The 54,861-nt window shown below is 63.0% G+C and carries 59 protein-coding genes and 1 pseudogene (1 of these 60 only partly in view); 36 read left to right on the top strand and 24 right to left on the bottom strand.

The annotated features are described in order from the left end of the window. Positions 1–11 precede the first annotated feature (11 nt). Together AC56QX_RS29860 and AC56QX_RS29855 are read right to left on the bottom strand one after the other, a co-directional pair. On the bottom strand, positions 12–1,214 hold the full coding sequence (locus AC56QX_RS29860; RefSeq protein WP_497112115.1) for a mandelate racemase/muconate lactonizing enzyme family protein: 1,203 nt from the start codon (positions 1,212–1,214) through the stop codon (positions 12–14). Continuing rightward, positions 1,211–1,933, bottom strand: a complete 723-nt coding sequence (locus AC56QX_RS29855; protein WP_497112113.1) for a FadR/GntR family transcriptional regulator — start codon at positions 1,931–1,933, stop codon at positions 1,211–1,213. The genes AC56QX_RS29860 and AC56QX_RS29855 overlap by 4 nt, the downstream gene beginning before the upstream one ends. Before the next feature lie 106 nt (positions 1,934–2,039). On the opposite strand from AC56QX_RS29855, the gene AC56QX_RS29850 reads away from it, so the two are divergent. From AC56QX_RS29850 to AC56QX_RS29820, 7 genes are all read left to right on the top strand, one after another. Next, positions 2,040–2,945, top strand: a complete 906-nt coding sequence (locus AC56QX_RS29850; protein WP_497112111.1) for an SMP-30/gluconolactonase/LRE family protein — start codon at positions 2,040–2,042, stop codon at positions 2,943–2,945. A 200-nt stretch (positions 2,946–3,145) separates the two neighbouring features. Continuing rightward, positions 3,146–4,030 carry an ABC transporter permease gene (locus tag AC56QX_RS29845; RefSeq protein ID WP_497112109.1) on the top strand — a complete coding sequence of 295 codons (885 nt, stop codon included), beginning with the start codon at positions 3,146–3,148 and terminating at the stop codon, positions 4,028–4,030. Next, positions 4,027–4,848: an ABC transporter permease gene (locus tag AC56QX_RS29840; protein ID WP_497112107.1), complete on the top strand. Its 822-nt coding sequence runs from the start codon at positions 4,027–4,029 to the stop codon at positions 4,846–4,848. Before AC56QX_RS29845 ends, AC56QX_RS29840 begins: the two co-directional genes overlap by 4 nt. Positions 4,849–4,873: 25 nt before the next feature. Then, the gene (locus AC56QX_RS29835; RefSeq protein ID WP_497112106.1) at positions 4,874–5,941 is read left to right on the top strand and encodes an ABC transporter substrate-binding protein; all 1,068 of its coding nucleotides are present in this window, start codon (positions 4,874–4,876) and stop codon (positions 5,939–5,941) included. A gap of 259 nt (positions 5,942–6,200) precedes the next feature. Continuing rightward, entirely contained in the window at positions 6,201–6,809 is a 609-nt protein-coding gene (locus tag AC56QX_RS29830) for a cupin domain-containing protein (protein WP_497112104.1), read from the top strand. Beyond that, positions 6,799–7,884, top strand: coding sequence for an ABC transporter ATP-binding protein (locus tag AC56QX_RS29825; protein ID WP_497112102.1), 1,086 nt, complete (start codon positions 6,799–6,801; stop codon positions 7,882–7,884). The genes AC56QX_RS29830 and AC56QX_RS29825 overlap by 11 nt, the downstream gene beginning before the upstream one ends. A gap of 290 nt (positions 7,885–8,174) precedes the next feature. Continuing rightward, the gene (locus AC56QX_RS29820) at positions 8,175–8,528 is read left to right on the top strand and encodes a SnoaL-like domain-containing protein (RefSeq protein WP_497112100.1); all 354 of its coding nucleotides are present in this window, start codon (positions 8,175–8,177) and stop codon (positions 8,526–8,528) included. Positions 8,529–8,624: 96 nt separating this feature from the next. Here AC56QX_RS29820 and AC56QX_RS29815 read toward each other — a convergent pair whose 3' ends face one another. Continuing rightward, on the bottom strand, positions 8,625–8,753 hold the full coding sequence (locus AC56QX_RS29815; protein WP_497112099.1) for a hypothetical protein: 129 nt from the start codon (positions 8,751–8,753) through the stop codon (positions 8,625–8,627). A gap of 137 nt (positions 8,754–8,890) precedes the next feature. Between AC56QX_RS29815 and AC56QX_RS29810 the strand changes: the two genes are divergently transcribed. Continuing rightward, complete coding sequence (locus tag AC56QX_RS29810; RefSeq protein WP_497112098.1) at positions 8,891–9,238, top strand: ArsC family reductase; 348 nt, start codon at positions 8,891–8,893, stop codon at positions 9,236–9,238. A 239-nt stretch (positions 9,239–9,477) separates the two neighbouring features. On the opposite strand, the gene AC56QX_RS29805 is transcribed toward AC56QX_RS29810, so the two are convergent. From AC56QX_RS29805 to AC56QX_RS29795, 3 genes are all read right to left on the bottom strand, one after another. Then, on the bottom strand, positions 9,478–9,834 hold the full coding sequence (locus tag AC56QX_RS29805) for a DUF488 domain-containing protein (protein WP_497112097.1): 357 nt from the start codon (positions 9,832–9,834) through the stop codon (positions 9,478–9,480). Positions 9,835–9,852: 18 nt separating this feature from the next. Further along, positions 9,853–11,109 carry an aminopeptidase gene (locus AC56QX_RS29800; protein WP_497112096.1) on the bottom strand — a complete coding sequence of 419 codons (1,257 nt, stop codon included), beginning with the start codon at positions 11,107–11,109 and terminating at the stop codon, positions 9,853–9,855. Between the two features lie 184 nt (positions 11,110–11,293). Beyond that, positions 11,294–12,208 carry a LysR substrate-binding domain-containing protein gene (locus AC56QX_RS29795; RefSeq protein ID WP_497112095.1) on the bottom strand — a complete coding sequence of 305 codons (915 nt, stop codon included), beginning with the start codon at positions 12,206–12,208 and terminating at the stop codon, positions 11,294–11,296. A 96-nt stretch (positions 12,209–12,304) separates the two neighbouring features. Here AC56QX_RS29795 and AC56QX_RS29790 point away from each other — a divergent pair, with 96 nt between their 5' ends. The 3 genes and pseudogenes from AC56QX_RS29790 (at position 12,305) to sbmA (ending at position 15,175) form a co-directional block, all read left to right on the top strand. After that, on the top strand, positions 12,305–12,529 hold the full coding sequence (locus AC56QX_RS29790; protein ID WP_475451903.1) for a hypothetical protein: 225 nt from the start codon (positions 12,305–12,307) through the stop codon (positions 12,527–12,529). A 116-nt stretch (positions 12,530–12,645) separates the two neighbouring features. Next, complete coding sequence (locus AC56QX_RS29785) at positions 12,646–13,803, top strand: YbfB/YjiJ family MFS transporter (protein WP_497112094.1); 1,158 nt, start codon at positions 12,646–12,648, stop codon at positions 13,801–13,803. 113 nt (positions 13,804–13,916) lie between these two features. Beyond that, positions 13,917–15,175, top strand: a pseudogene (sbmA, locus tag AC56QX_RS29780) (peptide antibiotic transporter SbmA). 30 nt (positions 15,176–15,205) lie between these two features. On the opposite strand, the gene AC56QX_RS29775 reads toward sbmA, so the two are convergent. Then, entirely contained in the window at positions 15,206–16,213 is a 1,008-nt protein-coding gene (locus AC56QX_RS29775) for a polysaccharide deacetylase family protein (RefSeq protein WP_497112093.1), read from the bottom strand. 239 nt (positions 16,214–16,452) lie between these two features. Here AC56QX_RS29775 and AC56QX_RS29770 point away from each other — a divergent pair, with 239 nt between their 5' ends. Next, entirely contained in the window at positions 16,453–17,118 is a 666-nt protein-coding gene (locus AC56QX_RS29770) for a tetratricopeptide repeat protein (protein WP_497112092.1), read from the top strand. A 63-nt stretch (positions 17,119–17,181) separates the two neighbouring features. Then, positions 17,182–18,621, top strand: a complete 1,440-nt coding sequence (gene der / locus AC56QX_RS29765) for a ribosome biogenesis GTPase Der (RefSeq protein ID WP_497112090.1) — start codon at positions 17,182–17,184, stop codon at positions 18,619–18,621. Between the two features lie 18 nt (positions 18,622–18,639). On the opposite strand, the gene AC56QX_RS29760 is transcribed toward der, so the two are convergent. Then, positions 18,640–19,557, bottom strand: coding sequence for a LysR substrate-binding domain-containing protein (locus tag AC56QX_RS29760; RefSeq protein ID WP_497112089.1), 918 nt, complete (start codon positions 19,555–19,557; stop codon positions 18,640–18,642). A 120-nt stretch (positions 19,558–19,677) separates the two neighbouring features. Here AC56QX_RS29760 and AC56QX_RS29755 point away from each other — a divergent pair, with 120 nt between their 5' ends. Then, the gene (locus tag AC56QX_RS29755; protein ID WP_497112088.1) at positions 19,678–20,985 is read left to right on the top strand and encodes an MFS transporter; all 1,308 of its coding nucleotides are present in this window, start codon (positions 19,678–19,680) and stop codon (positions 20,983–20,985) included. Positions 20,986–20,991: 6 nt separating this feature from the next. Here the strand turns inward: AC56QX_RS29755 and AC56QX_RS29750 are convergent, their stop codons facing one another. Continuing rightward, the gene (locus AC56QX_RS29750) at positions 20,992–22,185 is read right to left on the bottom strand and encodes an acyltransferase family protein (protein WP_497112087.1); all 1,194 of its coding nucleotides are present in this window, start codon (positions 22,183–22,185) and stop codon (positions 20,992–20,994) included. Between the two features lie 265 nt (positions 22,186–22,450). Here AC56QX_RS29750 and AC56QX_RS29745 point away from each other — a divergent pair, with 265 nt between their 5' ends. The 6 genes from AC56QX_RS29745 (at position 22,451) to AC56QX_RS29720 (ending at position 26,586) form a co-directional block, all read left to right on the top strand. Then, the gene (locus tag AC56QX_RS29745) at positions 22,451–23,635 is read left to right on the top strand and encodes a cell wall hydrolase (protein WP_497112086.1); all 1,185 of its coding nucleotides are present in this window, start codon (positions 22,451–22,453) and stop codon (positions 23,633–23,635) included. 255 nt (positions 23,636–23,890) lie between these two features. Beyond that, positions 23,891–24,298, top strand: a complete 408-nt coding sequence (locus tag AC56QX_RS29740) for an AtpZ/AtpI family protein (RefSeq protein ID WP_497112084.1) — start codon at positions 23,891–23,893, stop codon at positions 24,296–24,298. 56 nt (positions 24,299–24,354) lie between these two features. Beyond that, positions 24,355–25,113: a F0F1 ATP synthase subunit A gene (locus AC56QX_RS29735; protein ID WP_477438188.1), complete on the top strand. Its 759-nt coding sequence runs from the start codon at positions 24,355–24,357 to the stop codon at positions 25,111–25,113. An 84-nt stretch (positions 25,114–25,197) separates the two neighbouring features. Then, complete coding sequence (locus AC56QX_RS29730) at positions 25,198–25,422, top strand: F0F1 ATP synthase subunit C (protein ID WP_013896722.1); 225 nt, start codon at positions 25,198–25,200, stop codon at positions 25,420–25,422. Positions 25,423–25,484: 62 nt separating this feature from the next. Then, a complete protein-coding gene (locus AC56QX_RS29725; RefSeq protein ID WP_497112082.1) occupies positions 25,485–26,084 on the top strand; it encodes a F0F1 ATP synthase subunit B in 600 nt (199 codons plus the stop codon). Positions 26,085–26,094: 10 nt separating this feature from the next. After that, positions 26,095–26,586 (top strand): F0F1 ATP synthase subunit B, encoded by a 492-nt coding sequence (locus AC56QX_RS29720; RefSeq protein WP_172351428.1) that lies wholly within the window; start codon positions 26,095–26,097, stop codon positions 26,584–26,586. A gap of 243 nt (positions 26,587–26,829) precedes the next feature. Here AC56QX_RS29720 and rnhB read toward each other — a convergent pair whose 3' ends face one another. Beyond that, a complete protein-coding gene (rnhB, locus tag AC56QX_RS29715) occupies positions 26,830–27,525 on the bottom strand; it encodes a ribonuclease HII (RefSeq protein ID WP_497112081.1) in 696 nt (231 codons plus the stop codon). Between the two features lie 151 nt (positions 27,526–27,676). Continuing rightward, a complete protein-coding gene (locus tag AC56QX_RS29710) occupies positions 27,677–28,831 on the bottom strand; it encodes a PA0069 family radical SAM protein (RefSeq protein WP_497117966.1) in 1,155 nt (384 codons plus the stop codon). A gap of 150 nt (positions 28,832–28,981) precedes the next feature. On the opposite strand from AC56QX_RS29710, the gene AC56QX_RS29705 reads away from it, so the two are divergent. Next, a complete protein-coding gene (locus AC56QX_RS29705; RefSeq protein ID WP_475451888.1) occupies positions 28,982–29,509 on the top strand; it encodes a glycosyltransferase in 528 nt (175 codons plus the stop codon). Positions 29,510–29,655: 146 nt separating this feature from the next. Further along, positions 29,656–30,630: a hypothetical protein gene (locus AC56QX_RS29700; protein ID WP_497117965.1), complete on the top strand. Its 975-nt coding sequence runs from the start codon at positions 29,656–29,658 to the stop codon at positions 30,628–30,630. A gap of 3 nt (positions 30,631–30,633) precedes the next feature. Here AC56QX_RS29700 and moaB read toward each other — a convergent pair whose 3' ends face one another. The 6 genes from moaB to AC56QX_RS29670 all read right to left on the bottom strand — a co-directional run bounded on the left by moaB (position 30,634) and on the right by AC56QX_RS29670 (position 34,386). Continuing rightward, a complete protein-coding gene (moaB, locus tag AC56QX_RS29695) occupies positions 30,634–31,179 on the bottom strand; it encodes a molybdenum cofactor biosynthesis protein B (RefSeq protein ID WP_497112079.1) in 546 nt (181 codons plus the stop codon). Position 31,180: 1 nt separating this feature from the next. Continuing rightward, complete coding sequence (locus AC56QX_RS29690) at positions 31,181–32,089, bottom strand: 4-(cytidine 5'-diphospho)-2-C-methyl-D-erythritol kinase (RefSeq protein WP_497117963.1); 909 nt, start codon at positions 32,087–32,089, stop codon at positions 31,181–31,183. 5 nt (positions 32,090–32,094) lie between these two features. Then, a complete protein-coding gene (locus AC56QX_RS29685; protein ID WP_013896713.1) occupies positions 32,095–32,280 on the bottom strand; it encodes a membrane protein in 186 nt (61 codons plus the stop codon). Between the two features lie 140 nt (positions 32,281–32,420). Next, entirely contained in the window at positions 32,421–33,281 is an 861-nt protein-coding gene (locus AC56QX_RS29680) for a S49 family peptidase (protein ID WP_497112077.1), read from the bottom strand. Positions 33,282–33,361: 80 nt separating this feature from the next. Further along, the gene (locus AC56QX_RS29675; protein WP_497112076.1) at positions 33,362–34,162 is read right to left on the bottom strand and encodes a tRNA1(Val) (adenine(37)-N6)-methyltransferase; all 801 of its coding nucleotides are present in this window, start codon (positions 34,160–34,162) and stop codon (positions 33,362–33,364) included. Next, positions 34,162–34,386, bottom strand: a complete 225-nt coding sequence (locus AC56QX_RS29670) for a putative signal transducing protein (protein WP_497112075.1) — start codon at positions 34,384–34,386, stop codon at positions 34,162–34,164. The genes AC56QX_RS29675 and AC56QX_RS29670 overlap by 1 nt, the downstream gene beginning before the upstream one ends. A gap of 200 nt (positions 34,387–34,586) precedes the next feature. Here AC56QX_RS29670 and AC56QX_RS29665 point away from each other — a divergent pair, with 200 nt between their 5' ends. The 5 genes from AC56QX_RS29665 to AC56QX_RS29645 all read left to right on the top strand — a co-directional run bounded on the left by AC56QX_RS29665 (position 34,587) and on the right by AC56QX_RS29645 (position 39,476). Further along, positions 34,587–35,603: a polyprenyl synthetase family protein gene (locus AC56QX_RS29665; protein WP_497112074.1), complete on the top strand. Its 1,017-nt coding sequence runs from the start codon at positions 34,587–34,589 to the stop codon at positions 35,601–35,603. Positions 35,604–35,714: 111 nt separating this feature from the next. Next, positions 35,715–36,383: a GntR family transcriptional regulator gene (locus AC56QX_RS29660; RefSeq protein ID WP_497112073.1), complete on the top strand. Its 669-nt coding sequence runs from the start codon at positions 35,715–35,717 to the stop codon at positions 36,381–36,383. A gap of 106 nt (positions 36,384–36,489) precedes the next feature. After that, the gene (locus AC56QX_RS29655) at positions 36,490–37,083 is read left to right on the top strand and encodes a biotin transporter BioY (protein WP_497112072.1); all 594 of its coding nucleotides are present in this window, start codon (positions 36,490–36,492) and stop codon (positions 37,081–37,083) included. Further along, positions 37,080–37,517, top strand: coding sequence for a DUF1284 domain-containing protein (locus AC56QX_RS29650; protein ID WP_497112071.1), 438 nt, complete (start codon positions 37,080–37,082; stop codon positions 37,515–37,517). Before AC56QX_RS29655 ends, AC56QX_RS29650 begins: the two co-directional genes overlap by 4 nt. Positions 37,518–37,700: 183 nt before the next feature. After that, a complete protein-coding gene (locus tag AC56QX_RS29645) occupies positions 37,701–39,476 on the top strand; it encodes a tetratricopeptide repeat protein (RefSeq protein WP_497112070.1) in 1,776 nt (591 codons plus the stop codon). A gap of 69 nt (positions 39,477–39,545) precedes the next feature. Here AC56QX_RS29645 and AC56QX_RS29640 read toward each other — a convergent pair whose 3' ends face one another. Then, positions 39,546–40,007 carry a GNAT family N-acetyltransferase gene (locus tag AC56QX_RS29640; protein ID WP_497112068.1) on the bottom strand — a complete coding sequence of 154 codons (462 nt, stop codon included), beginning with the start codon at positions 40,005–40,007 and terminating at the stop codon, positions 39,546–39,548. A 228-nt stretch (positions 40,008–40,235) separates the two neighbouring features. Here AC56QX_RS29640 and AC56QX_RS29635 point away from each other — a divergent pair, with 228 nt between their 5' ends. The 4 genes from AC56QX_RS29635 (at position 40,236) to AC56QX_RS29620 (ending at position 44,660) form a co-directional block, all read left to right on the top strand. Beyond that, positions 40,236–41,156, top strand: coding sequence for a glycine--tRNA ligase subunit alpha (locus tag AC56QX_RS29635; RefSeq protein WP_497117961.1), 921 nt, complete (start codon positions 40,236–40,238; stop codon positions 41,154–41,156). Beyond that, complete coding sequence (locus AC56QX_RS29630) at positions 41,140–41,958, top strand: endonuclease domain-containing protein (RefSeq protein WP_497112066.1); 819 nt, start codon at positions 41,140–41,142, stop codon at positions 41,956–41,958. The genes AC56QX_RS29635 and AC56QX_RS29630 overlap by 17 nt, the downstream gene beginning before the upstream one ends. 75 nt (positions 41,959–42,033) lie before the next feature. After that, positions 42,034–44,265, top strand: coding sequence for a glycine--tRNA ligase subunit beta (gene glyS / locus AC56QX_RS29625; protein ID WP_497112064.1), 2,232 nt, complete (start codon positions 42,034–42,036; stop codon positions 44,263–44,265). A 110-nt stretch (positions 44,266–44,375) separates the two neighbouring features. After that, positions 44,376–44,660, top strand: coding sequence for an ATPase (locus AC56QX_RS29620; protein ID WP_497112062.1), 285 nt, complete (start codon positions 44,376–44,378; stop codon positions 44,658–44,660). An 80-nt stretch (positions 44,661–44,740) separates the two neighbouring features. On the opposite strand, the gene AC56QX_RS29615 is transcribed toward AC56QX_RS29620, so the two are convergent. Next, positions 44,741–45,130 (bottom strand): hypothetical protein, encoded by a 390-nt coding sequence (locus tag AC56QX_RS29615; RefSeq protein ID WP_477219685.1) that lies wholly within the window; start codon positions 45,128–45,130, stop codon positions 44,741–44,743. Between the two features lie 142 nt (positions 45,131–45,272). Further along, the gene (locus AC56QX_RS29610) at positions 45,273–45,716 is read right to left on the bottom strand and encodes a hypothetical protein (RefSeq protein WP_497112060.1); all 444 of its coding nucleotides are present in this window, start codon (positions 45,714–45,716) and stop codon (positions 45,273–45,275) included. 177 nt (positions 45,717–45,893) lie between these two features. On the opposite strand from AC56QX_RS29610, the gene AC56QX_RS29605 reads away from it, so the two are divergent. The 3 genes from AC56QX_RS29605 to AC56QX_RS29595 all read left to right on the top strand — a co-directional run bounded on the left by AC56QX_RS29605 (position 45,894) and on the right by AC56QX_RS29595 (position 49,059). Next, positions 45,894–46,868 carry an L-threonylcarbamoyladenylate synthase gene (locus tag AC56QX_RS29605; RefSeq protein ID WP_497112058.1) on the top strand — a complete coding sequence of 325 codons (975 nt, stop codon included), beginning with the start codon at positions 45,894–45,896 and terminating at the stop codon, positions 46,866–46,868. Positions 46,869–46,877: 9 nt separating this feature from the next. Beyond that, positions 46,878–48,308 (top strand): FAD-binding oxidoreductase, encoded by a 1,431-nt coding sequence (locus tag AC56QX_RS29600; RefSeq protein WP_497112056.1) that lies wholly within the window; start codon positions 46,878–46,880, stop codon positions 48,306–48,308. A gap of 184 nt (positions 48,309–48,492) precedes the next feature. Continuing rightward, the gene (locus AC56QX_RS29595; RefSeq protein ID WP_496627474.1) at positions 48,493–49,059 is read left to right on the top strand and encodes a DUF6101 family protein; all 567 of its coding nucleotides are present in this window, start codon (positions 48,493–48,495) and stop codon (positions 49,057–49,059) included. 99 nt (positions 49,060–49,158) lie between these two features. Here the strand turns inward: AC56QX_RS29595 and ubiA are convergent, their stop codons facing one another. Next, entirely contained in the window at positions 49,159–50,142 is a 984-nt protein-coding gene (gene ubiA / locus AC56QX_RS29590; protein ID WP_497117959.1) for a 4-hydroxybenzoate octaprenyltransferase, read from the bottom strand. 68 nt (positions 50,143–50,210) lie between these two features. Then, positions 50,211–51,122, bottom strand: a complete 912-nt coding sequence (locus AC56QX_RS29585; RefSeq protein ID WP_497112055.1) for a LysR family transcriptional regulator — start codon at positions 51,120–51,122, stop codon at positions 50,211–50,213. 90 nt (positions 51,123–51,212) lie between these two features. On the opposite strand from AC56QX_RS29585, the gene AC56QX_RS29580 reads away from it, so the two are divergent. Both AC56QX_RS29580 and purD read left to right on the top strand, forming a co-directional pair. Further along, positions 51,213–52,034 carry a phytanoyl-CoA dioxygenase family protein gene (locus AC56QX_RS29580; RefSeq protein WP_497112054.1) on the top strand — a complete coding sequence of 274 codons (822 nt, stop codon included), beginning with the start codon at positions 51,213–51,215 and terminating at the stop codon, positions 52,032–52,034. Positions 52,035–52,189: 155 nt separating this feature from the next. Next, positions 52,190–53,467, top strand: a complete 1,278-nt coding sequence (gene purD / locus AC56QX_RS29575; protein WP_497112053.1) for a phosphoribosylamine--glycine ligase — start codon at positions 52,190–52,192, stop codon at positions 53,465–53,467. 5 nt (positions 53,468–53,472) lie between these two features. Here the strand turns inward: purD and AC56QX_RS29570 are convergent, their stop codons facing one another. Both AC56QX_RS29570 and AC56QX_RS29565 read right to left on the bottom strand, forming a co-directional pair. Further along, entirely contained in the window at positions 53,473–54,585 is a 1,113-nt protein-coding gene (locus AC56QX_RS29570; RefSeq protein ID WP_497117957.1) for a glycoside hydrolase family 25 protein, read from the bottom strand. Between the two features lie 133 nt (positions 54,586–54,718). Beyond that, a protein-coding gene (locus tag AC56QX_RS29565) for a hypothetical protein (RefSeq protein WP_497112052.1) crosses the window boundary here: on the bottom strand, positions 54,719–54,861 show its 3' portion. It continues 94 nt past the right edge of the window; 143 of the gene's 237 nt are visible here — the last part of the coding sequence; the start codon falls outside the window, past its right edge — the gene reads right to left on this strand; its stop codon occupies positions 54,719–54,721.

Genomic DNA, 54,861 nt, shown 5'->3' with positions numbered 1-54,861 from the left:
TTGAGTGTTCTTCAGATGTCCGTCTTGTCGGAGACACGGCGATGGACGGTGTAGGCCCGACCGAGGTCGGGATTGAGCTCCAGCCCGAGCCCGGGGCCGGGCGGCACGGTGATCATGCCGTCCTTGACTTCCGGTAGCGCCGTCACGAGGTCGCGGTACCAGGTCCGGTAGAATGCCCGCACGCTCTCCTGTACGAGCGCGTTGGGTGCGTTGAGGGACAAATGTGTGGACGCCGCCAGAACCACCGGCCCGGTGCAGTCGTGCGGGGCGACCGGAAGGTGCCAGGCCTCCGCCATCGCGGCGATCTTGCGCGCTTCAGAAAGCCCGCCGCACCAGGAAATATCCAGCATGACGATGCCAGCGGCACCGGTCTCCAGAAGGTCGCGGAATGCCCAGCGACTGCCCAAGGTTTCCGACGCCGAGATCGGCGCCGGGCTTGCGGCCTCATAGCGCTTGAGGTCGGCGAGGCTGTCCATGCGGATGGGATCCTCATGCCAGTATGTGCCATAAGGTCCGAGCGCTTTGGCGATCTTGATCGCCGGCAGGAGCTGCCACATGGAGTGGAATTCGACCATGATGTCGATCTTGTCGCCGACAGCTTTGCGGATCTTCTCGAAGGGTTGCAGCGCGGCTTTGAGGTCGGTGGCGCTAATGTCTTGCCCCCGGCTTTTCTCGGCGGCATGGTCGAAAGGCCAGATCTTCATGGCCGTGATGCCGTCCTCGAGCAGCTCCGCCGCCAATTCGTCGGCGCGGTGGAGGAACCCATTCAGGTCGTCATAGCCTTGCCTTGTGCCGAGACCATAATTCGCGGTGGTCTGTCCCTTGCCGTCCTTGATGTATTCGGTGCCGGCGCAAGTGTTGTAGGTGCGGATGGACTGCCGCGAAAAGCCCCCCAGAAGCTGCGCGATCGGCTGGTTCAGAGCCTTGCCGAAAATATCCCAGAGCGCGATGTCGAAGGCGGAATTGCCGCGGACTTCGACCCCGCTGGAGCGGAAACCGAGATAGCCAACCAGATCCGCGGAAAGCAGATCGATCTGCAGTGGATCGCGGCCGATGACGCGGGGCGCGACATATTCATGGACATATTCCTCGACCGTGCGGGCCAGGAAGAACGTTTCGCCAAGGCCGGTGATGCCCTCGTCGGTATGCACCTCGATCCAGAGCAGATTGGGCCGCTCTTCGATGCGAATGGTCTCAAGCGAGCGGATTTTCATGCGATCCCCGCGTCGATCAGTGCCTTCACGCTCTTGTCGAAATGCGCGGCCATATGTTCGGCGGCAAGTTGCGGGTTGCCCGCGAGGATCGCCTGAGCAATATCTCCGTGACCGTCGATCATCTTGACCTGTGCTTCCTCGGAAGAGCGTGTGCGCCAGCCGATCACCCAGGTGCGTCGCGTGACGCCGCTGAAGGCGGTGATGATCAACGAAAACACCGGGTTGTGAGAGGCTCGCGCGATCGCTTCATGGAATGCGATGTCGTGCTCCATGACGATCTCGGGCGCCTGATGGTTCTCTCGCATCAGCCGCGCGCATTTTTGGATTTCAGCCGCCTCGGCGTCGGTCCGCCGGAGTGCGGCGAGCGCCACCGTGCGCATTTCGATGGTACGGCGCACATCGTAAACCTGCTGGATGCTGATCTGTTCGGTGGTGACGCCATGCTCGATCACCATCGACATGGCGCCAATGTCGAGCTTGGCGACGCTGGCGCGACGGCCGGCGCTCATGTCGATCAGGCGCATCGCCGACAGCGATCGAAACGCCTCCCGCACCACTGTCCGCGAGACGCTGAGCTTGCGGGTCATGTCGGCTTCACTGGGCAAGAGATCGCCAGGGCCAAGGCCTTCAACGCGGATGTGTTGGGTGATGGCCTGAATGGCGGCACTCACCAAACCGGGATTTGTCTCGTCAGGTCCCATGCTGCAGTCGCTCACCATTTGCCCAAAACCTGTATGACATGTTTTCTTGAAATGTGTATATCTTTGTGAAATCTTGTCTGTCAATAGCGGTTGACCGCGCGACAGTCGGGAAGGGAAAAGGGTGGTGGATAGCGAAGAAAAACAGCCGGGCTTCGTGTTTGATGCCCAGGATATTGTCGGTGAGAGCCTGGTTTGGGACGAGCGCAGGAAGACACTGATCTGGGTGGATATCATCGGGCGACGCATCCACCGGCTCGATCCGGCCACTCTCGATCACGAGAGCTGGCAGACACCGGACTTAGCAACCTCAATTGGCTTGCGAAGGGACGGTGGCGCAATCGTCGGGCTGCGAAAGGACGTGGCGCTGTGGGATTTCGGAGAAAACTTCAGGACGATCGCGACGATCGAACCGGACAGCCCTGACACACGGTTGAATGAGGGTGTGGTCGCCCCGGACGGCTCATTCTGGGTCGGCACCATGGAAAACAATATCGGCCCCGACGATCTTCCACGCGACATCTCGCGAGATGCGGGGCGGATTTATCGCCTCGACACTGCCGGCATTGTCGAGGCGCTCAGTGCCGATCGCTTCGGCATCACCAACACGATGGTCTGGACGGCGGATGATGCCTTCATCACCGCAGACACGACGAAGAACCAGATTTTCCGCTATCGCTGGGACAGGGTGCAATCGCGACTAACCGGCAGGCGTCTTTTCTTCTCGGGCTTTCCACGCGGTTTGCCGGACGGGTCGTGCATGGATGCAGAGGGCTATGTCTGGAATTGTCGCGTCGCAGGGGGCGGCTGCCTGGTCCGTATTTCACCTGACGGGGTTCTGGACAAGGTGGTGGAACTGCCCTGCAGCTGGCCGACGAGCTGTGCTTTCGGTGGTGAGAATTTCGACATCCTCTTCGTCACCTCGGCGCGGTTTGCCATGAGCGAGAGACATCTGCAGGCGAACCCGCAGGAGGGCGGGTTGTTCGCAGTGCGCGCAGGCGTTCGAGGCACACCGACCAATCGGTTCGGATAAGATAACCCAGTTGACGCGGCTGAGAACGGCAGGCTTACGAGGTCAGCTACGGCTTTTTCGACCATTCCGGGCAAGGCCCCAAGCGTTCCGGCGGTCGCCGGAGCGCTGACGGCAACAATTCATGAAAGCCGGATTCCGCTTGACAGTTTCATGAATATGAAAAAGTCTTAGCCAATTTCAAAATCCCGGTGAGCAGGTCGATGTCGACCCTAGTTGCAACGCAAGCGCCTGAGGCCCGGTCTTCGTCCGGCTTCCGGTTCGCCATGCTGTTGCCGGGGGCGCTGGTCACTTTCCTGCTCATCCTGTTTTCGCTTGGCCTGGTGCTGTTCCTCGCCTTCCGCGGCAATGACGGCTCGCTGCTCGGCGTTGGGCTGACCGTCGAAAACTTCGCCACCGTGGTCACCGATCCGCTCTACTGGACGGTGACGCTGCGCTCGCTGGTCATTGCCGGCCTGGTGACGCTGGCGACCGTCGTCACCGCCTATCCCGTCGCCTATTATCTTGCCTTCCACGCCGGGCGGCGGCGTAGCCTGCTGTTGTTCCTGGTGACGTTGCCGTTCTGGACCAGCTATCTCCTGCGCGTCTTCGCCTGGAAAATCGTGCTCGCCTACAACGGCGTCTTGAACTCGGCGCTGATCGAAAGCGGCATCTGGTCCCAGCCGACATTGGCTTTCCTGAACACACCGGCGGCGGTGGTCGTCACGCTCGCGCATGCCTACGCGCCTTTCGCCATCCTGCCGATCTATGTGGCGCTGGACACCATCCCGAAATCGCTGCTCGAGGCCGCTTCCGATCTTGGCGCGCGACCGTTCACCGCGTTCCGTCGCGTCGTGCTGCCGAACTCGATGCCAGGCGTGCTGGCGGCGGCTCTCGTCGTCTTCGTGCCGACGGTCGGCGACTATGTCACCCCGGCCATGGTCGGCGGCCCGGCCAGCACCATGATCGGCTCGCTGATCCAGTCGCAGTTCGGCAAGGCCAATGACTGGCCGTTCGGCGCGGCCCTTTCGGTTTGCGTCATGCTGGTCATCCTCGTCGTGGTGCTGGTCGCGCGCGGCGCCGACCGCAGATTTGGCAGCCGCACATGAAGGCGGAACGCGCCAGCACGAAACCGGACGGCCGCTGGCTCGGCCTCTACGTGCTTGCCTATCTGGTGTTTCTCTATCTGCCGGTCCTGCTGATCCCGCTGTTTTCCTTCAACGACTCCATCCAGGCGGCGTTTCCGCTGCAGGGTTTCACGCTGCAATGGTATGCGACGCTCTATGGCAATCCGGCGCTGTCGGGCGCGCTCGCCAACAGTCTCGTCATCGGGGCATTGGCCGCCTCCGGTGCCACGCTGTGCGGCATCACCGTGTCCTATATGGACCTCTATGGCCGCTCGCCATTGGCCGCCACCATCAGCGCCATCGCCCGGCTGCCGATCCTCATTCCCGGCGTCATTGTCGGCATATCGCTGCTGATCCTGGTCAACCTCATCGGCCTTGGACCATCGCGTGTCGCCATCGTGCTGGGCCACATACTGGTGGCGCTGCCAACCACGGTGGTGATCATGCGCAGCCGTTTTGCCGCCATCCCCAGGACGGTCCGCGAGGCGGCACTCGACCTCGGCGCCTCCGACTGGACGACGTTCCGGCGCGTCATGCTGCCGCTCAGCCTGCCCGCCGTGCTGTCGGCCTTCATGCTCGCCTTCCTGATCTCCTTCGATGAATTCATCGTCGTCTTCTTCCTCGCCGGCACCGAGCCGACCCTGCCGCTCTACATCTGGAGCCAGCTGCGCTTCCCCCGCTCGCTGCCGACCGTGATGGCGCTCGGGACGGTGATCCTGGCCGTGTCCTTCATCATCGCCGGTACAGCCGAACTCCTGCGTCATCGCGGGCTCGGCGCCGCGCGCCGCAATCCAGCCTGACCACAACAATGAGAGGAGAACGAAAATGGCATTTCTGAAATTGATAACCGGACACAAGGCCCGCACCGGCCTCGCCGCACTGGCACTCGCACTGTCGTCGACCGTGGCGCTGGCCGCCGAAAAGCTGCAATATTTCACCTGGTCGGGCTACGAACTGCCCGACTTCAACAAGAGCTTCCTGGTCGCACACCCCGACGGTGTCGAGGCCTCGATCTTCGGTGACGACGATGATGCCTTCACCAAGGTCAAGGCCGGCTTCCGCCCCGACATCGCCCATCCCTGCTACGACAAGGTGGCGCGCTGGAACAAGGAAGGCCTGCTGCAGCCGATCGACACCAAGCGCATCAAGAACTGGGATTCGATCTTCCCGGTGTTCAAGAACCTGCCCGATTTGCAGGCCGGTGACGGCAAGGTCTGGATGGTGCCGTGGGACTGGGGCAACACCTCGATCCTCTACCGCACCGACCTCGTGAAGAACCCCGAGGCGAGCTGGAACCTTCTGTGGGACAAGCAATATGCCGGCCGCATGGCAACCATCGACGCCGTGCATGACACGCCCATCGTTGCCGCACTTCTCGCCGGCGTTAATCCGTTCGACATGACACCCGAGCAGATGGACAAGGTCGCGGCAAAGCTGCGCGAACAGCGCCCGCTGCTGTCGAGCTACACCACCGACATGACCTCGGTCGAGCAGGCGCTGGCCAGCGGCCAACTGGTCGCCGCGATGACCTGGAACGCGTCGGCCACCTCGCTGAAGAAGCAAGGCGTGCCGGTCGAGTTCATGAAGCCCAAGGAAGGCATGCTGACCTGGGCCTGCGGCTTCGTCATGCTGAAGGACGCCAAGAATGTCGATCTCGCCTACGACTTCATGAACAGCCGGCTGGATGCCGATTCAGGCAAATTCCTGATCCAGTCCTACGGCTATGGCAGCTCGCTCTCGACCGCCTTCGCCGGCGTGGCGAAGGAGGAACTTGAGAAGCTGCAACTACCGTCCGATCCGGAAGTGATGCTGAAGACCACCATCTTCACCGGACCGATGAAGCAAAATGACGATGTGGCGAAGATGTTCGAGAAGGTGAAGGCGGGAGGCTGAGGCTCCCCCTTCTCCCCTTGTGGGGTGAGCAGCCGGTTCGCGTCAGCGAATTCATCGTGCCGGTGGCACGATGAAAGGCCGGCGAACGCCGGGACGCTGCGAAGCAGCGGGGACCCGGCAGGTGGATCGGCCACCACCCGGCCCTTCGCAGGCTCAGGGCGTTCGAAGCTCGAAAAGCCAAGCAGTTGGCTTTTCGTCCACTACGCAGACCGCTTCTCACCCCACAAGGGAGAAGGCAGAAGCAAACGAGGACCGATGTATGGATGTTCTTGACGAAGCCGCCGAGAAACCCAAGGACGATGCCGACGTTCGCGTCGGTCGACGCGTGCGGGCGCTGCGGCTGGAGCGCCGCCTGTCGCTGGCTGATCTTGCGGCAAAAGCCGGCGTATCGATCGGCGCGTTGAGCCAGATCGAGCGCGGCATGTCCTCGCTGCGCGTCAAGGTGATCTGGCCGCTCGCCGCCGCGCTGGACATCGAGCCATCGGCGCTGATCGCCGATGGCAACGATGCCGTCAACGATCTCTATTGCGTGCGTGCCGACAAGCGGCGCGCCATTCCCGTAAAATCCGAAGGCATCGCCAAGGCGCTGCTGTCGCCGCCGGGCGCGACGCTGACCGGCATGCTGGTGACGGTGGAAGCCGGTGGCGGCACGGCGGAAGCCTATGCCCATGCCGGCCATGAATTCGGCTACGTGCTGTCGGGCGAGGTCGAACTGGTGGTGGATTCGACAAAATACGGGCTGAAGACCGGCGACAGCTTTGCCTTCAAGAGCACGCTTCTGCACGCCTTCCGCAATCCCGGCGTCGAGCAGTGCCAGATCCTTTGGGTCAACACCACGAAACCCTCCGAGGTTCGCGATGGCGCCTGATCCACTCGTCCGGCTGCAGGCGGTCTCGAAGATTTTTCCCGGCGGCATCGTCGGGCTCGACGCCGTCGATCTCGACATTATCAGCGGCGAGTTCATCACGCTGCTCGGACCGTCCGGCTGCGGCAAGACCACCAGCCTGCGCGTCATCGCCGGCTTCGAAAGCCCGTCAAGCGGCAAGGTTTTGCTCGACGGCCGCGACATCACGGCCCTTCGACCCTTCGACCGGCCGGTCAACACCGTGTTCCAGGACTACGCGCTGTTTCCGCACATGAACGTCGCCGAAAATGTCGGCTTCGGCCTGTCGCTGCGCAAATTGTCTGGCGCCGAGCAGGCAAAGCGCGTCCGCGAAGCCCTCGACATGGTCGGTCTCGCCGACAAGCTTGGCGCCCGCGTCTTGGAACTGTCGGGCGGCCAGCGCCAGCGTGTCGCGCTCGCGCGCGCCATCGTCTGCGAGCCGCGCGTGCTGCTGCTCGACGAGCCGCTGTCGGCGCTGGACGCGCATCTGCGCGAACAGATGCAGGTCGAGTTGAAGCGGCTGCAGTCGCGGCTTGGCACCACCTTCGTCATGGTCACCCACGACCAGACCGAAGCGCTGTCGATCTCCGACCGCATCGTTGTCATGAACAAGGGCCGCATCGAGCAGATCGCGCCGCCGGCGACGCTCTATGACCGGCCCGCCACGAAGTTCGTTGCCAGCTTCATCGGCACCATGAATCTCCTGCAATCGCGCTTTGTCGGCCGCGACGGCGATCGCCTGCGCTTCACCGCCGGCACCTTGCCGCTCGAGGCCGTTTCTGAAACCGGCCAGTCACCTGGCGAAGGCGAGATGCGCACCATCGGCGTGCGCCCGGAGGACTTGCTGGCGGCGACCGAGGCCACGCCCGGCACCGCGCCGGCGCGCGTCAACAGCATTGTCTTTCACGGCCGCACGCTGCGCCTACACGCGGAACTGGGGCAAGGCATGCCTGTGGTGATCGATGCCCCGCGCCAGGCCGAGGGTTTTCAATTCAGCGTCGGCGACGTGGCGCATATCAGCCTGCGCCGCGGCGCCAACTGCCCTATGCTCTCCGCATAGGCTGCCCTTCCCAGAAAACCGCAGCATCGCTGGTGCGGAAGACACCAGTCCCGCTTCATTTCCGCTCAAGCGCGTGTTCCCAAAATCCGAGAACGATCGATTGATCCATTCGTGGGCGTTGGCAATTGACCGGCCAGGACGATTCCCTGGCCGGCATGTGAGAAATCGTCGTCACAATGCCGCGCTATATCGATCGTCCTGACACACGTTGTCAGCTGTCGTGCGGGCAAAGGTGGCGGACCGGCAAGCTGTTCCCTACTTCGAGTGCGTCTGAACAGGAGGAAACACAAATGACCATCGCGGACATTGCCAAGGATTTCACCAAGCTGCTCCAGCAGGGTGATCACGCCGGTGCTGGCGAGAAATACAACGCCGACGATATCGTCAGCTACGAAGCCATGGAAGGGCCAATGGCCGTGGCCCATGGCAAGGAGGCTCTGAAGCAAAAGGGCCAATGGTGGCAAGAGAACCACGAAGTCCACGGCGGCTCGGTCGAGGGGCCCTATGTCAATGGCGACCAGTTCGCAGGCCGCTTCAAGTTTGACGTAACGCCCAAGGCCACCGGCGAGCGTGTCACCATGGATGAGGTCGGCCTATACACGGTCAAGAACGGCAAGATCACCGAAGAGCGTTTTTACTACTGAGGCCGGAAATGGCTCCGTCTTCGGAGCTTGCTATCTTCGCTACAAGATCGAGAAACAAGCATGGCGGCCGGGCAATCCCCGGCCGCCATATGACGCTCAAATCGTCTTCACATACTCTGCAAGCTGGTCGGCCACCGTGCCCCAGCCATCGAAGAAGTCTATTTCTTCAGGGCTGTCGCCGCGTCGCAATGGATGGCCGTGCGGTGTAGCGCGTGCCCTTGCCATGAGGTGCTCTTCTGACGGCCGGTAACCCGGCAGCAAGCCCGGAAATTCCCCAGTTGCGAGCCTGGGCGCTGGCAAAGCGGGAAGGGCGGTTTTAGGCTGTGGGACGGATTCGACTGTCAGCCCAAGGGAAGCACGCTTTGACGATTACGATCTACGGCATCACCACCTGCGACACGGTCAAGAAGGCGCGCGTCTGGCTGGAGAGCCATGATGTGCCCTATCGTTTCCACGATTTTCGTGCGGAGGGGCTCGACGCGAAGCGGCTGGATGGCTGGGTAGGCAAGGTCGGCTGGGAAAAGCTGCTCAACAGGGGCAGCACCACATTCCGAGAACTGGCGGATGCAGACAAGCAGGGCCTCGACGAGAAGAAGGCCAAGGCGCTGTTGCTGGCCAAACCGACGATGGTCAAGCGGCCGGTGCTGGAAGTCGGTGACAGGGTTCTGGTTGGTTTCAAGCCGGAGGCTTATGAGCAGGCGGTGAAGTAGGTGGCGAGACGGTGAAGCTGCCGATCTCCCCCTTGCGGGGAGATGGCCGGCAGGCCAGAGGGGGGTGTGAAGGATCGCGGCTTTGGCCGGTTTTCCAACGCGTACTTTCTTAGCAAGCCTGTAGCTGCGGTTGTTAGGACGGAGGGACAGCACCCCCCTCTGCCCTGCCGGGCATCTCCCCGCAAGAGGGGAGATCGGACGTCGCCGCGGCTTTCGGTAGCGCAGGAGGCAAGCGCCTCTCAGCCCGTCCTGCGTAGATACTCCGCCAACGCCACGGCATTGTTATGCACCTCATCATGGGCGCCGTAGAGTAACGTCACCCGACCTTTACCAAGCAAGCCGCGCAGTTGCGCAACCGCCTCGTCATTGCCGTCCAGTTCCGCCCCATACCGGTCCTGAAACGCCGCCCAGCGCGCCGGCTCGTGCCCAAACCACTTTCGCAGCTCGTCGCTCGGCGCGATCTCCTTCAACCATAGCGCCAGCGCGGCATGCTCCTTGCTGACGCCGCGAGGCCAGATGCGGTCGACGAGAACCCGCTGTCCATCCTCGGCAGAGGGTGGTTCGTAGACCCGCTTGACCGCGATGTCGAAGGCCACCGGACCCTCCGCCTATCTTCAGGCCCACTCGCCCTTGCGCATCACCGGCACCTTGCGGCCGTCCTTGTGGACGCCGTCAATGTCGATCTTGTCCGAGCCGATCATCCAGTCGATGTGGATAAAGCTCTTGTTGCCGCCGCGCGTCGCGATCTCGTCCTGGCTGAGCGAGGCGCCGTTGACGAAGCATTTCGAATAGCACTGGCCGAGCGCAATGTGGCAGGCGGCGTTCTCGTCGAACAGCGTGTTGAAGAACAGCAACCCGCTGGCCGAGATCGGCGAGGAATGCGGCACCAGCGCCACTTCGCCGAGACGACGCGATCCCTCGTCGGTGTCGAGCACTTTCTTCAAGACATCCTCGCCCTTCGAAGCCTTGGCCTCGACGATCCGGCCTTCCTCGAACCGCACCGAAATCTCGTCGATCAGCGTGCCCTGGTAGGACAGCGGCTTGGTCGAGGAGACATGGCCCTCGACGCGCCTGGCATGCGGGGTGGTGAATACCTCTTCGGTCGGGATGTTGGGGTTGCAGGTGACGCCGTTCTTGGCGGTCGAGGCGCCGCCCATCCATTCATGCCCATCCGCCAGTCCGACCGTCAGGTCGGTGCCCGGTCCGGTGAAATGCAGCGCGTGGAAATTGTGGCCGTTCAGCCATTCGGTACGGCTGCGCAGCGCCGCATTGTGCGCCGTCCAGTTTGCGATGGGATCTTCCACGTCGACCCGCGACGCCGCGAAGATCGCATCGGCGAGCTTCACCACCGCGACATCATCGGCATAGCCGGGAAATACCTGCTTGGCCCAGGCGAGATCCGGGTAGGCGACGATGTTCCAGTTGATGTCGAAGCCGGTGATCTTTTCCAGCGCCGGCTGGTAGGCCATCGAATTCGCCTTGTTGGCGCGCGCCACTTTGGCCGGGTCCTGCGCCGACAACAGCGATGGATCCTCGCCGCGCACGGCAAGCCTGGCCGCATTGTTGGAGAAAGCCTTCGCCATGCCCTCATAGAGCCAGCCGGCGGCGTGGTCGAAACCGGCGTCCGCCCCGAAGCGATAGCGCGCCAGCGTCATCTCGTCATCGTTAAAGATCGGCGTCACCAGACCGGCGCCGGCCTTGTAGGCGTGCTCGACGATGCGCCTGGTCAGCGGCAGGGCCGCGATCGACGAGGTCAGCACCAGATCCTGTCCGGGCTGCAATTGCAGCCCGACCTTGATGGCGACTTCGGCCAGCCTGTCGAGCTTCACCGGGTCGATCGTTGCGGAAACGCCGCGCGAATGTGTGGTCATGATCCTGCCTGCCGTGATGTTTGATCTGGTCTTACATAGACCGCAGCCGGCATCCTTTCCACCGCGATTGCGCCGGGCCAGTTCAGGCCATGATCCCGAAAAGTGGGAACCGGTTTTCGGAAAAGATCATGGTCAACCAAAAAAGACAGAGCCCCATCCCGATTCCATCGGGATGGAACAGGCTCTAGGCCGCGCTTTCGAGTGACCCGAACTGCGCCATCGTCGCCGCGATCTCTTCCTTGATCCAGGCCTTGAAGTCCCGGACCTTGCGACTCTCCGCCTTGGCCGACGAGGTCACCAGCCAATAGCCGAGCCCGCTCTGGGCGCGGATGCCGAACGGCGCCACCAGCCGTCCGTCGGCCAGCGCATCCGCCGTCAGCAACTGCCAACCCAGCATCACGCCATGGCCGGCAATGGCCGATTCCAGGCACAGCATCGGATCGGTGAAGCGCGCGCCTTTCTGGAAGGTGACGGGTGTAACACCGGCCGCCGTGAACCAGCTTTCCCAATTGATCATCGCCCGCTCGTCGGTGATGGCGCAGATCTGGGCAAGGTCCTCGATCGATTGCAGTTTCCTGGCGATATCAGGCGAGCAGACTGGAAAGACTTCCTGCGCCAGGAGCAATTCCGCTCGCCCTTCTGGCCATTTGCCGTCGCCAAGCCGGATGGCGATGTCAACGTCGGAGCGGTCGAGATTGGTGAGCCGCACCGTAGCGTCGATGCGCAGCAGCACATTGGGATGGCGGTCGAAGTGACGCGATAGCCTGGGCAGCAGCCATTTCGAGGCGAAGGCCGGTGCCACCGAAACCACCAACGTGCATTGCGCCGCCTCGTCGGCCAGCGCCACGGCCTGGGCAAGCTCGCGAAATCCGGCACCAAGGCGGGTCGCGAAGACGGCGCCGAATTCGGTCAGCACCAGACCGCTTGCCGTGCGCTCGAACAGCGCCTGGCCGAGCTGCTTTTCGGTGCGGCTTATCTGCTGGCTGACGGCGCTGACGGAAACATTGAGCTCGCCGGCGGCCGCAGCGAGTGATCCGAGACGGGCAACGGTTTCGACGGCGCGAAGGCCGTTGAGGTGGACGCGGTTGAGCATGGCCATTTGAGATTTTCTAAACTGTTCGGTCTGAAATCTCAATTGAAAGACGCACCGAAACGGCAGACTTTGTTGGTGGGAGAAAGACCCGTGGAGCCGGAAATGTTAAGGATGCTGTCATCGCTTAAGGTTCTGTTCGCTGGGGGCACGCCCTATGAGCCGCGCTCTCAGAGCGATACGCAGACATGGCTCACCGATCCGCTTTCGCACCCCGTCCTGAACACCATGTCGGAGCGCGAGCTCGGCGACGTGCCGTTCAGGCTGACGGCGCGGCGGACGGTGCACGAGACCACTTCGTGGCAGGCCGGTTTCGGTGGGCGTTGCTGAGCGGATCCTGCACCCTCCGGCTTAAGGAAAACTCGAGCTGGCGCGACACGCTGTAGGCCTACTGGCCCAACGAAAGGCGATTGTTTCAGCGATCCCTGCATTTATTGTGCGCTGCAATGACATCGGCCTCAACAGCGCTGCGCTTCACCGTCGCCGGCATGATCGCCATGGCCGTCGCCATGGGCATCGGCCGCTTCGTCTACACTCCGATCCTGCCCGGCATGATGGAAGAACTGCACCTGTCGCCGGCCAATGCCGGGTGGATCGCGTCCGCCAACTATCTCGGCTACCTCGTCGGCGCGTTTGTGGCGGCGGGCGGCTGGGCGCATGGCCGCGAGCGCCTGCTGATGCTGGGCGGTCTTGGCGCCAGCACCGTCCTTGCCGCCTTGATGGGACTGTCCGACACCATGGTCGCCTTTCTCGTCATCCGCTTTCTGGCCGGTCTGGCCAGTGCCTTCGTCATGGTTTTCATGGCCAGCATCGTTTTCAGCCATATCAATGCCGCCGGTCGCGGCGACCTGCAGGCCTGGCATTTTGGCGGTGTCGGCCTCGGCATCGCGATCTCCGCGGCGATGATGGCGGTGCTGGTCACCGAGCATGCCGGCTGGGCGGCGGGCTGGCTGTGGTCGGCGGCGATTTCGGCCTGTGGCTTCGTGGTCGTGGCGCTGCTGGCGAACGAAGGCCCGCTCGCCAACGGCCAAGCCGTCCGTGAGCCGGCCCTGCCGAAAGACCGGTCGCTGATGAAGATGATCGTCGCCTACGGGCTGTTCGGCTTTGGCTATGTGGTGACGGCGACATTCCTGGTCGCCATCGTCCGCCAAGGCGGCGGCAGCCGCGTCTTCGAAGCCATGGTGTGGATGGTCGCCGGCCTTGCGGGTTTTCCTTCGACGTGGCTGTGGCAGAAGGTCGCCGGCCGGATCGGGCTCTACGCCGCCTATGCGTTGGGGTGCTTCATCGAAGTCATCGGCGTCACCGCCAGCGTGGCGCTTGGCGGATATTCGGGGCCACTGCTTGGCGGTCTGCTGCTCGGCGGCACCTTCATCGCCATCACCGCGATTGGCCTGCAGGCCGCCCGCCAGCAGGCGTCAAAGGCGCCCCGGCGCATCTTTGCGGTGATGACGGCCTCGTTCGGCCTTGGCCAGATCATCGGCCCGATCGCTGCCGGCCTTCTGGCGCAGGCGTCAGGCAATTTCTTCGTGGCTTCGATCGTCGCAGCGGCCATGCTGGTGGTCTCCGGCGTCATCACATGGTCGGCCGCGCCAAAATCGCCATGATTTGTCGTCTTGCTGGTCGCAGGCATCGGGCAGGCATTTTCTTTCCCCCTAATGTGTGACTTTATGCCCGCCAAACCCCGCTGATTTGCGCCTCGATCAAGGAATTCGCCACAGTGTTCGTATCCTTCTTCCCGCAGCCGAAGCTGTTTTTCTCTTCGGCCGCCCTCTGGAGCCTTGCGGCAATCCTGTTCTGGTTTTTCGGGGGGAGCAACTGGGCGCCGTTTTCGGGATGCCACCGGCGGCGGCCGACGCGCCGCCCATCATCGGCATCGCCATCCTCGTGTCGAAGCCGTTCCTTTGGTTTTATCTCTACTTCGCGTTTTGTGTGCTCGTCTTCTACGCGTTCTGGAGCTGGTACTCACCGCATCCATGGCAACGCTGGTCGATCCTGATGACCGCGGTCATCCTGTTTTTCATCTATTTCAATGTGCAGGTCAGCGTTGCCGTCAACGCCTGGTACGGCCCGTTCTTTGACTATGTGCAAGGCCTGATGTCGGGGACCGGAAAATCGACCAATGGCGAATTCTACACCGGACTGGCTGACTTCTCATGGCTCGCGCTGGTTGGCATGAATGTGCAGGTGGTCAATGCCTTCATCGTCAGCCACTGGATCTTCCGCTGGCGCACGGCGATGAACAACTATTTCATCGAGAACTGGGGCAGGCTGCGGCATATCGAGGGCGCTTCGCAGCGTATCCAGGAAGATACGATGCGGTTCTCGCAGATCATGGAGGATCTAGGCTCCAGCTTCGTCCAGTCGATCATGACCCTGATTGCCTTCCTGCCGGTCATGATCCAGTTGCAGGCCCATATCAGTGAATTGCCGATCATCGGCGCAGTCCCGCAGCCTCTGGTGATTGCAGCGCTTGCCTGGTGCCTGTTCGGAACCATCTCGGTTATGGTTGCCGGCCTGAAACTTCCGGGGCTGCAGTTCCGCAACCAGCGCGTCGAAGCCGCATACCGTAAGGAACTGGTCTATGGCGAGGATCATGCGGACAGGGCGCAGCCGGCCACCACCGCCGAACTGTTCGAGAATGTTCGTCACAACTATTTCAGGCTCTATTTCCACTACATCTATTTCAACGTCGTCCGGTACACCTACCTGCAAGCCGACAACATTTTCTCGCTGCTGATCCTGGGTCCGTCACTGGTGGCGCACAAGATAACGTTCGGCGCGCTGAACCAGATCTCGAACGCCTTCGGCAAGGTGACAGGTTCGCTGCAGTTTCTGCTCACCTCCTGGTCGACCATCGTCGAGCTGCAGTCGGTCCACAAGCGCCTGCGCGCCTTCGAATCGACGCTGCAAGGCGAGCCGCTGCCCGATATCGACCAGCGCTATCTGGCAAGGCAGGGTGCCGAAGATCCGGCCTGAGAAAAACTTGATGTGAACCGGGTTGGCGGCTCAGCCGCCAACCGAAGCCTGCTTCTGGCTTCCATCCTGCCGCGAGATGTAATCGCGAAAGCTGATGCATTCGACATCGGCCTTGACGCAGATCTCGCCGGCAAAGCGCTCCAGCGCGTTCCAGTAGGCGCCGTCATTCATCAGCGCGAAGTGGAAGCCGAGTTCCAGCGGAATGCGCTTGCCCTGATACTGCGCGTCGAAGGCAGCGCGAAACGCCTGATAGGTCCGGTCGGAGAACTCGTCCGCCTTGCTTGGCCGTTCGAAGCCGCCGGAATGCCTGACATAGAGATTGTAATCCATGGCGATCACCGGCCTGGATTTCGGTCCTTCCGGAATCTGCGGCAGTGAAAAGCGTGTGATGCCGCCGACGGTCGGCGGCTGGGCAGGGCCTGGGGAGACGCCGCTTGCGTCGAACTGGTAGCCGGCGGCGGGCAAGGCCTCGTAAAGCGCCTTGCCGGTCGACAGATAGGGAGCGCGAAACCCGACCACCGCATGCCGGGCGAAATCGCGCCAGCCCTGCGGTTCAGGCGCAATGCCGTTGATCGCGTAGGCGTTTTCGAGAATGTGCTCGAACGAGCCGAATTCCGTTAGCCAGTCGGCCTTGCTCCAATCCTTGCCATCGAAATGGCCGCAGGCGTGACTGGCGATGTCGTGGCCCTCATGCGCGGCGAGGCCGATCTGCTCGAGCCGCTCGGCGACTTCCTGTTTTGAGGCGGCAAAGCCGATGTTCGATTTCCCCGCTGTTTTGCCGGGCGCGGTGTATTCCTTGCGTGTCTCCGGCGAGAGCAGGAAGACACAGGAGAGAAAATAGGTGAAATGCGCGCCGGTGCGCTGCGCAAGCGCCCGGCTGCGCTTCCACTGCGAAATGTCGCGCGCACTGTCGAACGAGATGATGACGACCTGTTTCGGCTTTGCCGGCATTGGCGGCGCGGGCGGATCGGCGAGGGCCACGCCGGCGGTGGCCAGCGAGGCGAGCGAAAACGCAGCAACGCGAAACAAACAAGGCATCGGCAAACTTACAGGCTCCTGGCGGTCAGCAAGCCGGCTATCCCCGAAATGTGGCGTGGGTGCGGTTGGCCCTTTCGTCCGTTTGCCCCGGGGCAAACATCGGCTTGACCCCGGGCAAACATCCGTTTGCACCTGGGGATTAGGCGATTTTCCGCTTGAACCCCTTCCATGCCGACAAAATTTCGCTAAAACGCGGGCTCATGAACCGCCCCGGCCCGGGGCAAAAGTGGTTTTGATTGATGTCCGACGACAGTTTTATCCGTGAAGTCAATGAGGAGATGCGTCGCGACCAGGCGCAGAAGCTGTGGGACCGTTTCGGCCCGGCCTTGCTTGTCATTGCGATCCTGGTGGTGCTCGGCACCGCCGCCTTCGTCGGCTACCGCTATTGGGACGAGACGCGCGCCAACCGCTCCGGCGATGCTTTCTCGCAGGCCTTGAAGCTTGCCAACGACGGCAAGAACGACGATGCGCTGGCCGCGCTCGATCAGTTGGAAAAGGATGGCTACGGCGCCTATCCGCTGCTTGCCCGCATGCGTGCCGCCACCGTCAAGGCGAGCAAGGGCGACGCCGATGCCGCCGTCAAGGATTTCGACGATGTCGCCGCCGACACCGCCATTCCCCAGGGCATTCGCGACATGGCGCGGCTGAGGGCAGCGCTCCTGCTCGTCGATCACGGCTCTTTCGCCGATGTGTCCAGCCGCGTCGAGGCGCTGACATCGGACACCAACACGCTGCGCCACACGGCGCGTGAGGCGCTCGGCCTTGCCGCCTGGAAGGAAGGCAAGACCCAGGACGCGCTGAAACTGTTCGACCAGATCGCCGCCGATGACGGTGCCCCGCGCAACACCCGCGAGCGGGCAACGCTGATGTCCGAGCTGATCCGCGGCTCGGGCAATGCCTCGTAAATGCACGTCGCCCAAAAGTGTGCAGCGGTTTTGGGAAAACGACATGCATGATTGTAGGACTGTATGACCTTCAAAGTCGCCATCATCGGCAGACCTAACGTCGGCAAATCGACCCTTTTCAATCGGCTGGTGGGAAGGAAGCTGGCGCTTGTCGACGACACGCCTGGCGTCACCCGCGACCGTCGTGTCCATGCCGCCAAGCTCTACGATCTGCATTTCGATGTCATCGACACCGCCGGTTTCGAGGACGCCGGTGCCTCGACCTTGCCGGGCCGCATGCGCGCCCAGACCGAGATCGCCATCCGCGAAGCCGATCTGATCTTCTTCACCATCGATGCCAAGTCCGGCCTGCTGCCCGACGACAGGACCTTCGCCGAAATCGTGCGCAAATCCGGCAAGCCGGTCGTGCTGGTCGCCAACAAGGCCGAGGCCAAGGGCGCGCAGGGCGGCATGCTGGAGGCCTGGGAGCTTGGGCTGGGCGAGCCGATCCCGGTTTCGGCCGAACATGGCCAGGGCATGCCCGATCTGCGCGACGCGGTCATTGGCGCGCTCGGCGAGGCGCGCGCCTTCGGTGAAGAGGAAGACGGCGAAGACGACGAGATCGCCGCCACCGAGGTGCTGATCGGCGAGGACATCGCCGATCCGGACGCCGAGGATGTGCATACCTACGACGACACCAAGCCGATGCGCATCGCCGTCGTCGGCCGCCCGAACGCCGGCAAGTCGACGCTGATCAACGCGCTGATCGGCGAGGAGCGGCTGCTGACCGGACCGGAAGCCGGCATCACCCGCGATTCGATCTCGGTCGACTGGGACTGGCATGGCCGCCGCCTGAAGCTGTTCGACACGGCCGGCATGCGCCGCAAGGCCAGGATCCACGAGAAGCTGGAAGTGATGTCGGTGCAGGATGGCTTGCGCGCCATCCGTTTCGCTGAGATCGTCGTCATCGTGCTCGACGCCACCATTCCCTTCGAGAAGCAGGATCTGCAGATCGCCGACCTGATCATCCGCGAGGGCAGGGCGCCGGTGATCGCCTTCAACAAATGGGACCTGATCGATCATCCGCAGGAGCTTCTGGCGGAACTGCGTGAGAAGACCGAGCGGCTGTTGCCGCAGGTGCGCGGCATCCAGGCCGTGCCGGTCTCGGCCGAGACCGGACGCGGTCTCGACAAGCTGATGGACGCGGTGCTGAGGACCCACAAGGTGTGGAACAGCCGCGTCTCCACTGGCAAGCTCAACCGCTGGCTCGAAGCCATACTGGCGCATCATCCGCCGCCCGCCGTTGCCGGGCGCCGGCTGAAGGTGAAATACGTCACCCAGGCCAAGACACGCCCGCCGGGTTTTGTTGTCCAGTGCTCGCGGCCGGACGCGATGCCGCAAAGCTACGTCCGCTATCTCTCGAACAGCTTGCGCGAAGCCTTCGACATACCGGGCGTGCCGATCCGCATCGCGCTGCGCACCTCCGACAATCCGTTCGCTGGCCGGGCCAAGAAGCGCAACTGAGTCTCGACGCTCGTCCGATCAGGCGACCGCACGCAAGCCGACGGTCCGCGCCTTGTCCGACAATGCGTGCCGCGCCGCCTCCAGCAATATGTCGGCCAGCCGAGCCGCCACCGGTTCGGGTTCGGCATCCCGGCGATGCAGGAAGAGCGCCATCTTGGGCAGCGCCGGCAGCCCGGCGATCTCAGGCGTCATCGCGCTGACGCTGGCCGGCAGGCCGATGTCGGTGCGGATCGTCAGCCCAAGTCCAGCGGCCACCGCCGCCCAGATGCCGCCAAGGCTCGGGCTGGAGAAGGCCATGCGCCAGGGCAGCCCGGCGCGGTCGAGCGTTTCCGTCGCCACAGTGCGCAACAGGCAGGGCGCTTCGAGCGCCACCAGCGGCAGCGGTTCGCCATCGCGCAGGCTGGTCTCGATGCGCTTGGCCGGGCCAATCCAGCGCATCGGGACATCGGCGACATGCTCGCTGTAGGGCAGGGTCTGGCCGCTATGCCAGGCGAGCGCGATGTCGAGGCTGCCTGACATCACCCTTTCGGCAAGCTCGTGGCTGCGCGCTATCCTGGCCTCGATCTTGACCTTCGGGTGGGCGCGGGCGAAGCGGCCGAGCACATCGGGCAATACAGCCTCGCCGAAATCCTCCTGCAGGCCGAGCCGCACCCAGCCTTCCAGCTCGACATCATGGATGGCCGCTGCCGCCTCGTCATTCAGCTCGAGCAGCCGGCGCGCATAGCCGAGCATGGTCTCACCCGCCTCCGTCAAGGCCAGGCCACGCCCCGCTTTGCGGAAGATCGGCGTCGCCGCCTGTTCCTCCAGTTTCTTCAATTGCGCGCTGACCGCCGAGGTCGACCGGCCAAGCCGGTCGGCGGCCTTGGCAAAGCTGCCAAGCTCCATGCCGGTGACGAAACTGCGCAGAACGTCGAGGTCGAATGTCACGCGTTGCATAGCGACTGTCCTGTTTTTCAGGATGGATAGTCAAAAACTTCCTGATTTTAAGGATGAAGTTACGGCGATAGAGAGATGCCGTCAAGGTCTGGGCCCCCGGACCACCACGGGAATAAGATCATGTCCGCCATCGTCGACTGTGCCGACCAACAGCCAACACAAGTCCTGAAAGACAGGGCTGCCGGTGTTGCCGATAGGGTATTCAGCCCCGGCCATCGCTGGAAGGTCCTGGGCATCGGCGTCGCCGCCAACGCCAGTTTTTCGGCTACCTTCTCCGGCATACCGGCAACGGCGGTGGTGCTTCGTCAGGGCTATCACCTCAGCAATGCCGAGCTTGGCTTGGCTCTCGGCCTTCTCGGCTTGGGCGTTGCGCTCAGCGAGCTGCCCTGGGGCCTGCTCACCGATCGCTGGGGCGACCGCCGCGTGCTTCTGATCGGGCTTGGCGCGACGGCCGCATGGCTCCTTGCCATGGCCATGCTCGTCGTGCCGACAGGGTCAGGCATCCCCGATGTCGTGCTGCTGTCGGCAAGCCTGCTCGTTACGGGACTGCTCGGCGGCAGTGTCAACGGCTCGAGCGGTCGCGCCATCATGGGCTGGTTCCGGGAAAACGAGCGCGGCTTTGCCATGAGCATAAGGCAGACGGCGGTGCCGCTCGGCGGCGGCCTCGGCGCGCTCGTCCTGCCATCGCTTGCGCTCGCCTTTGGCTTTTCCGCGGTGTTCGGGCTGCTGGCGGGCGCCTCCGCTCTTTCCGCCCTGTTTGCCTGGCGTTGGCTGCACGAACCGCCGACGGCGGGTCACGTCGTTTCGCCTGATGGGGCCGGACCGGCGCCGCTGCGCAACATCGAGGTCTGGCGCATCGCAACCGCCATCGGCCTGCTCTGCTTCCCGCAGGTGGCGGTGCTGACTTTCGCGTCGGTGTTCCTGCACGACTTCGCCGGGCTGGGAACGGCGGCGAGCAGCGCGAGTCTCGCCGCAGTGCAGGTCGGCGCCATGGTCATGCGTGTCTGGAGCGGCCGCTTCACCGACCGCCATGGCAATCGCCGCCAGTTTCTGCGCTCATGCAGCGCGCTCAGCGGACTGGCCTTCGCTGTGCTCTGGCTGATGGTCCTGGCCAGCCCCGCCATGCCGGGCGGCCAGTCCTTCCTGATCGCTGTCCTTCCTTTGGTGCTGATTGTCGCGGGTATCTCGGTGTCCGCCTGGCATGGCGTCGCCTATACCGAACTTGCCACGCTTGCCGGCGCCGGCCATGTCGGAACCGCGCTCAGTCTTGCCAACACCTTCGTTTTCGTCGGCTTCTTCCTGGTGCCGGTGGCCATTCCAGGGCTGCTGCACTTCTGGTCATGGTCCGGCGTCTGGCTGTCGGCCGCCATCTGCGCGCTGATCGCGTGGCCGATCTTTCTGCGGCCGGTCGCACCCCGATCAGCTTGAGACAAGTCAAACCAAGGCAGCCAGCGGCATATCCTGGGATGACGGTGCGTGCCTGGACATCGGGAACCGCCGTTTGGCCCAGGCGATGGCAGGTTTTTCCGCCGTTCGATGCAGGATGACCGAAAGGCCAAGGCTCAATATCGCGGCCAAAGTTGTGGCTGCTATTGGACCGTAGTGCTTATCGATCTCGTAATTGTAGGCCAGGTTGAAAATGACGATTTGATGAATCATGTAGAATGCGAAACTGATCTCGCCGCAGAAGATCAACGGGCGGCAAGATAGAACGCGCGTCGCCACGCCGGATTGGTGCGCAAAGACATAGACCAAGGCAGCAAACACCGGATACATCCCGTATTCGCGGTACGCGACAGACGCCATGACCGATGCATGATTGGCGAAGAATTGCGTGATCTCGTCATGCACGCCAGCATAAAGCACCAGGCTGGCGATTGCCGCAATTTGAGCGGACGCCAACCAGCCGGCCGGGATGCGCCGAAGTCTGAACAATTGATAGACGGCTATCCCCGACAGGAATTCCACCATGCGCAGAGGTGGAAAAAGTTGAACGAACGATGAGTCCGTAACGTAGAAATCCAGCCACGGTCGTTCGGAAGAAGGCGGAAATACTGGACCCGGCAAAACCGCAGTGAACGCAAGCAGGCCGAGGACCGCAAGGGTCCAGCCGCAAATCACCAGCATGACCTGGTTTGGCCTCAGGATCAGAATGAACGGCAGGAGAAGGTAGAAGAATAACTCGACCGATATCGACCATGAGACGCCATTGTAGGCGTAGGCCGTGCCGTAGGTCGGAATCCATGAACTCTGGAGCGTGGCCGTTAGATACGCGGTGAGAAGGCTTGCCGGTCCATGAAGTGTCACCAGGGCAAAAAAAGAACACAACATGTGGACAGGCCAGAGCCTGAAAAATCTCTGGAAGACAAAGTGTCTTACATCGCGCCAATCAAAGAAACGCCCTGCGAAACTGTAGGACAACACGAATCCCGACAGGACGAAGAAAAACGAGACGGCGCAGCCGAGATCCATATTCCGGATGGATTGCGACGCATCGATCCCAAACACCTTCAGATGATGGATGAATATCGACAGGGCCGCAAAAGCCCGCAAGGCCGTCAAATTATGAAGCTGGGGGCGTCCGGGCGGCTCTATCGAGTTCACGCCGTTTGCGGTTGTAGTGTCCACGACCGTTGCCTCGTCGCTCGGCTTGCGCGGCCGCTGTTTCGAACAGCTCCATTGTGACGGTTGGAATATGGATATCCGGTTAAGTCCGGTTCTAGGAACGCTGATTGGGGGTATTGCGTCGCCATACCGCCGCAAAACCGCCCGACTTCGAAACCACGACCTTGAGCCGACTGAGAAAACCCGAGCGATCCCGTTAACGTCCCATCAAGGTTAATGCATCATTTTGCTCTCCAGTGGGGTCAGTGGCGTTCCTGGAGAGTGTTCCGTGCATCGACGTGTGTTGAAGCGGCTTGTTGCCGTCGCCGGTGAGAAGAAACGCAGCTTCGTATCTCCGTTCATCATCGGTCTCGGCATCTGGATCGGCTTCCCGACCGTCGCCGCCTACCAGGACATGACCAGCCTCGTTTCCGGCCTTGAATCGCCGACCGCGCGCTGGAATTCCTATGTCGAGAGATCCGTTGCGGGCTCGACCCATGCCGCCGAGATGCCGTTCGTCGATTCCGACGTCACTGGTTCCATTTCCGGATCGGGCATTCACCTGGCGGGCGTCGGCAACGTGTCGTTTCGCGGCAAGGGCGGCAAGGTCAGCGGCTCGCCCGACGAGGATCGCGTGATGCGTGCCGACAAGAAGGGCCGCATCGTCCAGATGTCTCCCGTTGCACCGCCGAAGAACTTCAACGCCGGTTCGATCTTCCAGCGGACCTCTTCCTTGATGCGGCCGACTATGGACGGCGACCTGAAGATGGCCTTCGCCAAGCCTCAGATAAAAGGCAAGGAAATCCAGATCGCCGCCGCATTCCATGCGCGTGAGGACAAGAAGCCGGATCCCGGCGTGCCGACCATGCTTGCCGCCCTGGTCAACAACGACCACCCGGATGTTCTGGCGACGGCCTATGCGCAATCCGAGCCGGACTATGCCAAAGCCTCGCCCTTCGAAGCCCTGCTGCAGGACGAGCAGCCCAACAGCGGCCGCTTCATTCCGCCGATGGCCAAGGGTGACCATTGGTGGATCCAGAACCCGCTGCCAGAGAGTGTCTTCTCCAAAAAGGAACAGGCATGCCTGGCCAACGGCATCTATTTCGAGGCGAGGAGCGAATCCGTGCGCGGCCAGGCTGCCGTTGCCCAGGTCATTCTCAATCGCGTCCGCAATCCGGCCTATCCCAATTCGATCTGCGGCGTCGTCTACCAGAACGACAGCTGGTTCAACCGTTGCCAGTTCTCCTTCGCTTGCGACGGCAGAAAGAAGCGCATCGATAGCCCGGTCGCCTACAAGACCGCGCAGGACATCGCCATGGCCGTCACGGCCGGCAAGATCTTCATCCCGGAGGTCGGGTCGTCGACCCATTATTATGCCCAATATGTCCATCCGGGCTGGGCGCGCACCATGCAAAAGATGACCAAGATCGGCCTGCATATCTTCTACCGCACCTACGGCGGCGGCTGGAGCTGAGGTTCGTTGGCCGCTGGTCTTTTCCATCGGCCACGGGCTCGATCAGCGAGCCATTGCCCGGGGGATTCGCGCAACCTATCCCCATCATCGCGACGGGCACGATGTCGCACCTCTCTAATTGATTGATTTTATTGCCTAAAATACATGACAATGAACTTCCGCCCGTGGCTTGACGGGCGCAACCCCTCTAACTATGTTGCCGGCGACTTTAGAAGCGGACGGACGGTGACGGTCTGACCGGGCAGGGGGGTTGCGATGGCCGACAAGAATGGGCCAGACGGAACCGGAGAAACCGGCCGCGGCAATCAGCATGAAACCGGCATCCGCGACGACGATCTTGAGCGACGTCGGCGTGAACTTGAAGCATCGCTTGCGACAAGGCTGCCGAACCGGTTCGAGGGGAAAGACGACGCGAAAGCGGGCAGTGCGGCCGGATATGGCCAGGCGGTCAAACTCTCCAGTGAATTTATCGCTGGCGTGGTGGTGGGCGCCGGCATCGGCTGGATCATCGACCGGATGGCGGGGACATCGCCGTGGGGTCTGATCGTTTTCCTGCTGCTTGGTTTTGGCGCCGGCGTGCTCAATGTCATGCGTTCCGCGGGCGTTGTGGCAGAATTCGGACAAGGCGATAAATCGCGCTCTGGCCGGGACGACAGCAAATAGCCGCCCTCGTGCGGCAATGGTAATTTGGCCGTACGCGGCATTGACGGGGTTAGAACGTGGCAGCTGACAAGGTCGATCCGATCCACCAGTTCCATATCATCAAGCTGGTTCCGATTAACATCGGCGGCTACGACCTGTCCTTCACAAATTCGGCACTGTTCATGGTCGCGACCGTGGTTGTCGCGGCTGCGTTCCTGTTCCTGACGACGTCGAGCCGCAGCCTGGTTCCCGGACGGCTGCAGTCGATCTCCGAAATGGCCTACGAATTCGTCGGCAACATGTTGCGCGATGCCGCCGGCACGCAGGGCATGAAGTTCTTCCCCTTCGTGTTCTCGCTGTTCATGTTCGTGCTGGTCGCCAACCTGCTCGGCCTGTTCCCTTATTTCTTCACCATCACCAGCCACATCATCGTCACCTTCGGCCTCGCCGCATTGGTGATCGGAACCGTGGTGGTCTATGGCTTCATGAAGCACGGTCTCGGCTTCCTGAAGCTGTTCGTGCCGCATGGCGTGCCGGTGTTCCTGCTGCCGCTGGTGGTGCTGATCGAAGTCATCTCCTTCGTGTCGCGCCCGGTCAGCCTCTCGGTTCGTCTGTTCGCCAACATGCTTGCCGGCCACATCACGCTGAAGGTGTTCTCGGGCTTCGTCGTCAGCCTCTCCGCGCTCGGTGCGGTCGGCGTCGCGGGCTCGATCCTGCCGCTGGCCATGGCGGTGGCGCTGACCGCGCTTGAATTGTTGGTCGCCTTCCTGCAGGCCTACGTCTTCGCGGTGTTGACCTGCATGTATCTCAACGACGCCCTGCATCCCGGGCACTGACCAAGACTTTCCGGCCCAAGAGTTTCCAACATTGGCGTCGGATGGAATACCAACGGAATTTTCAGATCCAAAGGAGTTGAACAAATGGACGCAGAAGCAGCAAAGTACATCGGCGCCGGCATCGCTTGCCTGGGCATGGGTGGCGCGGGCATTGGCCTGGGCAACATCTTCGGCAGCTACCTCTCGGGTGCGCTGCGCAACCCGTCGGCTGCTGACGGCCAGTTCGGCCGCCTGATCTTCGGCTTCGCCGTGACCGAAGCTCTGGGCATCTTCTCGCTTCTCATCGCGCTTCTGGCCCTGTTCGGCTGAGCTTTGGGAAGATTGGACAGGCCGGCCGCGCAAGCGGCGGGCCTGATATCTGGGGATAGTCCATGTTCGTGACATCTGCCTTCGCGCAAGAGTCCGCGCCATCAGCCGATACCAGCCATGCCGCGACCGGAGGCGACACGCACTCCGCCACCGGCGTGCCTGCCGAAGCGCATGGCGCATTTCCGCCGTTCGATCCTGCGACCTTCCCGTCGCAGCTTCTGTGGCTGGCGATCACTTTTGGGCTGTTCTACCTCTTCCTGAAGCGGGTCGTGGTGCCGCGCGTCGGCGGCATCATCGATGTCCGTAACGATCGCATCAGCCAGGATCTCGATCAGGCGAGCAAGCTGAAGGGCGAGGCCGACGCCGCTGTTGCTGCTTACGAGCAGGAACTGGCGGAAGCCAAGAAGAACGCCAATTCGATCGGCCAGCAGGCCGCCGATGCGGCCAAGACGGAAGCCGAGACCGCACGCAAGAAGATCGAGGCGGCGCTCGACGAGAAACTTGGCGAGGCCGAGGCCCGCATTTCTTCCATCAAGGCCAATGCCATGAAGGAAGTCGGCAGCATCGCCGAGGATACCGCTTCGGCAATCGTCGAGGCCCTGGTCGGCGGCAAGGCCAGCAAGGCCGAGATCGCGGCCGCGGTCAAATCCGTGGCCGGGTGAGGAGCGCATCATGGACGCCACATCTCTCGCAACGCTCTGGGCCACGATCGCCCTGATCATCTTCCTGGGCGTCGCCATCTACATCAAGGTCCCTGGCCTGATCGCCAAGGCACTCGACGCCCGCGCCGCCAGGATCAGCAGCGAGCTCGACGAAGCTCGCAAGCTGCGTGACGAGGCCCAGCAATTGCTCGGCCAGTACAAGAAGAAGCGCAAGGAAGCCGAGCAGGAGGCTGCCGACATCGTTGCGGCCGCCAAGCGCGAAGCCGAAATGCTCGCCGCCGACGCGCATAAGAAGTCCGAAGATTACGTCGCTCGGCGCACCGCGCTTGCCGAGCAGAAGATCGGTCAGGCTGAGCGTGACGCGGTCGCCGAAGTCCGTGCTAGCGCCGTCGACATCGCCGTCGAGGCCGCCCGCGCATTGCTTGCCGCCAAGGTGGACGTCAAGGCCGGAGCTGATTTGTTCAAGGCATCGCTTGCGGATGTGAAGGCAAAGCTGAACTGAGCTGACAACATGTGGAAATCAAAAAAGTCGCCCGGGCAACCTGGCGGCTTTTTTGTTGTAGCGCGGATAATCTCCCCCCTCGAGGGGGAGATGTCGCCAAAGGCGACAGAGGGGGTCGGTTCGACCGGGCGCGACGCTCATGAGACGTTGAAAGAAGAGGCTGGCGCTTCACGCGCGGCGACCCCCTCTGGCCTGCCGGCCATCTCCCCCTCGAGGGGGAGATCAGCTATCATCGCCGTTAGCCTAATCCAGCCCCGCAAGACTCTCTTCCTCAACCACCTCAACCCCGCCCAGCCTGAACGGCGCGAACGACACGCGGTGCAGCCGCGCGACCGGGCCATGTGCCTCGATCGCGGTGCGGTGACGGGCGGTGGCGTAACCCATATGGACTTCGAAGCCGTAGCGGTCGTGCTGGTTGCCACAACCGCACATCATGCGATCGCGCATCACTTTGGCAACGATCGAGGCGGCGGCGATCGATTGCGAGCGCTGGTCGCCCTTGATCAATGCGCGGCCGTCGCACGGCAGTCCCGGCGGCACGTCGCGGCCGTCGGCAAGCGCGAGCTTCGGCCGAACCGACAGCCCGACCAAAGCGCGGCGCATCGCCTCGAGGCTCGCCTTGAGGATGTTGCTGCCGTCTATGCCCTCGGCGCTGATCGAGGCCATCGAAACTGCCTGTGCGGAGCCAAGAATGCGCAGGAACAGCGCCTCGCGCTGCAAATGGCTGAGCCTTTTGGAATCGTCGAGGCCTTCGGGGATGTTGGCGGGGTCGAGCACAACAGCTGCGGCGACGACCGGTCCGGCCAGCGGGCCGCGACCGGCCTCGTCCATCCCAGCGACCGGCCACAGCCCGTCGGCCATCGCCTTCGTCTCGAAGGAGAAATCGGGTTTCTCGACGATCTCGAAGAGAAGCGGAGAATCGGAACGCGCGCGAGCCATATTGCGGCGAGGTTCGCATCGGCTCCGATTCTCCGCAAGTCCCTCCGGGTCGGGTGGGGCGCCGGACCGGGAGGGCACCGTCTGCAGGCCGGGGCAGGCCGGACGGGATTTCTTGCCGTGGCAGGTCAAACCGCCACGGCAAAATGCATTTTCAGAGCAGCATCAGCTGTTCCTGGTCTTTTCCAGCCGCGACGAACTGGTCGGTGCGCAGCGTGCGCCGTTCGGCATTGAGTCCGAGCCGCTTGGAGGTGATCTCGAAGCGGCGGCCGATCTGCCAGGCGTAGGGTCCGGCGCCCTTCATGCGCTTGCCCCATTCCGAATCGTAATCCTTGCCGTCGCGCATCGAACGGATCAGCGACATCACATGGCGATAGCGGTCGGGATAGTGGCGCAGCAGCCAGTCCTTGAAGATCGGGCTGACCTCCAGCGGCAGGCGCAGCACGACATAACCCGCCTCGCGTGCGCCGGCTGCGTGCGCCGAATCGAGAATCCGCTCCATTTCCTGGTCGGTGAGGCCAGGGATGATCGGCGCCACCATGACCGAAGCCGGGATGCCGGCATCCGAGAGCTGCCGGATCGCTTCCAGCCGCTTGGTCGGCGTCGACGCACGGGGCTCCATGGTGCGCGCCAGCATGCGGTCCATTGTCGTCACCGACAGCGCCACCTTGGCCAGCCCGCGCTCGGCCATGCGCGACAATATGTCGATGTCGCGCGTCACCAGGGCGGACTTGGTGACGATGCCGACCGGATGGCCGCGCGCTTCCAGCACTTCGAGGATCTCGCGCATGATCCGGTACTGCTTTTCGATCGGCTGGTAGGGATCGGTGTTGGTACCGATGGCAATGGTGCGCGGCTGGTAGCCGTCCTTCGACAGTTCCTTGTCAAGCAGCCGCGCAGCATCCGGCTTGGCGAACAGCTTGGATTCGAAATCCAGGCCCGGCGACAGACCCATGAAGGCGTGCGTCGGCCGCGCGAAGCAATAGACGCAGCCATGTTCGCAGCCGCGATAGGGGTTGATCGACCGGTCGAAGGAGATGTCGGGCGATTCGTTGCGGGTGATGATGGTGCGCGGCTTTTCCACCTGCACCTCGGTCTTGAACGGCGGCAGTTCCTCCAGCGAACTCCAGCCATCGTCGAAGACGTGCCGGCTGACGGATTCGAAGCGGCCGGACGGATTGATGCCCGCCGACCGGCCGCGATTGCGGTCCGGACGGATACGCACGCCACTCTGCTCGATCATCGCATTGGCCATTTCGGCTCGTCCTGCCCCAAAGGCTGCAATGTCGGCACGCACGATCGGTTCCATCTTGGCCCGCTCCCAGGGACTGTCCATGTTGTGTCGAATCGCTCTGTTCATGAAATTATTCCTATTTCGCCGATGAGAACAAAGCAAGAACTTTTTATGCTGCGCCGCAAAAACTGGCGCTGTGCGTGGCTTTCCGCTATTCGGCTAAACATGCTCAGTGTTCTCATCGAAACGCGCAATGACGAGGAGGCTCTCGCCCGCACGCTCGCCTCGCTGATTGGCGGCGCGGTCGAGGGGGTGGTGCGCGAGGTCGTCGTCTGCGATGCCGGTTCCACCGACCAGACGCATCATGTCGCCGAGCATGCCGGCTGCCAGTATGTGGCGAGCGGCGGTATCGCCGCCGGCATAAGGCAGGCCAAGGGTGACTGGCTGCTGCTGCTGGAACCGGGCGCGCGGCTGGTGGAAGGCTGGATCGAAGCGGTCGTCGTCCACACGGGCAGGCAAACCATGGCGGCGCGATTCTCGCGGGCGCGGGGCAGCCGCACGCCGTTCCTGGCTCGGGTGTTTTCCGGAAATCGCGCGCTCGCCGATGGGCTGGTCATCAGCAAGCGGCAGGCCGCGTCCTTGTCGAAGAGTGCCGGCAGCGCCGAGGCTTTGGCGCGCGGCCTGGCGACGAAGAGGCTCGACGCCGAGATCTGGGTGGCGCCGCCGAAGCAGCAGCACCGCTCGCCAAAGTGATTTTTTGCGGCTGCTCTGTTCATTGTGCATTGCACAAAATCTGACGTGGGGTTAGCCTTCTTCTGAAGTGGGTGAATTGGGTTTGGGTCATGCGAGTGGTGAGAACCGATGCGGCATCGGGTGTCACGCTCATAGACGAGGACCTGATGAACCTTTCAACCCCTGACAAATCCGGTGCTGCCAGTCTCGAGGCCATTGCGCGCAATGGCAGCCTGCTGCGGCGCATTGCCGTGCGCATTCCGACCTATCTCACGGACCTTCGCGAAAACCCTGCCTGGCTGCCGATGTTCATGCTGGCGCGCACCATGCCCGGTCGCCGGATGCATTGGCTGGGTGCAAAACGCGCCCGTCTTGCCGACAATGTTGGGGATACAATGTTTTCCGGTGTCGAGCGGGCGGCGGTGGTCGATGCGCTACGTTCCGACGGCCTGTTTTCAGGCCTGGTCCTGCCGCCGGAAATTCATGAGGAGATCGCGCATTTCGCGGGGCGTACGCCTTGCTTCGGCAATTTCGATCGCCGTCTCGAGTTCATGCCGGGCGAGCATGCGCAGGCCGAGAAACGCCTGGGCCGTTCGCTGCTCAGCGGGCACTATTTCGAGCGCATCCTTGATTGCCCTGCGGCACTCGCCATCCAACGCGATCCGCTGCTTCTCGACATTGCCGCGCATTATCTCGGCGGCCAGGCGAAACTGATCACCACGCGCGTCTGGTGGAGCTTTCCGACCGGCGAGGCTTCGGACGCCGACAAGAACCTTGCCTCGCTCGGCAAGTATCATTTCGACCTCGACGATTGGCGCATGCTGAAATTCTTCTTCTACCTCAAGCCTGTCGACGCAGACACAGGTCCGCATGTCTATGTCAGGGGCAGCCATAACAGGCGCGCCATCAAGCATCAGCTGACCCTGCTGGTCGGCCATCCCGCCCAGGATGTGCTGGACGTCTATGGCGAGCAGAGCCCGGTGACGCTGACTGGAGAGGCTGGCCTCGGCTTCGTCGAGGATCCGTTCGGATTCCACATGGGCACCGTGCCGGCGCGCACGCCGCGGCTGATGATGGAAGTCGGCTTCGGTGTTTCGCGCCCTTCGCGGCGGCGCTTTCATGGCGAACCGGTCATCCGGTGATGGCTATTTTCCACGCCGCAGATGCTCGTCCAGGCGCGGCATGATCTCGACGAAGTTGCAGGGCATGTGCCGGTAGTCGAGCTGCGCCTTGAGGATGCCGTCCCAGGCGTCCTTGCAGGCGCCGGGCGAACCCGGCAGCACGAACACGAAAGTGGCGTTGACGACGCCGCCGGTCGCCCGGCTCTGGATCGTCGACGTGCCGATCTTGTCGTAGGAGATGCGGTGGAACACTTCCGAAAAGCCATCCATGCGCTTTTCGAAGATCGGCTCCAGCGCCTCCGGCGTCACGTCACGCCCGGTGAAGCCGGTGCCGCCGGTGGTGATGACGACATCGATACCTTTGTCCCGCGACCACGCCAGGACCGTGTCGCGGATCTTTTCGCGGTCATCGGTGACGATGTCGCGGGCGGCCAGGATGTGGCCGGCCTCGGTGATGCGGTCGGCCAGCGTCTGGCCGGATTTGTCATCGGCAAGGCTGCGCGTGTCCGAAACGGTCAGCACCGCGATGCGCACCGGAATGAAGGAACGGCTCTCGTCAAGTCTGGCCATTTCACTCAGCCTCCGATGACATGCTGCGCGTCGCGGCGACGAACCAGTCGGGCTGGCGACCGCGAATCTCGGCCGCCGCGCGCTTGGCGACATTGCCGGTCTCGAACAGGCCGAAACAGGTCGCGCCCGATCCGGACATGCGTGAAAATCCCGATCCCGCTTTGTTCAGCCACGACAGCGCCCGGCCGATGGCCGGCTGCATCGTAAGGGCTACCGGCTCGAGATCGTTGCGCGTGACCTCGAGCCAGTTGCGCAGGCTGTGAAAATCGATGCGGCGCGGCAGCGGCGGCAAGGGGTCGTTGTCGCGGCGGGAAAGCGTAGCGAACACATCCGCCGTCGAGACCGGCGTCCCTGGATTGACCAGCACCAGTCCCAGCGCCGAAAAATCCGGCACCATCGACAGTTCGTCACCAATGCCGCGCGCCAGCAGAGGCTTTGCCGCTAGGCACATCGGCACATCGGCGCCAAGCGAGAGACCGATCCGCGCCAGCCCGGTGTCATCCGTGTCCAGGCCCCATGTCTGCGCCAGCCCGCGCAACACGGCCGCCGCATCGCTCGACCCACCGCCGACGCCGGAGGCCACCGGCAGGTTCTTTTCGAGTTTTATGGAGACGGGCGGGGCTCGCTCGGGGCCGGCCTCCCTTCGCAAGGCATCGCGCGCCTTGAGCACCAGATTGCTGGCGTCTATGGGAACCGCCGGCGCATAACGACCGGACACGGTAAACTCGTCGCTGTCGGCGAGCGCGATCTCGACCCGGTCGCCAAAACGCGTGAACACCGCCAGGCTTTCGATCAGGTGATAGCCGTCAGGCCGCCGGCCGGTGACATGCAGCGCCAGATTGATCTTGGCATGCGCGTGCCAAGTCCGCGCACCGGCGTCGGTGTCCGCCGCAACTGATGTAAGCGAAATGATGCTCAGTCCTTGGCCAGCCGGTATTCGCCGGTCTTCGGATCCTTCACCAGCGTTCCCATCGCGCCATTGGCCGCCTGCTTTTCGGTGCGCCGCACCTTGGCCGTCACGCGCTCGGCTTCGCGCACGAAGGTGCGGTAGCCGAAATAGGCGGCGACGCCAACGACGGTGAAGAAAATGATCTGCGGCATGCCAAAACTCCTCCCACGCTGGGCCGGCGAAGGCGGCCGGTCGGGTCGGTTAATGCATGTCGCCCAAAACTGTGTTCGGTTTTGGGAAAACGGCACGCATAGGACTACAAGCACTCATGCTAGACGGTTTTGCCGGTTTTTCAAAGCCCGAAGCGAGCCCACAATGCGCGCTCTTCCGCCGCATCGATGACGCCGCTGGCGGCAGCCGCCGCGATATCCGGCGCTGAAAAGCGCTTGCTGGAACCGAACAGGCCGAAGCGGCTGAGGAAACCGCGTGGCGCCGAGACCAATCTCAGCTGTGTTTTCGCCCCGAACCGGGTCTTCAGCACCGTTCGCATGTCGCCGAGCGCATCGACGAGGCCGAGCTCCAGACCCCTTTTGCCGGTCCAGAACAGGCCGGTGAACAGGTCCGGATCGTCCTTCAGCTTCGTGCCGCGCCGCTCCTTGACGAGGTCGATGAAGGTGTCGTGCACCTCGAGTTGCAAAGCCTTCAGCCGCTCGACGTCTTCCTTCTTTTCGGGCTTGAAGGGATCGAGCACCGCCTTGTTCTGGCCGGCGGTGTGGACACGGCGCTCGACACCGATCTTCTTCATCAGCTCCGGGAAACCGAACGAAGCCGAGACCACGCCGATCGAACCGACGATGGAGGACGGATCGGCGAAAATCTCGTCGCCGGCGACCGCGATCATGTAGCCGCCTGAGGCTGCGACGTCCTCGACGAAGACCAGCACCTTCTTGTTCTTTTCGATTGCCAGGTCGCGGATGCGCTTGAAGATCAGCCGCGACTGCACCGGCGAGCCACCGGGCGAATTGATCGAGACGGCGACTGCCGGCGCGTCGAAGGAAAACGCCTTCTCGATGAGGCCGGCGGTGGAGGCCAGCGACAGATTCTGCCGGAACTGGCCGCCCGACATGATCGTGCCATGCAGCCGGATGACCGGAATGGTGACGACGGTGGAGCGCCAGGATTTCGGCAGCAAGCGGTTGAAAAGGCGTTTCACGAGGGCGCGGTCTCCGGTCGATGGGTTGCAGGCATGTAGGGATTTCCCGGCCAACGGCAATGCGGCTGGCCAGGAATAGCTCAATCTCCAAACAGCGAGGCGAGACCGTTGGTGATCATTTCGCTGCGTTCATCAGGGCCGTTGCCCGACTGCGCGTGAAGCATCAAAGGCGGGCGGATGGCGAGTTTTCCACGCGCCCCGAGTGCCGCCCGCACGACGATACGGATCGCCGCAGCGTCGGGGCGAGGGTGGACGGCGAGCATCTCGGCATCGCCGAAACGGCCTGATATCGCGTCGAGAATGGCGCCGAGCTGTTCGGGCCGCGCGATGACGGCCACCCCGCCGCGCGGCCTGACCACCGCCGCCGCACTGCGGATCCAGCTTTCGAACAGGCCGTCCTCCATGACATGGGCTTCCTTTCTCAGCCGCTCCGGCGTGGCGCGGTCCCGGGCGGCGTTGAAAGGCGGGTTCATGATGACGTAGTCGAAGTCATTATCGGCGAGACCAGCCGCAGCCCGGGCTTGGCCCGACACAGCGACATCGGCGACGAGCACCGAGGCGCGATCGCTGAGATGGGCATTGCCGGGATGGGCAAGGGTAGCCGATGCGAAGGCCGCCATTTCCGGCGCACGTTCGACAAGCACGGCCTGGGCAGCCGGACAGCGCGACAGCACCGCCAGGCCGGCAGCGCCGGCTCCGGCGCCAAAATCGGCGAGGCGCCCGCCAAAGCCGGAAGGCACGGCCGCCGCCAGCATCATCGCATCCATGCCGGCGCGGTGGCCGCCATGCTTGGGCTGCACCAGCCAGAACCGGCCGCGATGGAAGGCATCGACCGTATGGGCCGGCGTGTCCGGGGCGAGAGCGGCTGGTGCGGCCGACATTAGTTTGTGCGGATTTCGTTGGCGATGCCGGCATCCCTGAGGATACGCCGCGCGGCATCGGCCTGGTCAGCGTCGACCATGACGCGCTTCTGCAAAAGACCGATCGATCCTTCGAGAATGCTCATATTCTGATCGGCGACAAAGCAGGCGATGCCGGCGTCGCGCATCAGCGATTCGACAAAGGAGATGATCACGGCATCGTTGGTGCGGACAAGTTCTATCATCGTGTGAAACTCGCAGTTTGCGCTATTGATGTAAACGGGCGGGGATTCCGGAGCAGAGCCTCGCTCCCTTCGGCTCGGTTAACAGGCTGTCACCGACGCCGCGCCAATTCGCCACTTGCCGTGGCCGTGTCCGCCGCCCTAGAGTCCGTCTCGGGACTAAGGGTGCCGTCGCACGCGTTACCAAGACGGGAGTGATTGTCGTGGGTGTCGTTCTCAACATCGAAAACGGGAAGCGGGAACCCGCCTCCATCAAGGATCTCATCGATCTGACGGCGGCCGATATGGGCCGTGTCAACGAATTGATCCTGTCCAAGGCCGGCTCCGACGTCGAGATGATCCCGGAGGTTGCCAACCATCTGATTTCGTCCGGCGGCAAGCGGCTCAGGCCGATGCTGACGCTCGCCGCCGCGCAGATGTTCGGCTATGTCGGCGAGGGCCATGTCAAGCTCGCCACCTCCGTCGAGTTCATGCATACGGCGACGCTTCTCCACGACGATGTCGTCGACGAGAGCGGCATGCGCCGTGGCAAGAAGACCGCGCGCATGATCTGGGGCAACCAGGCGAGCGTGCTGGTCGGCGACTTCCTGCTCGGTCAGGCCTTCCGCATGATGGTCGATGTCGGCTCGCTCGAAGCGCTCGACATCCTGTCCAGCGCCGCCTCGATCATCGCCGAGGGCGAGGTCATGCAGCTGGCCGCCGCCAAGAACCTCGAAACCACCGAGGACGAGCACTTCGCCGTCATCAAGGCCAAGACCGCCGCGCTGTTTTCAGCTGCCGCTGAAGTCGGCCCGGTCATCGCCCAGGCGACCCGCAATGACCGCGCGGCGCTGCGCTCCTACGGCATGAATCTCGGCCTTGCCTTCCAGCTCATCGACGATGCGCTGGATTATGGCGGCACCAGCAAGGATCTCGGCAAGAATGTCGGCGACGATTTCCGCGAGGGCAAGGTGACCTTGCCGGTCATCCTCGCCTATCGGCGCGGCACCAAGGCCGAGCGCACCTTCTGGAAGCGCGCCATCGAGGACAATGTCGTCGACGACGCGGGCCTGGAAAAGGCGATCGGCCTGATGACCCGCCACGGCGCCATCGCCGACACGATCGGCCGCGCCCGCCATTTCGGCGAGATCGCCCGCGATGCGCTGGCGCCGCTGGAGGAAACGCCGCAGAAATCGGCGCTGATCGACGTCATCGATTTCTGCATCAGCCGGGTGAGCTGAGAAGGCCGGCCTTTTCGCGGGCTTCCTGTGGCTTGCGCCGGAGGCAGCAAACTTGCGAATACCGGTCTCGCCGTCTCGACAAGCTGCCCTGCCGCAAATTATCTATAAAACATGGCAAAGGGTACGGACGACACCATCGCGGTGCGCATCAGCAAGGTGCTGGCGGACCGCATCATCTCTGGCGCGATCGAGCCTGGGGCTAGGCTGCGCCAGGATCATGTCGCCGAGGAGTTCCACACCAGCCATGTTCCGGTGCGCGAGGCCTTCCGCCGCCTCGAGGCGCAAGGCCTGGCCGTCAGCGAGCCGCGCCGCGGCGTGCGTGTCGCGGCTTTCGATCTCGGCGAAGTCAAGGAAGTCGCCGAAATGCGAGCAACCCTTGAAGTGCTGGCGCTGCGCCATGCCGCGCCGCATCTGACGTCTTCCATTCTCGATCTCGCCGAAGAAGCGACCAAGGCCGGTGACAAATCCCGCGATGTCAGGTCGTGGGAGGAAGCCAACCGCGCCTTTCACCGGCTGATCCTGGCGCCATGCGCCATGCCGCGCCTGCTCGCCACCATCGACGATCTGCACGCTGCCAGCGCCCGCTTCCTGTTCGCGGCATGGCGCTCGGAGTGGGAGACACGCACCGACCAGGACCATCGGGCGATCCTGACCGCCTTGCGGCAAGGAAACACCGAATCGGCTGTTGCGACGCTGGGGCGGCATGTCCAGTGGATTGGCCGCAAGCCGGTCAAGACGGCTTCCGGCGCGACGCGCGAAGCCTTCGCCATCGTGGGTTAGGGAGATCCTTGCAAGGCAAGACTTGCTATCCCAGCGAAAATGTGGATTCGATAATAGATCGAAAACAGAAATTATCTATAATTTTAAATCGGTCGAAGGAATCCTCATGACAGACATCGCATTCTCGTCTCGCAAGCCGTCCTTCAGCCCGCTCCGGCTCCAGGATCGCTCGCTCGCCTGGCAGGCCGGCGCCGTCGTGCTTGGCACGCTGTTCCTGGCGCTGTCATCCTACATCGAAGTGCCGATGGTGCCGGTCCCCGTGACCATGCAGACCTTCGCCGTAACGCTCATTGGCGCGCTCTATGGCTGGCGGCTTGGCGCCATCACCATCGCCGCCTGGCTGGTCGAGGGTGCGGTCGGCTTTCCGGTTCTGGCCGGGGGTGCTGCCGGCGTAGCGCATTTCGTCGGGCCGACCGGCGGCTATCTCTTCGCCTTCCCGGTCACCGGCGCGCTTGTCGGCTGGTTGGCTGAACGCGGCTGGAACGGCAACAGGGTCGTGCTCGCCTTCATTGCCATGCTGCTCGGCAATCTTGCCTGCCTGGTGCTCGGCACGGCATGGCTCGCCGTGATGATCGGCACTGAGAAGGCCATCACCTTCGGCTTCCTGCCGTTCATCGTCGGCGGTTTGTTGAAGTCGGCGCTGGGTGCCGCGACACTGATGGCGCTTCGCGGCGGCAAGGCCAAGCCGGCCAATCCGTGACGATAAAGCTGCGCGCCCATCACCTCCTTTGCCTGCTCACCTATGTGGGCAAGGGATACGGCCCCGCTTTCACCGCCAATTACGACGGGATCGCGGAGCGCCTGAGCCGGGGCGAGGACATCCTCCTCGTTTCCGGTCCGGACGACATCTGCGCGCCGTTGCTCGATGAGCCGGAACCGCATTGCTTCAACGAGAGCGTCATCGAACGGGACAGGCTTGCTGCGCGCGATGTCGGCAATCTGCTGGCCCGGTCAATCCAGGCCGGCGTCCGCCTCGATCTCGATGCGGCAATTCTGGCGCGGATGCGACAGGCGTTTTCTGGTGGTGGCGTCCGCAAGGCTTGCGACGGCTGTGAATGGAACGAGTTGTGCAGCGCGATAGCGGCCGGCGACTTTCCCGACACCAAGGTGCAGCGATCCGTCGTGCCGGGCTGACCTTGACGCCGGCCTTTCCTCGGTCGAAAATCCGCACCAGCCATGGTTTGTTAATCGGCTGACCCGATTGTGAATTTCAGGCGGATTGAAGCGCGACCCCAAAAAGGCCATGCTTTGCCCGGAAAGATCGAGTCTACGTCGATTCCGCTGACGCGGAGATGGCGCCTGGCTGAAAGGGATACGATGCAGCAAGGACGTGCGCGCTGGCTGACAAGGCTGGCAATTGTGACGGGCATGGCGATTTCGGCTTTGCCGGCCTATGCCAAGCAATCCACCGAACCGGTCAAGATTTCGTCGTTCTCGGGCGCCTATCTGGCCGCCCGGATCGCCGAAGGCGACAACGACCTCGACAGCGCCATCGCCTACTACAAGCAGGCGCTGGCCTTCAATCCGAGCGACACCGGACTGCAACAGAGCCTGATGCTGTCGCTGATCGCGCAAGGCCGCTTCGACGAATCCCTGGTCTATGCCGACAAGCTCAAGGAAGTGCCCGATGTCGAGCGCTTCTCGCGCCTGGCGCTGGCGGTCGATTCCTTCCACAAGAAAGATTTCACCAAGGCGCAATACTGGCTCAAGCTGTCGCTGGAATCCGATCTCGACCGGCTGATCTCCGGCGTCATGTCTGGCTGGGCGCAGCAAGGTGCGGGCGAGCCCACCGACGCGATGGCCTCGATTGACAAACTGCAGGGGCCGGACTGGTTCGGCCTGTTCAAGTCCTTCCACCGCGCCCTGATCGCCGACGCTTCCAACATGCCTGAAAAGGCCGAGGCGATCTACGCCGCGACGATGCAGGACACCACCGCCGGCGGTGCCGCGCCCGAGACCTGGATGCGCAACGCGCAGGCCTATGCCTCGTTCCTGGCCCGCAAGGGCGACAAGGCCAAGGCGATCTCGGTGCTCGACCAGGCCGAGGCGTTTTCGCCGGGCAAGCTGGAAATCGTCGCTTTGCGCGACAGGATCGCCAAGGGCGACAAGATCGCGCCCTTCGTTTCCGGTCCGGCCGACGGTGCTTCCGAAATCCTGCTCGATCTCGCCACTGCGCTCAACCGTGGCGGCGGCGAGCCGTTCGTCCGACTTTACCTGCAATATGCGCTCGCCCTGAGGCCCGACAGCGATGCGGCTCTCGTGCAGCTCGCCGCCGTTGCCGAACAGCTGAAGGACGGCGAGGGCGCCATCGCGCTCTATCGGCGCATCCCTGATTCTTCGCCGCTGAAGGAGCTTTCGGACCTCCAGCTTGGCCTCAACCTTGCCGATCTCGACCGCCATGACGAGGCGATCACCCATCTGAAGGCCTTCGTCGAAGCCCACCCCGACGACATGCGCGCCTATCTGGCGCTCGGCGGGGTCTATTCCTCGAAGGACGATTTCCGTTCGGCCGCCAATCTCTACGACAAGGCCGTCGAGGTGCTGAAGACGCCGACCGCGGCCAACTGGAACATCTTCTACCAGCGCGGCATCGCCTATGAGCGGCTGAAGGAATGGCCGAAAGCCGAGCCGAATTTCCGCAGGGCGCTGGAGTTGCAGCCCGATCAGCCGCAAGTGCTGAACTATCTCGGCTATTCCTGGGTCGATATGAACACGAACCTCAAGGAAGGCCTAGCGATGATCCAGAAGGCCGTGGATCTCAGGCCGAGCGACGGTTACATCGTCGATTCACTGGGTTGGGCCTATTTCCGCCTCGGCAGGTTCGATGACGCAGTGCGCGAAATGGAGCGCGCCGTCTCGCTCAAGCCGGAAGATCCGGTTCTCAACGACCATCTCGGCGACGCTTATTGGCGCGTCGGCCGCAAGCTGGAAGCCACCTTCCAGTGGAACCAGGCGCGCGACCTGAAGCCCGATCCCGATGTGCTGGCCACCTTGCAGCAGAAGCTGATGAAGGGCCTGCCGCCGATCGAGTCCAACACGGCGCAGGAAACCCCGAAGGTGAAGCCAGAGCCGGTGCCTGCCCCGAAAGGGTGAAGTAATTTTTTGAATGCGAACGGGGCTCTTTTCAGGGCCCCGTTTTCGTTTGAAGCGGCGCGCAGTCCTTTAGAAAAGCTTCCGATAGACGACGAAGCCGGAGCGCTCGCCGACCTTGTCATAGAGCTTCATCGCGGTTTGGTTGGTTTCGTGTGTCAGCCAGTACACCCGGCCCGAGCCGGCTGCCTGGGCGCGCTCATAGACGCCTTCGATCAGCGCCCGGCCGATGCCTTTTCCGCGCGAAGCCTGCGTGGTGAAAAGGTCCTGCAAATAGCAGTTCGGTGCGATCGCCGTGGTGCTGCGGTGGAAGAGATAGTGCACGAGGCCGAGGATTTCTTCGCCGCTTTCGGCCACCAGCGCATGCACCGGCTCATAGGCATCGAAGAAGCGCGACCATGTCATCGCGGTGATTTCGCTCGCCAGCGCCGTTTCGCCCGAGCGGCCATAAAATGCGTTGTAGCCATCCCACAGCGGCAGCCATCGGTCGAAATCCTGCCGCGTTATCGGGCGGACAGTGATGGAATTGGGCATGGCTGGACCTGTCGTCGTTGCTGTGGGCAGCAGGGGACGAAGCAGACCGCAGCCTCCCGAGGTCGGCAATGGGCCAGTTCCCAGCAAAACCTTCAACGTTGCGCGGCACCCTCACAGCGGCCGCGTCCCACGCGCCTTGCTTGACGCTTCGCCGTCGTGTCTCTAGGACGTGCCGGCAAGCTAGCCTTTGCTGTCGAGGCCACCGTGACGATTGACCTTCCCGCCCATATGCATCCCAGCCGCTCGTTCCAGGGGCTGATCCTGACCTTGCACAATTACTGGGCGGCCTATGGTTGCGTCATCCTCCAGCCCTACGACATGGAAGTCGGCGCCGGCACATTTCACCCGGCAACGACGCTGCGCGCACTCGGGCCGCGGCGCTGGAACGCCGCCTACGTCCAGCCCTCGCGCCGCCCCAAGGATGGCCGCTATGGCGAGAACCCCAACCGGCTGCAGCATTATTACCAGTACCAGGTGATCCTGAAGCCGAACCCACCGAACCTGCAGGAGCTCTATCTCGGCTCGCTGGCGGCGATCGGCGTCGATCCGCTGCTGCATGACATCCGTTTTGTCGAGGACGACTGGGAGAGCCCGACGCTGGGCGCCTGGGGGCTTGGCTGGGAATGCTGGTGCGACGGCATGGAAGTCTCGCAGTTCACCTATTTCCAACAGGTCTGCGGCATCGAATGCGCGCCGGTGGCCGGCGAGCTGACCTACGGGCTGGAGCGGCTGGCCATGTATGTGCAGGGTGTCGACAACATCTACGACCTCAACTTCAATGGCCGTGAAGGTGCCGAAAAGGTTACCTATGGTGACGTCTTCCTGCAGGCCGAGCAGGAATATTCGCGCCACAATTTCGAATACGCCAACACGGCGATGCTGCTCAGGCATTTCGAGGACGCCGAAGCCGAGTGCAAGGCGCTGCTCGATGCCGGTGCGCCGGCTTCGAACGACAATCTGCCGATGCACAAGATGGTCTTCCCGGCCTACGACCAGTGCATCAAGGCCAGCCATGTCTTCAACCTGCTCGATGCGCGCGGCGTGATCTCCGTCACCGAGCGGCAAAGCTACATCCTGCGGGTGCGCAATCTGGCGAAGGCTTGCGGCGAGGCGTTTTTGAAGACGCAGGCGGGTGGATTGGCAGCCTGAGTTTCAGGCACCCTTCATCAATTCGAGGGAAGCGCTGATCGGCGACAGGGTCTGGCCGTTCTGCCCTGCCATCGTCCGCAGCGCTTGCCGCACACCCGGCATCGAGAAGGCACCGTGGACCTGCGCCGTGAAGCAGGCGCTGAGTGCGAGGATTTGCAGAAGTCTGGATGCCGTTTTCATCGTCGTTGAGCCAATAGGTCCCTGCCTGAGCGTGTGTCGCTCCAGCGCTGCGTTCGGTTCATGGAAATCTTTGATCCAAGGACGGGCGGGGTCGCCGCGCCCCGACAGGGCGGCCAAAATTTCTGGAAAGGGTGACAGCGGCCAGCCGAGTTGCTATGCCCTCTTTACCTCCCCCTGGATGGGGGAGGTCGCCGCGCAGCGGCGGGTGGGGGTGACAGCGCGACGTTCCATGCCGAAACTCAATCGGTTCAAGCTGCAGTCCGCGCAACGGCTTCGTGCGGCAATGACCGACGAGGAGCGTATCCTGTGGCGGCATCTCTGGCGCATTCCAGTCGAAGGCACTCATTTCCGCAAACAGGCGTCGGTCGGTATCTACTTCCCCGATTTCATCTCACATCGGCTGAAGCTCATCATCGAGGTGGACGGTTCGCATCACAGCTTCGATGACCAGCGACGCCATGACGAGCGTCGAACAAAATGGTTTGAGAGCCAGGGTTATCGCGTCATCCGCTTCTGGAACCATGAAATCAAAAACGAACTGGATTCCGTGCTCGATACGATTTATGCGGCGGTGGAAGAACGAAAATCCCACCTTGGCCCGCAAGACGCCGAAGGCGCTTGAGACTGAGACGCCGCCACCCCACCCCGGCGCTAACGCGCCGACCCTCCCCATCAAGGGGAGGGTGAGGAGCTAACTATGCCTGACCTGCTTCTAGAACTTCGCTCCGAGGAAATTCCCGCCCGCATGCAGCGCAAGGCGGCGGGCGATTTGCGGAAGATGCTGACCGACGGTCTGGTCGAGGCGGGTTTGACCTATGAGGCGGCGCGCGAGTACTGGACGCCGCGGCGCCTGACGCTGGACATCAGGGGCCTGACTGCCCGCTCGAAAGATATAAGCGAGGAAATCAAGGGGCCTTCCACTACCGCGCCGGAACAGGCGGTCCAGGGGTTCCTGCGCAAGGCCGGCCTGTCTTCGGTCGCCGAGGCGCATGTCCATTCCGACCCGAAGAAGGGCGACTTCTATGTCGCCCACATTTCAAAGCCGGGCAGGGCGGCCGAACAGATCATCGCCGACTTGGTACCGGACATCATTCGCAATTTCCCCTGGCCGAAATCGATGCGCTGGGGGCCGGCCTCGGCCAAGCCGGGCTCGCTGCGCTGGGTGCGGCCGCTGCAATCGATCCTGTGCACCTTCGGCCCGGAGACCGAGGAGCCTGTCGTGGTCGATTTCGAGATCGACGGCATCCGCTCCGGCAACATCACCTACGGCCACCGCTTCCTCGCGCCTGATGAAATCACCGTGCGTCGCTTCGACGATTATGTGAGCAAACTGGAAGCGGCCAAGGTCGTGCTCGATGCCGACCGGCGCAAGGAGATCATCCTCGCCGACGCCCGCAACCTCGCTTTCGCCAACGGGCTCGACCTGGTCGAGGACGAAGGCTTGCTGGAAGAGGTGTCCGGGCTGGTTGAATGGCCTGTCGTACTGATGGGCGAGTTCGAGCAGGCGTTCCTCGCCATTCCGGCCGAAGTGATCCGGCTGACCATCCGCGCCAACCAGAAGTGCTTTGTCACGCGTCCGCAAAGTGAAAGCGACGCGCTTTCCAACCGCTTCATCCTCACCGCCAACATCGAGGCCAAGGACGGCGGCAAGGAGATTGCGCATGGCAACGGCAAGGTGGTGCGCGCCCGGCTCTCCGACGCGCTCTATTTTTGGACGACCGACCAGGGCGATCTGCCGGATCTCGCTGCGCTTGAAGCATCGGCTGAAAAGTTCGGGCTCGATCTGAAAAGGCCGCTCGACCAACGCATGGCGCGGCTCGACCATCTCAATGTGACGTTCCATGCCAAGCTCGGCACACAGGGCGAGCGCGTGGAGCGGATCAAGCGATTGGCGGAGGAGCTGGCGCCGATCGTCGGCGCCGATCCCGCGCTCGCCGCGCGCGCCGCGGTTCTCGCCAAGGCCGATCTGCAGACCGAAGTGGTCGGCGAATTCCCGGAATTGCAGGGCGCCATGGGCCGCAAATATGCGCTGCTGCAAGGCGAGCATCCATCCGTGGCCGCAGCCATCGAGGAACACTACAAGCCGCAGGGCCCGTCCGACTATGTGCCGAGCGATCCGGTGTCGGTCGCCGTCGCGCTCGCTGACAAGCTGGATACACTGGTCGGCTTTTGGGCCATCGATGAAAAGCCGACAGGGTCGAAGGACCCGTATGCGCTACGCCGTGCCGCGCTGGGCGTGGTGAGGCTGGTGTTGGATAGCGAGACGCCGGCAATTCTCCTTCCGATCATAGCTGGACATCGAGAAATCATCGAACAACAGATCGACCGACGGCACGCTGAAGAGCAGGCCAAGTTGAGCGGCGACTATGTGAGCTCACGAGCGCATGTCGGTGACGGAAAGTCGGAGGATCGCGACCTCCTGGCCTTCTTCCACGACCGCCTGAAAGTCTACCTGCGCGACAAGGGCGCTCGTCACGATCTCATCGACGCGGTCATCACGCCGCAGTCCGACGACCTCTTGCAGATCGTCCGCCGCGTCGAAGCACTCGGCTCCTTCCTCGATACCGAGGATGGCAAGAACCTGCTCGCCGGCACCAAGCGTGCGGCCAACATCCTGGCTGCCGAGGAGAAGAAGAAAACGGCGATTGCCGAAGCCGTTGAGCCGGCTCTGTTCCAGGAGAATGCCGAGAAATCGCTGTTTGCGGCGGTGAATCAGGCCGAGAAGCAAGCCGGCGAAGCGATTCAAAACGAAGACTTTTCCGCTGCCATGCTGGCGCTTAGCGTGTTGCGCGAACCCGTTGATTCATTCTTTGAGGGTGTTCTCGTGAATGATGAGGACTTGTCCGTACGTGCCAACCGTCTGGCGCTGCTCGCCCGCATCCGTGCGGCCACCGGTCAGGTCGCCGATTTCGCGAAAATAGCGGGTTGAGAGCTTAAGAAAAATATCTGCGAGCCGGCCGTTCGAGCCGGCTTACAGTCATATGACGATGATCTCTCCGTGGCAAAAGGGACATGTTCCCCAACCCAACGGAGGCTTCCATGAATTCCGATCACGACATCGAAGTGACTGAAGAAACCTCGGCTCCTGTCGAGGCGCTTGAAACCGCTTCCGAAACCGCTCTCGATCACGCCGCCGCTGCCACGGTCGAAGCCGCCGATCAGTCTGATGATGAGGACGGCGACGAAGAAGAAGGCGACGACGAAGACGGCGAAGAGTCTGACGAAGACGACGCTGAAGCCGATGACGCCGTAAAGGCCGAAGGCGATGACGCTGAAGGCGAAGAAGAATCCGAAGAAGATGACGACAAGGAAGAAGCGGCCTGAAATTTTAGTCCGGTTCTGTCGAAAAAAGGGCGGCGCATTGGCGCCGCCCTTTTTTGTTGATGTTCCCCGATGCTGACTTGTCAGTTTTCCAGGATGCTGACGCGTACGCTGTCCTCGTAGACATCGACCTGGATCAGCGGTTCGCCATTGACGATGGCGCGCTTGGTCGAAGAACTCATCGCGCCGGGACGCTCCAGCATGCGCTGCAGATCGGCGCGCTGGTCGTTGGTCCTGAACCAGGCATCGGCCTCATCGTCGCTGTCGCGGCGATGGAACTTATGCCAGTTGGCGCGATCCTGCCGCACCATTTGCGCGGCGCTGTCCAGCGCATAGCCGTCGCTCGCCTGATGATCGCGGTCGGAAATGCGCGCGACATAGGACCCCAGCATGTCATCGGCTTGCGCTGCACTGGCGCCCAGCAGCGAGGCCAGCAGAAGCCCGGCCACGGTAACGGTCTTGGATATTCTCATGATCAACCCCCTTTGAACGACGAAACCCGTTTGCCAGAGCCGCCCGAGCAGCCAGATAGGCCAGGACGAGCTCGCGCGACAATGGTGCGCCGGGCGCCGTCAAGCTGTCAACGATCTGGCCAGGCCACCAGTTTGTGTGCCGCTACTTGACCTTGCCGACCCCGGGAACGGGCGCGGTCGGTGCAGGTGCGGGTGCCGGCGCGGTCGGCTTCTTCTGTGCGTCCGGGGTCGGAGCGGCCGAAGCGGTCGCCTTAGCCGGCGCCGCGGCGGTGGTCGCGGCGGGTGCCTTGCCTTGCGTCGGTGTCGAGAAGTCGCCGCCGACGACGCCGCCACGAATGATCATCGGGCCTGGCATGAAACCGTGCCGTGCCTCAGGGGCGTTCGGGATCGCCGCCACCTTCTCATAAGTGACGTCGGGCTCGCCAAGCGCAACGACGGACACCACATCGCTTGCATCGCTATCGGCTGCCTTCAACATGAGGATGGAGGGCGTCGCGGCCGGTGGGCCGGGAAAGACGAGCGATGAGGCCTGAGTTCCGCTGCTCAACGCCGCCAGGGTGATCCCCAGCAAGATACGCACAGACACGATGACCACTCCCCTTTGCCCAAGCCCGAATGGTAGCGGACCGGAATTGATACCGGCTTTCGCGGAAACATAGCATTTTAGGAATTGATAAATCGCCAAGGGCCTCTCTTGCCGAACAGCCGGCTTGCCCAACAGCCGCCATCGTACTACGCAGCCGCCATCTGCGAGGTGATGAGAGTGGCTGAGATACTTGCCGTTGGCGAAGCGTTGGAGCGGGCGCTGGCTCTGCTCCAGGGCGGCGATGTCGTCGCCATCCCGACGGAAACCGTCTACGGACTTGCCGGCGACGCGACCAACGGCATCGGCGTGGCGCGCATTTTCGAGGCCAAGGGACGGCCGCGCTTCAACCCGCTGATCGCCCATGTCGCCGACATGGACATGGCCGAGCGCATCGCTGTGTTCGATCCGCTGTCGAGAAAACTGGCGCTGGCTTTCTGGCCGGGTCCGCTGACCCTGGTGCTGCCGCAGCGGTCCGGCAATGGCATTCATCCGCTCGTCACCGCCGGGCTCGACACGATCGCCTTGCGCATGCCGAGGGGCTTTGGCGGCGACCTCATAGCAAAGCTCGGCCGGCCGCTTGCCGCGCCCAGCGCCAATTCATCCGGCAAGATCAGCGCGACGACGGCGCAAGCGGTGGCGGCTGATCTCGGCGCCCGCATCAAGCTGGTCGTCGATGGCGGCGCGACGCCGGTCGGGCTGGAATCGACCATCGTCAAGGCCGAAGGCGAAAAACTGCGCCTGCTTCGGCCCGGCGGCATTGCCGCCGAGGAGATCGAGGCGGCCCTCGGGGTGAAGCTGTTGCGCGGTGGTGCCGCCGGCGTCGAGGCGCCGGGCATGCTGGCCTCGCACTACGCGCCAGGTGCCGCGATGCGGCTAAACGCCGACACGGTTGACAAAGACGAAGCGTTGCTCGGCTTCGGCGGCCAGCGGGCTGATGGCTGGCGCCATGCGGCTGCCTTCCGCAATTTGTCGGTATCTGGCGATCTGCGCGAAGCCGCGAGCAATCTGTTCGCCTACATGCAGGATCTCGATCGCAGTGGCGCGCGCACCATTGCGGTCGAGACGATTCCCTTCGACGGGCTCGGAGAAGCCATCAACGACCGGCTTTCGCGTGCGGCCGCCCCTCGTGACAACACTGAGCCCACACCGTAGTTTTCCCACATGACCGAAATTGCAAAGACACTCGACCCCGCTCTGATCGACCGCTTTGCGGCCATCGTCGGCGACAAATACGCGCTGCGCGACGAGCAGGACATTGCGCCTTACCTCATTGAGCGGCGCGGGCTCTGGCACGGCGCGACATCGCTGGTGCTGCGGCCGGGCAGTGTCGACGAGGTCAGCCGGATCATGCGGCTGGCGACCGAGACGGGAACGCCCATCGTGCCGCAAAGCGGCAACACCGGTCTGGTCGGCGCCCAGGTGCCGGACAGATCCGGCCGCGAGGTCATCCTGTCGCTGTCGCGGCTGAACCGGATCCGCGAGATCGATGTCCTGTCCAACACGGTGACGGTAGAGGCCGGCGTCATCCTGCAGACGCTGCAGGAGGCGGCCGATGCCGCCGACCGGCTGTTTCCGCTGTCGCTCGCCGCGCAAGGCTCCTGCCAGATCGGCGGCAACCTTTCTTCCAATGCCGGTGGCACCGGCGTGCTTGCCTATGGCAATGCGCGCGAACTCTGCCTCGGCGTCGAGGTGGTGCTGCCGACAGGCGAGGTGTTTGACGATCTGCGCAAGCTGAAGAAGGACAACACCGGCTACGATTTGAAGAACCTGTTCGTCGGCGCCGAAGGCACGCTCGGCATCATCACCGCCGCTGTCTTGAAGCTCTTCCCGAGGCCGAAGGGCAGGGAGGTCGCCTTTGCCGGCATGTCGTCGCCCAAGGCGGCGCTGTCGCTCTTTACCTTGGCGATGGACCGGGCCGGCGCCTCGCTCACCGCTTTCGAGCTGATCGGTAAAAGGCCTTACGACTTCACGCTGAAGCATGGCCAAGGCATCACGCGGCCGCTGGCCGATGATTGGCCATGGTATGTGCTGATGCAGGTCTCTTCAGGACGTTCCGAGGAAGACGGCAGGGCGCTGATCGAGGAGATTCTGGGCGAAGCGCTCGAGCAAGGTATCATCGGCGACGCAGTGGTCTCGGCAAGCTTTGCCCAGGGCGATGCCTTCTGGAATTTCCGCGAGACGCTACCCGAGTGCCAGAAGCCCGAGGGCGCTTCGATCAAGCACGACATCTCGGTGCCGACAGCCGCGATCCCGGAATTCATCGACAAGGCGGCTGGCGTGGTGGAAGGGGTCTGCCCCGGCGCGCGCGTGGTCTGCTTCGGCCACATGGGCGACGGCAATCTGCATTACAACATCTCGCGCCCCGTGGACTGGCAGGACGAGGCGTTTCTCGCCCTCTACCATCCCATGAACCATGCCGTGCACGATGTCGTGCGGTCCTTTCATGGATCGATCTCGGCCGAGCACGGCATCGGCCAGTTGAAGCGCGACGAACTGATCGCCACCGCGCCGCCGATGGCCATCGATCTGATGCGCAGGGTGAAAGCCGCCTTCGATCCGGCCGGCATCATGAATCCGGGTAAGGTTATCTGATCCTTTCAACATCTTGTGGTCGGTGGCATTCCGATAACCATCCCTGAGATCAGCAAAATTTAACCGACTTTCTTAAGCGCGGCGGTAAGGAGCCCGCGCTACTGTTTCCCCATAACGAGGCCGGGAAAACTGGCCCGGAGAGAACCGGACACCGGCTCTCAGGAGACAGACAGGAAGGCACTCTATGAACACTGGACTGAAGCCAGTCTGGGCGGGACGCAACATGCGCCTCGACCCATTCCGCCTGCCGCAGGTGGTGAGCTACGCCACGCGCGACGATTATGGCGACGTGACGTTCACCATCGACCATCGCGGCGCCGTCATCCGCCGCCTGCTCGAGATGAGCGGTGTGCCGGCGATCATCGCACTGCCAGCCAATGCGTTCCGCGGCGTTGCCGCCCGCGCGATGGAGGATCCGGACGGCAATGTTACGGTGACCCTGGAACTCCTGCACAATGATCCGATGCTGTCGGTACCGCTTTTGGTGGCCGACGATCTCGAAGATGTCGCCGCCGACTGGCGCGCCTGGGCCGATGCCTATCGCCTGCCGATGCTCTTGATCGAATCGGACGGCGTCGCCCGCACGCTTGAGGAATCACTTGGCGCTGCCATCAAGACGCTGCCGCCGCAGGACCGCCGCAAGGGCCGTGTTTCGAACACACGCCGCCCGCGCTTCCTCGCCCGCCGCAGGGCCGGCAACCTCGGTCTCAGGCTGGTCATCGACGGCCAGGAGATCATTTCAAGGGATTGAGAAGCGGTCCGCGATAGCGGGCGAAAAGCCAATTGCTTGGCTTTTCGAGCTTCGAACGCCCTGAGCCTGCGAAGGGCCTAGGGCGTGGAAAAGCAGCCGCTACACCAGCGGCTTCAGCGCTACCCACAACGCGCCACCGATCAGGCCGAGGAAGATCAGCCAGCCGACCTGGTTGTTCGACCGGAACAGCCGCAGGCATTGGTCGGGATCGTTGATATCCAGAACCGCGATCTGCCGGGCCATATGGGCGCCGGCGGCAATCAATCCGGCCAGCGCCACCACCGGCGCCTGCGCCGACGCGAAGGCGATGGCAAAGCAGATCAGCGTGCCGCCATAAAGCCCGGCCAGCCACGCCTTGGTGTTGTCGCCGAACAGCCGTGCCGTCGAGCGCACGCCGACAATGGCGTCGTCTTCCTTGTCCTGATGCGCATAGATCGTGTCGTAGCCGATCACCCACAGGATCGAGCCGATATAGAGCATGATGGCGGGGCCATCGAGATCGCCGAATTCGACCGCCCATCCCATCAGCGCGCCCCAGGAAAAGGCAAGGCCGAGAAACAATTGCGGCCAGTTGGTTATCCGCTTCATGAATGGATAGATGGCAACGATCGCCAGCGAACAGACGCCGAGCAGGATGGCGAAGCTGTTGAACTGCAGGAGCACCGCCAGGCCGACCAGGGCCTGCAGGACAAGGAACAGCCAGGCCCGCCGGCGTGTGGTCTGGCCTGACGGCAGCGGACGCGAGCGGGTGCGTTCGACCTGGTTGTCAATGCCTTCGTCGACGATGTCGTTATAGGTGCAGCCGGCACCGCGCATGGCGATGGCGCCGGCCAGGAACAGCACGAGATACCATGGCGCCGGCAGCAGCGAGAGCAGCGGGTCGCCGGGGCGCGGATAGGCGCTCGCGGCGAGTGCGGCCGACCACCAGCATGGCCACAAGAGCAATTGCCAGCCGATCGGCCTGTCCCATCGCGCAAGCTGCGCATAGGGCCAGATCGAGCGTGGCAGCACGCGGTAGACCCAATGGCCGTTCGGCGCATCGGCAACACGGCCCTGGGCGGCTTTCGACTGGATCGGTTCCATGCCCATGGAGTGGCAGCAGCCGCGGAAACCGTCAAGCCGCAAGCGGATGAGGGGCGACCGTCAGCCCGTCAGGAGGTGAAGATGTCGCGCTTGGAAAACCAGTCTTTCGCCGTCTCGACGAAGGCCAGTGCCGCGTTCGACACGCGCTGATGCGTGTCATAGGTGAGAATGATCCGCTGCATGGGCAGCGGATCCGACAGCGGCTTGCAGATCAGGGGCAGGCCGTCATAGCTGCGGTCGCCATGCGGGCGGGTATAGCTGACCGCGACGCCAAAACCGTTCGCCACCATGCTGCGCTGGAGTTCGAACGAACTTGTCGCCCTGTCGGCCACCGGCGAGAGGTCGCGGCTGCGGAACAGGTCGAGCATATGCTGCCAGCTCTGCGGCTGGTCCGTCGTGATCAGCGGATAGGCGGCCAGATCCGCCAGGCTGACCTCGGGGCGATCCGCCAGCGCATGGCCTGCCGGCAACAGCGCATGCGGTCGCAACTCATGCAGCAGGATGCGGGCGAAATGCGAGGGCAGACCAAGATCATAGCTGAGCCCGAGATCGATGGCGGCGTCCACCAGACGTCGCCCGAGCGTCTCGAACGTTTCGTCGCGCACGATCACCGCGACGCTTGGATGGCGTTCAGAAAATGCGCGGATGAGACCCGGCGCGAAGTAGGGCGCCAGATCCTCGAAACATCCAAGCACCAGTTCGCCGCCGACAGCTGAGTTGCCCGAACCCAGGCTCATGAGTTCGTCCGTCTCGGCAAGAACCTGTTTTGCCTTCGCCACGACGACACGGCCGAAGGAGGTCAGCGAAACGCCGCTTCCGCGCTGGCGCACGAAGAGTTTTTGGCCGAAGTCTTTTTCGATTACGTCGATCGCCACCGAAATCGATGGCTGCGAGATGTTGAGAGCCCTGGCCGCACCGGTCACGCTGCCGTGGCGGGCGACAGCGACCAGATAACGCAACTGGGTGAGGGTCGGACTCATAGCTAAATCCTATATCTCAGATGAGAAGTTATTATTTTACTGAATGAATTGCTGTTGCGATAGTCGGGTCATTCCAAGAGGAGAAACGTCATGGCTTCCCAAACTGCTACCCGTGCAATCAAAACCGACATCATCGACGCGGATACAATCGCCGACTACCAGCGCGACGGCGCGGTTTGCATCCGCGGCGCCTTCAAGGGCTGGGTCGACACGATCGCGGCCGGCATCGAGCGCAACATGCAGAACCGCAGCGCCACCGCATCTGATATCGCCAATGGTCGCGGCAGTTTCTTCGACGACTACTGCAACTGGGAGCGCATTCCCGAATTCGTCGAGGTGGTGCGGAAATCGCCGGCCGCGCAAATCGCGGCGGCGGTGATGCAGTCACGCACCGCGCAGTTTTTCCACGATCACGTGCTGGTCAAGGAACCCGGCACGCAGAAGCCGACGCCCTGGCATCAGGACATCCCCTATTATTTCGTCGATGGCCAGCAGACGGTCAGCTTCTGGATCCCCATCGACCCGGTGAAGGAGGCGACGCTGCGCCTGATTGCCGGCTCTCACAAATGGGACAAGATGATCCTGCCGGTGCGCTGGCTCGACGACAGCAATTTCTACGCCGGCGAGGGCGACTATTTACCGGTGCCGGATCCCGACAACGATCCGTCGATGAAGGTTCTCGAATGGGAGATGGAGCCGGGTGACGCCATCCTGTTCGACTTCCGCACCGCGCATGGCGCGCGCGGCAACCCGACCGCGGCACGGCGCCGGGCGCTGTCGCTGCGCTGGGTCGGCGACGATGCTCATTATGTCGAGCGGCCGGGCCGCACATCGCCGCCCTATCACGGCCATGGCATGCAGCCGGGCCAGAAATTGCGCGAGGACTGGTTCCCGATCGTTTTCCCCGGCTGAAGCGGGCCAGAATATGGGCGCCGGAATTCGGCGCCCATATTCTGCCGGGGATAACGTTCCCGTGCGCAATTCGGATCAAAACACCTCGATGCCTTGACCCGCCGCCCGGAGAGCAATAGCGGGTTCTCTCCAGGGGTTAGCATCAAGAGGTGGCCATGAACGTTCTTCTTCTAGGCTCCGGCGGCCGCGAACATGCGCTTGCCTGGAAGATCGCCGCCTCGTCGCTGCTGACCAAGCTCTACGCGGCTCCCGGCAATCCGGGCATCGGCAGCGAGGCCGAACTGGTGAAGCTTGATATCACCGATCACGCCGCCGTGGCCGCCTTCTGCCGGGAGAAAAAAATCGACCTCGTCGTGGTTGGCCCGGAAGGGCCGCTCGTAGCCGGCATTGCCGATGATCTGCGTGCCGAAAACATCCGCGTCTTCGGGCCTTCGAAGGCCGCCGCGCGGCTGGAGGGTTCGAAGGGGTTCACCAAGGATCTCTGCGCCCGATACGACATCCCGACCGCCGCCTACGGACGCTTTAGCGATCTGGCCTCAGCGAAAGCATATGTCGAAAAGACGGGCGCACCGATCGTCATCAAGGCCGACGGGCTCGCCGCCGGCAAAGGCGTCACCGTCGCCATGACGCTGGACGAGGCGCGAGCCGCCCTCGATGCCTGTTTCGAGGGCTCCTTCGGCGCGGCCGGCGCGGAAGTGGTGGTCGAGGAATTCATGACCGGCGAGGAGGCGAGTTTTTTCTGTCTCTGCGACGGAACCACGGCGCTGCCCTTCGGCACGGCGCAGGACCACAAGCGCGTAGGCGACGGCGACACCGGCCCCAACACCGGCGGCATGGGCGCCTATTCGCCGGCGCCGGTGATGACGCCTGAGATGGTCGAGCGCACCATGCGCGAAATCATCGAGCCGACCATGCGCGGCATGGCCGAGCTTGGCGCGCCTTTCGCCGGCATTCTCTTTGCCGGGCTGATGATCACGGACAAGGGGCCGAAGCTGATCGAATACAACACCCGTTTCGGCGATCCGGAATGCCAGGTGCTGATGATGCGGCTTAGGGATGACCTGCTGGTCCTGCTCAACGCCGCCGTGGACGGTCAGCTGGCGCACACGTCCATACGCTGGCGCGATGAGGCGGCACTCACCGTGGTAATGGCGGCGAGGGGCTATCCCGGCACGCCGGAAAAAGGCTCCGTCATCCGTGGCGTCGAACAGGCGGCGGGCGACGACGTCCAGATTTTCCACGCCGGTACCGCCATCAATGGCGGCGCGCTGGTCGCCAATGGCGGCCGTGTCCTCAATGTCACCGCGACCGGCGCCACGGTTGGTGAGGCACAGGCGCGGGCCTATGCGGCGCTCGACCGCATCGACTGGCCGGACGGTTTCTGTCGCCGCGACATCGGCTGGCAGGCCGTGGCGCGCGAGAAGGCGAGCTAGCAGCCTTACTGCTGGCCGCGATCGATTTCGGTCGAAGCGGTGCTGAGCGGATCGGCCGCGGCGAAGGCGGCGTCGAGTTGCTCCGGGGAACGCTGTTCGGTCCGCTTCCAGGCGACATATTGCACGATGCCGAAGCTCGGCCGCCGTGGCACCGTCTTCACCACAGGCATGCGGAACCCGTCGCGGAATTTGGACCAGCGTGAACCAAGCACCGCAGCCATTTCCTCGAAGGTCGGCGGCGTTGCCACATCGGCATAGATGAGGGTGGTCTTGCCGGCGAGCGCCGCTTCGCGCGAGAGCGGAACCGGCACGCTGGCAAGATAGTCTGACGGTACGTCGATCAGCCCGCCAAACGGCCATTGCTGGCGCAGCGTGGCGGCATCCGTCGGTGCGACGTTGACGTCGATATCGTTGGGCGTGCCGGCAACCCTGTAGGGGCAACGGAAGCGGCCGCAATTGGCTTGCGCCGAGAACTGCCAGAGCGCGTAGCCCTGCCAGTTGCCCATCGGAAAATGCACGTCGATGTCCGTCTTGTAGCGCGCGTACCAAAGCGGCAGCCGTGACAGGAGCCGGTATTTGTAACGGTTGTCGGCGATGTATTGGGCGGTCTTGCCGTTTGTGTAGAGCACCGGGAAGCGGCCGATGCGCCGATGCACCTGGCGCACGAACTCCTCGGCATCGTCGAGCGACATCCATTGCGAGGGATCGTTGCCCTCGATGTCGAGCGCCATGAGATCGTCCGGCGCGGGATCGGCAAAATCGAGGAAATTGTTGGCTTGTTCGACCGGATTGCCGGGGCGGGCGAGATGATAGGCGCCCCATTTCATGCCGAGCGCCTTGGCGACAACCCTGCGCGTCTGGAACAGTTCGCGCGTCACCGCGTGTCGTTTCCACAGCGCCTTGCAGAGTTTTACGTCGGCGTCGCTGCCAAAGCAGAAATAGGGCGGCGGCATGCCGTCCGACGCCTTGTTGATGAAACCGGCGATGCGCTTGTCGGTGGCAAGCTGCGCCCAGTCGATGGAATTGTACTCGTAAGCGTCGACCACCAGAGCCCGGTCGGCACTCTTCCACGGCTCGGAAAAGTCCGAGGCCTTTGCCGCCGATATCAGCGCCATCATCGCCGCAAGAGCGATCGCTGAGCGGCGAAGAGGATGCGCCGGCGTTTTCAAACAGGGAATCCCCGCTGACCAAACACCGATGGTGAGCCGGTATGGTTAAGAAATGCTTCCCGATGCTGAGGCCGTGGGCAAGTTAGCGTCGGTTGAACGGCTGGAATTCAAACGGATCGGGCGCCGGGTCTTGCTGCAGCGTGCCTTCCGCGGCGCGTTTGCGATGGTGGGCGAGAGAGCATTGCGGCGAGCACAATATGCCGCGATCCGACCAGTAGGCCGCAC

This window comes from Mesorhizobium sp. RCAM 06353 (genome assembly GCF_059683585.1).
This window is presented reverse-complemented; position numbering and strand designations above follow the sequence as displayed.

Coding starts and splice junctions, on each gene's coding strand:
- AC56QX_RS29620 (WP_497112062.1), top strand. CDS start 44,376: ATGAATTCCGATCACGACATCGAAGTGACTGAAGAAACCTCGGCTCCT.
- AC56QX_RS29795 (WP_497112095.1), bottom strand. CDS start 12,208: ATGGCCATGCTCAACCGCGTCCACCTCAACGGCCTTCGCGCCGTCGAA.
- AC56QX_RS29720 (WP_172351428.1), top strand. CDS start 26,095: ATGGACGCCACATCTCTCGCAACGCTCTGGGCCACGATCGCCCTGATC.
- AC56QX_RS29800 (WP_497112096.1), bottom strand. CDS start 11,109: ATGACCACACATTCGCGCGGCGTTTCCGCAACGATCGACCCGGTGAAG.
- AC56QX_RS29825 (WP_497112102.1), top strand. CDS start 6,799: ATGGCGCCTGATCCACTCGTCCGGCTGCAGGCGGTCTCGAAGATTTTT.
- AC56QX_RS29820 (WP_497112100.1), top strand. CDS start 8,175: ATGACCATCGCGGACATTGCCAAGGATTTCACCAAGCTGCTCCAGCAG.
- AC56QX_RS29595 (WP_496627474.1), top strand. CDS start 48,493: ATGAACACTGGACTGAAGCCAGTCTGGGCGGGACGCAACATGCGCCTC.
- rnhB (WP_497112081.1), bottom strand. CDS start 27,525: ATGGCTCGCGCGCGTTCCGATTCTCCGCTTCTCTTCGAGATCGTCGAG.
- der (WP_497112090.1), top strand. CDS start 17,182: ATGACCTTCAAAGTCGCCATCATCGGCAGACCTAACGTCGGCAAATCG.
- AC56QX_RS29815 (WP_497112099.1), bottom strand. CDS start 8,753: ATGGCAAGGGCACGCGCTACACCGCACGGCCATCCATTGCGACGCGGC.
- AC56QX_RS29855 (WP_497112113.1), bottom strand. CDS start 1,933: ATGGTGAGCGACTGCAGCATGGGACCTGACGAGACAAATCCCGGTTTG.
- AC56QX_RS29705 (WP_475451888.1), top strand. CDS start 28,982: ATGCTCAGTGTTCTCATCGAAACGCGCAATGACGAGGAGGCTCTCGCC.
- AC56QX_RS29640 (WP_497112068.1), bottom strand. CDS start 40,007: ATGCCCAATTCCATCACTGTCCGCCCGATAACGCGGCAGGATTTCGAC.
- AC56QX_RS29635 (WP_497117961.1), top strand. CDS start 40,236: ATGCATCCCAGCCGCTCGTTCCAGGGGCTGATCCTGACCTTGCACAAT.
- AC56QX_RS29785 (WP_497112094.1), top strand. CDS start 12,646: ATGACATCGGCCTCAACAGCGCTGCGCTTCACCGTCGCCGGCATGATC.
- AC56QX_RS29830 (WP_497112104.1), top strand. CDS start 6,201: ATGGATGTTCTTGACGAAGCCGCCGAGAAACCCAAGGACGATGCCGAC.
- AC56QX_RS29580 (WP_497112054.1), top strand. CDS start 51,213: ATGGCTTCCCAAACTGCTACCCGTGCAATCAAAACCGACATCATCGAC.
- AC56QX_RS29615 (WP_477219685.1), bottom strand. CDS start 45,130: ATGAGAATATCCAAGACCGTTACCGTGGCCGGGCTTCTGCTGGCCTCG.
- glyS (WP_497112064.1), top strand. CDS start 42,034: ATGCCTGACCTGCTTCTAGAACTTCGCTCCGAGGAAATTCCCGCCCGC.
- AC56QX_RS29835 (WP_497112106.1), top strand. CDS start 4,874: ATGGCATTTCTGAAATTGATAACCGGACACAAGGCCCGCACCGGCCTC.
- purD (WP_497112053.1), top strand. CDS start 52,190: ATGAACGTTCTTCTTCTAGGCTCCGGCGGCCGCGAACATGCGCTTGCC.
- AC56QX_RS29670 (WP_497112075.1), bottom strand. CDS start 34,386: ATGATAGAACTTGTCCGCACCAACGATGCCGTGATCATCTCCTTTGTC.
- AC56QX_RS29730 (WP_013896722.1), top strand. CDS start 25,198: ATGGACGCAGAAGCAGCAAAGTACATCGGCGCCGGCATCGCTTGCCTG.
- AC56QX_RS29585 (WP_497112055.1), bottom strand. CDS start 51,122: ATGAGTCCGACCCTCACCCAGTTGCGTTATCTGGTCGCTGTCGCCCGC.
- AC56QX_RS29790 (WP_475451903.1), top strand. CDS start 12,305: ATGTTAAGGATGCTGTCATCGCTTAAGGTTCTGTTCGCTGGGGGCACG.
- AC56QX_RS29700 (WP_497117965.1), top strand. CDS start 29,656: ATGAACCTTTCAACCCCTGACAAATCCGGTGCTGCCAGTCTCGAGGCC.
- AC56QX_RS29570 (WP_497117957.1), bottom strand. CDS start 54,585: ATGATGGCGCTGATATCGGCGGCAAAGGCCTCGGACTTTTCCGAGCCG.
- AC56QX_RS29770 (WP_497112092.1), top strand. CDS start 16,453: ATGTCCGACGACAGTTTTATCCGTGAAGTCAATGAGGAGATGCGTCGC.
- AC56QX_RS29740 (WP_497112084.1), top strand. CDS start 23,891: ATGGCCGACAAGAATGGGCCAGACGGAACCGGAGAAACCGGCCGCGGC.
- AC56QX_RS29840 (WP_497112107.1), top strand. CDS start 4,027: ATGAAGGCGGAACGCGCCAGCACGAAACCGGACGGCCGCTGGCTCGGC.
- AC56QX_RS29685 (WP_013896713.1), bottom strand. CDS start 32,280: ATGCCGCAGATCATTTTCTTCACCGTCGTTGGCGTCGCCGCCTATTTC.
- AC56QX_RS29760 (WP_497112089.1), bottom strand. CDS start 19,557: ATGCAACGCGTGACATTCGACCTCGACGTTCTGCGCAGTTTCGTCACC.
- AC56QX_RS29645 (WP_497112070.1), top strand. CDS start 37,701: ATGCAGCAAGGACGTGCGCGCTGGCTGACAAGGCTGGCAATTGTGACG.
- ubiA (WP_497117959.1), bottom strand. CDS start 50,142: ATGGAACCGATCCAGTCGAAAGCCGCCCAGGGCCGTGTTGCCGATGCG.
- AC56QX_RS29600 (WP_497112056.1), top strand. CDS start 46,878: ATGACCGAAATTGCAAAGACACTCGACCCCGCTCTGATCGACCGCTTT.
- AC56QX_RS29845 (WP_497112109.1), top strand. CDS start 3,146: ATGTCGACCCTAGTTGCAACGCAAGCGCCTGAGGCCCGGTCTTCGTCC.
- AC56QX_RS29725 (WP_497112082.1), top strand. CDS start 25,485: ATGTTCGTGACATCTGCCTTCGCGCAAGAGTCCGCGCCATCAGCCGAT.
- AC56QX_RS29860 (WP_497112115.1), bottom strand. CDS start 1,214: ATGAAAATCCGCTCGCTTGAGACCATTCGCATCGAAGAGCGGCCCAAT.
- AC56QX_RS29660 (WP_497112073.1), top strand. CDS start 35,715: ATGGCAAAGGGTACGGACGACACCATCGCGGTGCGCATCAGCAAGGTG.
- AC56QX_RS29710 (WP_497117966.1), bottom strand. CDS start 28,831: ATGGAACCGATCGTGCGTGCCGACATTGCAGCCTTTGGGGCAGGACGA.
- AC56QX_RS29675 (WP_497112076.1), bottom strand. CDS start 34,162: ATGTCGGCCGCACCAGCCGCTCTCGCCCCGGACACGCCGGCCCATACG.
- moaB (WP_497112079.1), bottom strand. CDS start 31,179: ATGGCCAGACTTGACGAGAGCCGTTCCTTCATTCCGGTGCGCATCGCG.
- AC56QX_RS29775 (WP_497112093.1), bottom strand. CDS start 16,213: ATGCCTTGTTTGTTTCGCGTTGCTGCGTTTTCGCTCGCCTCGCTGGCC.
- AC56QX_RS29655 (WP_497112072.1), top strand. CDS start 36,490: ATGACAGACATCGCATTCTCGTCTCGCAAGCCGTCCTTCAGCCCGCTC.
- AC56QX_RS29755 (WP_497112088.1), top strand. CDS start 19,678: ATGTCCGCCATCGTCGACTGTGCCGACCAACAGCCAACACAAGTCCTG.